The following is a 57671-nucleotide window of genomic DNA, read 5'->3' on the forward strand; positions in this document are numbered from 1 at the left end:
GTACATACATGAGGCATTCATGCCGTAATATTAAGCTCTGCACTTGCAGTGCAGAGTGGTTAACTGTCCCACTTTGGGAGAAAAACCCCGCACTTGCAGTGCGTCGTTTCAACATAAATTTTAAATATCTTATCAAGAAAAGATAGGATATTTTTTAACAAAATCTTACACTTCACAGATATATTTTTTTGTGTTGTGACACTTTCTAAATGAGCCATACACAAATAGTTTCTAACTTTTAAGTTAGTACATACATGAGGCATTCATGCCGTAATATTAAGCTCTGCACTTGCAGTGCAGAGTGGTTAACTAGTGGGAGATGACACGTTATTGTCAAAGCAATACAGTAAGAAAATTGAGCTTGTACATTATCAATATTCTGGAGCTGTGATCTGTCAACAGTTTTCCGGACAGTTTGTTTAGGCACATTTTTGCATTTTCTCGTATTGTACAGGTGATAGATAGTCATTAGTTGAATGCATCCTTATACGATTATAAAATACTTCTATATATTCAAATATGGCATATTTTGCTTCCTCCCTAGTTTTAAATTTATATTGATAAATTAGTTCTGTTTTTATAGTGTGAAAAAAGCTTTCAGCAACAGCATTATCCCAACAATTTCCTTTACCGCTCATACTCTGTATAATACCATGTTGTTTTGTAAGTTTTGAATGGCTATCAGAACAATATTGACTACCTCTATCAGTATGCCAAATAAGTCCTTTAGGTGGTTTACGTTGCCATATTGCCATTAGCAGAGCATTATTAACTAAATCAGCTTTCATGTTACTATTCATTGACCACCCTATAATTTTCCTAGAAAATAGATCAATAACGGTTGCTAAGTACAGCCAACCTTCTTCAGTTGGAACATATGTGATGTCCCCAACCCAATAACAATTAGCAGCATAGACCTTGAACTTTCTATCCAATAAATTAGGAGCAACTTGCTTATTATGACTAGAATCAGTAGTTGCTTTAAATTTATGTTTGCTTTTACATACTAAACCAGCTTCATTCATTAGCCTTGCAATCCGCTTCCGACTAACAATTATACCGTGTCTAGATAGTTCCTTTTTAATGGGTCTAGATCCATAATTCCTTCTACCTTCTTGAAAAATTGTTTTAATCTTACAGGTTAAAGCATTATCTTCTTTGTCCCTATTGCATTCAGGGGTAGTTAACCATTCATAATAGCCACTACGTGATACTTTCATAAATTTGCACATAATCGCAGTTGAAAAATCACCTTTATGCTTCTTTATCCATGCGTACTTTATTGGGACTCTTTCGCAAAGTACGCGGCAGCCTTTTTTAATAGATCACGCTCCTGCGTTACCCTAGCTAAATCTTTCTTTAATCTTTTTAATTCATCATAGAGATGTTCATCTGTTCGCATTATTGATTCTTTAGGTTTGGAATATTTATCTACCCAAGTATATAGAGTATTTCTAGTAATACCTAACTCTTTAGCTGTTTGTGACACAGGTCGCTTGGACTCAATTGCTAATTTAACTGCTGACTCTTTAAATTCAGCCGGATAAACCTTTGGTTTGCTATTAGTCATTTTTGTACTTCCTTTCTGTTAATATTGTCTCCTATTAACTGTCCGGAAAACTATAACCACATCACTGTACATGATGTTATACCTGGTATAGGGATGGTCAACTTACTGCATTACAATGCTAAAACTGATCAATCTACCCCTGTAGATTATAGAATATATGATAAAGAAACTGATGGAAAAACAAAGAATGAGCATTTTTGTGATATGCTTACTTTAGCTAAGGAAAGAGGGATCAATCCTGATGCAGTAGTAATGGATGCGTGGTATAGCGGTTTGGAGAATTTGAAACATATACGTAATTTAGGTTGGACATGGGTTAGTAACCTAAGAAAAAATAGAAAAGTTAATCATAATGTTAGCTTAGAAAGTTTAGAGATTCCTGATGAGGGACTAAAAATTCACCTACGTGGATACGGTTGGGTTACGGTATTTAAGTTTGTGGCAAAAAATGGTCGCATTGATTACATAACAACTAACTTAGAAAATCCAACACGTGAACAAATAGAGAAAATTGTTAAGGCACGGTGGTCTATAGAAGTTTATCATCGAGAATTAAAACAAACTTGTGGTATTGAACGCTGTCAGGCACGCACGGGTCGAGCTCAGAGAAATCATATTTGCCTTGCTGTATTTGCTTGGCTCGATATGAACAAAAGGAGGATAAATGAAAAAATTACTTTATATCAACAAACTTGGGAAGTTATAAAAACATCAATTCAGAACAACATTAGATGCCTTTTAGCTGATTCGCAATTTTGCTAACTGCGAAACTCCTGATTGAGTTTCCAATCCTCATTAACAAAACCTGCAAGCTTAGGATTAGCACGCATTGCCTTAAAAGATTCAGGATTTTGTTTTAAAAGAGTCTGTCCTATAGTTTGTGTAAGTTGCAAAGAAAGCAGTAAGAGATTACTGTAAAAAAAGTAACTTAAGCAAGCAAGGAGGAATTATGGCTAAAAAATTAGATACAGATAAAGATACATTAGACATCAGTAATCAGCTAGTAGAAGAATTATTATCAAAAGCAGATCCATCGGAGTTATTTGGTCGAGATGGTTTATTGGAAAATAAAAAATGAACTTACACAAATTAAATGATTGACTCTTTTAAAATGACTTTATGTGATGAATTCTCAAATGCTTTTTCAGCAGCAGAGCCTTCTCCTCGAAAATAATCGGTTAGTTGTTGGGTAGCTAAGGTAATTGAACCATTATATTTCCTAGCTATTCTACCTACTTCTTCAATAAATTCTCCTGAACGTTTACCAGCTAGTAATTTCCATGCTTCATCAATCATAATCAAAAATGGGCGTTCTCTACCTCCTTTCACCATTGTTTGGTTAATATGAACAATCATTATCTGAACTATTACTACCAGTAATTCTGGACTACTACGTAAATGATCAGTTTCAATTACTACTATGTCGGAATTTAGTGACAGTTTAGCCTTACCACTGAAAAACTTACCATATTGACCATCTTTAGTGAATGGAAACAACATATTACCTAGTTCATGAGCATATGATTCTTCTCGTAGCAACAGCCAGTCAGCAATATCACTGATTTCTGAGCTACTACCCTTTGCTTGCCACACTGCAATTAAGGCTTTTTATAACATTGGCTGTTGCAAATCATTAGTTCCATATTGAGGTGCTGCCATAGTTGCTAAAACTGATGGAAAACTTGCTAGAAAATCTGCCCGTGCTTCAATGGATTTTTCACTTTCATCTTCTGGCACTTGTGAAAATGGATTGATAGAAATAGGGGTTTTTGTATCAAATTCTATGTAATTACCTGCTAGAATTAAGCATGTTCTTTTAAATGATCTACCATAATCAAGAACAAATACTTTACCCCCAACTCCTAAAATTGATAACATTAACTCTTGCATAAATACTGATTTACCTGAACCTGGCACTCCTGCTATACATAGATTAAAATTTTCATTTGGGGCACTGTTATTTAATCCTGTTGATGACACTAGAGCTGAGCCAAAAGGCGACCAATACATAATCTGACCTCGTCTGCCAGTCAGTAACATACCAGGAGAGGTTAAATCACCTTTCCATTCACCAACTATCGGTAATAACACTTTACTCTCTGATGAAATAGTTTTTTTACCTCGACCAAGAGAGCTTAAGGCTACACCCAATCCTCCTATTCTTGAACCAAATATCTTGTTAAACCTATTAGTTACAGAGAATGGCATTTCCTCCACTAATTGCATCGGCATTGATGCTAGCACTACTGCTAAATGATCATATTTACAAGGAACAAAATACCAACCACTACGTCGAAGCTGAGAGCAAAACTGAGATGCCGATTGTTTAGCTTTTTCCTTTTTATCCCACATAATGACATTTAAATGAATATTTACTACTCGATCACCACTTTGTAAGTACGATACTGCACTGCCTAAATCTTCAGCTTCATATTGAATATCAGGAAAAAACTTATGCATACCAGCTGCAATATTTCTTTCTAATGCTTCTCTTTTAGTAATCGCAGCTGTTCTAGCTATCGTTTGCTTAGGTAAGATTTGTAAACCAAAATGAATTAAAAAATTTGATTTTATATATTCACCCCGTCTCATTTCATTACCTAAAAATAAGTCCATAGATGATAATCTCCACTCTCTTGGTCTTTTACTGGCTTCTAAGCTAATGAATATTTGATTATCATTGAGGCTTATATAATCTTGCTCTTCAAATAAAGAAAAATTGCTTGGTAAAATTTGCTCAGCTAATATCTCATAAGGATTCAATTCTGCTTGCTCTTCTGCAGATACACCAAATATTATCCGAATAGACTCTAGTAACATTTTTGCATCAACATTTTCAGTTATTAAACCAATTGACTTAAAAGTATCTTGTAAACATTCTTTTCTTTTTACCATTTCATTAATATCAATATTTAGACTTAGGGTAGGGATAGTAACTGAGATTAGTAACACTATGTCTTTTACGGTTCCTTCCTCTTTGGCTTTTTTCTGTAAAAACCCTGTTCTCTTTTTAGCTAGCTCAATAAAAATTTCCCCTTTTCTATGTAATTGCCAATTAGTTAAAAAATGCTCAATATGATCAGAACCTATCATTAATACTTGTAAACTACTACCTGCTGGAAGATTGTCATCATTCTTCAAAAACTCAGCAATTTCTCCTTGGGCTTGTACACTCGTACCAACGAGTGGCCAGCCCATTAATACAAACCCTACTGAACCACGATTGAAAAATAATTGACTATCCTCATCATATGATTCATAGACAAAATGTTTTGCTAATCTTTCCCTATCAAAATCCTTATGGATATTTGCTTGCATTATTATTCTCTATTGCCTTAATTATGGTTTTTTGTTATACTAATTATCTTTCAAAATAGAATTAATATGGTATAATGAGGTTATAAAATAAAAATAAAAAAAGTAATGTCAGGTTATCAATATGTTTATCCACCTGAAACAATTTGTCGGATGGAATTTTTGTTAAAATTGGCACCAGAACTAATAGCGTTTCGCAAGATACAATGTATTTATTGTCCCACTTTGGGAGAAAAACCCCGCACTTGCAGTGCGTCGTTTCAACATAAATTTTAAATATCTTATCAAGAAAAGATAAGAATGAATCATACAGATATTTTTTAACAAAATCTTACACTTCACAGATATATTCTTTTTGTGTTGTGACACTTTCTAAATGAGCCATACACAAATAGTTTCTAACTTTTAAGTTAGTACATACATTAGGCATTCATGCCGTAATATTAAGCTCTGCACTTGCAGTGCAGAGTGGTTAACTATATATTAACATCAATTTGTATTTAGCTCCTGTCGCCAAAAACAACTTAAATACAAATTGATGTTAAATATTGTTAAAAAAAGATCTAGGTGGTATTAGTGGTCAGGTATTTTTGTGTTATACTGTTGTTAGTTGCTAACTTCAATAGTTATGCCATAGAAACTATAGTTATAGAGCGAGGACATGTTGATCCAATACCGATAGCCATTAATAAATTTGATGCAGATGATAGTGCGAATAGTGTAATTGGTGCTGATATAATTAGTGTAATATCTAATGATCTAAAGATTTCCGGCATGTTCCACCCAATTTCTACTGCTTCTTTTATAGAACAAATTGTGGGGATAAAACATAAGCCTCTTTTTGCTGCTTGGCGACACATTAATGCTAATCTTCTGATTAATGGTGAAGTTGTAAAGCTCTCTTTTGGTAAGCTAAAGGTTAGTTTTATATTATGGGATGCAAGCTTAGAAAAAGATCTTATAGGTGAGGTTTTTGAAATACCAACACATTTATGGCGTAGAGTAGCACATAAAATAGCTGATAAAATTTATGAGAAAATTACTGGAGATTTAGGTTATTTTGATACAAAAATAGTATATGTGTCAGAGAGTGGACCTTATCTAAAACGAGTAAAGAAAATAGCTATGATGGATCATGATGGTGCTAATCATAAATATCTGTCAGATGGGAAAAATTTGGTTCTTACTCCAAGATTTTCACCACAAGCAGATAAAATCATGTATCTATCCTATATTCACAAGCAGAAGCCACATGTTTATGTTCGTGATCTTAAAACAGGTAAGGAAAGATTGGTTGGTAATTTTCCTGGTATGTCCTTTGCTCCAAGATTCTCACCCCAAGGAAACAAAGCTATAATGTCGATAGCAAGAAAGGGAGCTACGCATATTTTTGAAATTGATCTGAATAATATGGCGACTAAGCAGTTGACCCATGGTGTTGGTATTAATACCTCTCCTAGCTATTCACCTGATGGCAGTAAAATAGTTTTTAATTCTGATCGAAGTGGAACAAGACAATTATATATTATGAATTCTGATGGTTCAAATATTGAACGTATAAGTTTTGGTGGAGGAGTTTATGCTGCACCAAGTTGGTCGCCTAGAGGAGATTACATAGCGTTTACAAAAATATCTCAAGGTGAAGGTTTTACAATTGGGGTCATGAAAGCCTTTGCCTATGGTGAGAATACTGAAAGAATTATAACTAGTGGATATCTAGTTGAAAGTCCATGCTGGTCACCCAATGGTAGGATAATTATGTTTGCTAAAGGCTGGCCTCCTAGAAACAAAACAGCAGGTAAAAATCGTATATATTCCATTGATTTGACTGGTTATAATGAAAGAGAGATTCTCACCCCTCAAGATGCTTCTGATCCTGAGTGGTCAAGAATGTTAAATTGACTAGGTTCTTATATCTTAAAAACATATTATAACCTTGATATTAATAATTCTTATATCGATACTTGCTTTATTGTCCCACTTTGGGAGAAAAACCCCGCACTTGCAGTGCGTCGTTTCAACATAAATTTTAAATATCTTATCAAGAAAAGATAAGAATGAATCATACAGATATTTTTTAACAAAATCTTACACTTCACAGATATATTCTTTTTGTGTTGTGACACTTTCTAAATGAGCCATACACAAATAGTTTCTAACTTTTAAGTTAGTACATAAATTAGGCATTCATGCCGTAATATTAAGCTCTGCACTTGCAGTGCAGAGTGGTTAACTATAAGGAAAAATGCACTCTTGAAGCGGCTGATGCGAGTGCATTTTAACTTTTTTCATCATTCAATATGTGATTTTAATTATTAAAATCACATATTGAATGGAGTATTATATTTTAACAATCAGGTGGGCAGCCGCTTCAAACCTGATTGTTTCTATATATAATACTGAATTCGATGTAACAAGTTACATCGAATTCAGGTTATAATACCATTTCCCAAAACTAAATTGCTACTCGGAGTACGAGTGTCGGCTACCTTCGAGTACAACTAGTATGTGAGGAGCGGAGATCATGAAGTACGACGATATGATGATTAGTTTTCGGAAATGGTATTATAAGAACCTAGGGCTAACCTATTGCCGGTATAGCTCAGCTGGCAGAGCGACGCATTCGTAACGCGTAGGTCGGGGGTTCAATTCCCTCTATCGGCACCATAAATTCGACTTTCAAGCTGTTGGATTATCTAAGCTAAAAACCTTTATTGTCCCACTTTGGGAGAAAAACCCCGCACTTGCAGTGCGTCGTTTCAACATAAATTTTAAATATCTTATCAAGAAAAGATAGGATATTTTTTAACAAAATCTTACACTTCACAGATATATTTTTTTGTGTTGTGACACTTTCTAAATGAGCCATACACAAATAGTTTCTAACTTTTAAGTTAGTACATACATGAGGCATTCATGCCGTAATATTAAGCTCTGCACTTGCAGTGCAGAGTGGTTAACTATTGTCCCACTTTGGGAGAAAAACCCCGCACTTGCAGTGCGTCGTTTCAACATAAATTTTAAATATCTTATCAAGAAAAGATAAGATAAGATATTTTTTTAACAAAATCTTACACTTCACAGATATATTCTTTTTGTGTTGTGACACTTTTTAAATGAACCATACACAAATAGTTTCTAACTTTTAAGTTAGTACATACATGAGGCATTCATGCCGTAATATTAAGCTCTGCACTTGCAGTGCAGAGTGGTTAACTATCATCATAGGAGAAGATTTCTGCATATCTTCCTAAACCTATTATAGACTTTAAAGTTATAGTGGCATCTTCACTAGATAATGTATCCTCAAGCTGTGTCTTAAAAAGCGAAAGAGGTGCTTTATGATCTAAACGTTGATGTAAAATTTCACAAATGTAGGATGCAAGGGGAATATTGTCAAGTAAATGCTGAGCAAGCATTTTTTTTCTATCTTCTAAACTACTTGTGAAAAAAAGCTTGCCATGTTTATTTAATTTTATACTCTCAGAAGTAACATTAGCAAAATTTAATATTTGCAAAGCTCCAACAATATGTAAAATTTCCCCCATATTGTTAATATGAAAAATCTTAGATAATTCTGATAAATTTGCAGAACCTTTGTATGGCGATGCAGAAAGTGCCTCAATGCTACCGATCAGTTCATTTACCGACAAATGAATTTTTTGATCGATGTTGCCAACAATAGCTTTCTGTTTATTGTCCCACTTTGGGAGAAAAACCCCGCACTTGCAGTGCGTCGTTTCAACATAAATTTTAAATATCTTATCAAGAAAAGATAAGAATGAATCATACAGATATTTTTTAACAAAATCTTACACTTCACAGATATATTCTTTTTGTGTTGTGACACTTTCTAAATGAGCCATACACAAATAGTTTCTAACTTTTAAGTTAGTACATACATTAGGCATTCATGCCGTAATATTAAGCTCTGCACTTGCAGTGCAGAGTGGTTAACTACTAACAGGCAAAGGTGGTTTTTCATAGGCTGATACCATGAGAGCATAAATTTTATCTACCATAGTACGAAATTCCATACTTTGAACATCACGTAAACGAGGGAGGGTAATTGCTAATTCTGATACAATACGCCCAGGATTAGATGAAAGTATTAACACTTTGTCAGCCATAGTTACTGCTTCTTCAATCGAATGAGTTACCAATACCACCGACTGCATTTGAGTTTTTCCACTACTCCACAGATCAAGAAAGTCATTCTTTAAGGTATTAGCAGTTAGAACATCAAGAGCGGAAAAAGCTTCATCCATAAGTAAAATTTCTGGTCTGAGAACTAATGCTCTAGCAAAACCTACTCGTTGCTTCATGCCACCTGATAATTCTTTTGGATATGCTGACTCAAAACCATCAAGTCCTATCATATCTATGGCCTCTAATGCACGTTTGCGACGTTCATACTCAGAAATATTGAAACTTTTTAAACCTAGCTCAACATTCTCAAAAACAGTCAACCATGGAAAAAGTGCAAATGTTTGGAAAATCATACTAATATCACAACGATCACGAAAAGCAGGTTTTTTATTTAGTATTACTTTACCTTTAACTGGTTTTGTAAAACCTGCGATAATTCTTAGTAATGTTGATTTCCCAGATCCAGATTTTCCCAGTATCGCAACTATCTCATTAGGTTTTAGTTTTAGAGTAACATTATCTAGTATCTTTTGCGTACTATGATCATCTTTTGTAAAACTTTGTGTAATTGATATTAATTCAAGTAAATTATTATTCATAGGTCTTACTCTTTTTGTAAAATGGTCAACTTGAATGATAAAAAAAGTTAAAATGCACTCGCGTCAGCCGTTTCAAGAATGCATTTTTCTGAATATTCTAGCCAGTTTTGGATTAAAATTAAAAATTTTAATCCAAAACTGAAGTTAACTAATGATAATAAAGTAAATATTCTTTGCTAAATCCATTACAATTGTGCTACATTCCGTAGTGCATTTCTCAATTACTATAAAATCATAGTTTTGAGATAACCTAACGTAAGAAAATTATTGATGGAATTAATTTCTTTGATTATTAATTATTTTCTAATAATCTAAAATATAGTATAATTTACAAGAAAATTAAGTAAAAATGTTTAACATTGCATCAAAAGATAAACAACTAGATAGAACTACAGTATCTAGTGTTTTTTATAAATTAGGACAAAAAGAAAAAAAAGAAAAGACTAGAATTAGTGAGTTATTAGTTGATTTTCATGAAAACGGTCTTCTATTAACGATACTTTTTTTTGCAATACCAGTTGCAATTCCGCTGCCGTATCCTCCAGGTTTTACTACTATAGTAGGTATTCCTTTGATGATTTTATCTATGCAGATGTTGCTTGGCTTTAGACAAGTTTCTTTACCATCCAAAATTAATAACTATCAAATTAGCAATGATATACTTATTAATATAAGTGACAAGATTGTACCAAAGATTAAATTTGTAGAAAAATATATACGACCAAGATTTAGTTTCGCAGCCTCTATATATTGTGAACAATTTATTGGTTTAATATCGCTGATTTGCTCTATTGCTATATCAATACCTTTACCTCTAACTAACGCTGTACCTGCACTGGGCATTACAATAATGGCATTAGGTCTTTTAAACCGAGATGGATTAACTATAGTTCTTGGATTTATTACCTCTATATTTGGACTTATTATAGCTTTTATAGCAATCTCTGCTAGCTGGATTAGTATTAAATATTTATTTAATCTATTCTTCTGATATAATAAATATTAAATTTGTACAAAAGTGAAAGCCGCTACTATAGAATCTTTTTCAAATGAAACAAAAATTATATCAAGGCTCAAGTAAAGCTCTTTATCAGTCACAAGAAGATTTTGCTTTTATTATGGCGTTTACTGACAAAATTACTTTAGAAAACGGAGAGATTTTTGATATTTCGGGTAAAGGGGTGCTGAATAATAATATTTCGTCCTTCATAATGAGCAGACTTGATATGGTAGGAATAGATAACCACCTAATTGAAAAAATTAACATGCGTGAGCAATTAATACAATCTGTAGATATTTTCCCCGTTCAAATATTAGTTTCTACAGTAGCTTGCGGTAGGTTTGTAAAAGAATTCTCTATGGAAGAAGGATACGTATTTGATCATCCAATTATCGATTTTAGAGTTAGAAGTAGTGAGTTAAAACATCCTATAATTAATGAACACCAAATACTAAATTTTGGTTGGTTAAGTAAACAAGAAATTGATGAAGTAAAACATAAAGCCATAAGAACATACGATTTTTTAAGTGGATTATTTACAGGTATTGGTATAAGGCTTGTTGAATGCAAACTAGAATTTGGCAGAGTGTTTAATGGTGAGGAATTTATGGTAATGTTGGCTGATGAAATTAGCCCGGATAATTGTCGTTTATGGAATATGAATAATAATGAGAAACTTGGAGCAGAAATGATTGCCAGTGATCCAGAAAAAGCTCTGAAATCTTATCAGGCAATAGCTGATTTATTAAAAGATAGAACTTTTTAAGTACACTCAAATGCTTTGAAGAATTGGATTTGAAAATGAATGGTGAGCATGCAAATCCATGATATTTTCAAAAAACAATTTGTAGGAGCAGAAGAGTGTATATAGTATACCTAAAACCTTCTCTAGGAAGAAAAAATAAATTGTAAACATGCTTAGTGCTACAAATTTTTGGTGTATAATAAAATGAAAATAATTAGTTACCTGAAGTCTTTTTTTTTATTTGAAATAATCTCAGGGCTTAGTTTAACTTTGAGGTATTTCTTTAAGCCTAAAGTAACTATAAATTATCCCTATGAGAAGGGGCGGATAAGCCCGAGATTTAAGGGCGAACATGCATTAAGGCGTTACGCCAACGGTGAGGAACGTTGTATTGCTTGTAAGTTGTGCGAAGCAATTTGTCCAGCTCAGGCTATTATTATTGAGGCAGAAGAAAGAGTAGATGGTAGTAGGCGTACCACTAGATATGATATTGATATGACTAAATGCATTTATTGTGGTCTATGCCAAGAAGCATGTCCAGTTGATGCGATAGTGGAAGGCCCTAATTTTGAATTTGCTACTATTAGTCATGAAGAATTGCTTTATAACAAAGAAAAATTATTGAAGAATGGTGATATGTGGGAACAAGAATTAGCAATTAAGCTACATAATGATTATAAATATAGATAATTATGGAGATGTTTTTTTATTTATTTGCCGGGCTAATGGTTGTAAGTAGTTGTTTGGTGGTCATTAGTAAAAACCCTGTTTATTCTGTATTGTGGCTGATCTTTACTTTCTGTAACGGTTCGGGGCTAATGGTTTTGCTAGGAGCAGAATTTTTGGCAATGATGTTGGTGGTGATATATGTTGGGGCAGTAGCGGTATTATTTTTGTTTGTTATCATGATGCTGAATATTCGTTTTACCGATATTATTGCACAATTCAAAAGAAACTTGCTTATTAGTATTGCTGTAGCACTTATTATGTTTGCTGATCTTGTCCTGATAATTTGCTTAGGGGCTAAAGATATAGTTTTAGATAACAGCCAATTTGAGGTAACATCAGGTGTCACTAATACTCATGCTATTGGACAGGTACTATATACTGACTATATTTTACCTTTTCAAATCTCGGGTATTATTTTATTTATGGCAATGATATCTTGTATTACCCTAACTATTAGGCATCGTAGTGGAGTTAAGAGGCAGGATATTGCCAAGCAACATGCTAAAAACAAAGATAATAGCATATTAGTGGTCAAACCACGTTTAAATGCAGGAGTAGGAGAAATACAATATGATTAGTACTATTACTTTGAAGCATTATTTAATTTTGTCAGCACTGATTTTTAGTATAGGAATGGTCGGTTTGTTTATGCATCGTAAGAATGTCATAACAATCCTGATGTCAATCGAATTGATGCTGCTCGCTGTAAACATAAATTTTGTAGCATTCTCTACTTATGCACATGAGATATCTGGTCAAATTTTTAGTATAATAATCTTAACAATAGCAGCTGCCGAGACCTCAATAGGTCTTGCTATATTACTAGTTTATTTTAGAAATAAAGGTTCGATAGAACTGAGTGATATGAATCAAATGAAGGGTTAATTTGGGAACTGATATGGTAGGTGTAGCAGCAATATTCACGGTAATATTACCATTGATTTCTGGCATGATCAATGGTTTGTTTTGTCAGTGTTTTAGCAAGAAGCAAGCAGCTTTTATTGCCACTATTGCAATAAGTTTATCGGCAATATTAGCTAGCTTGATATTTTATAACGTAGCAGTACATAAAGTCATTATTCATCTAATTTTAGCAAAATGGCTAGTGGTTGGTGAGATGAACATAAATTGGGCAATTTATGTTGATCAGCTGACTGCTATTATGTTCATAGTGGTTACTTGGATTTCAGCTGTAGTGCATATTTATTCTCTTGGCTATATGGCAGACGATAATGGATTACCTAAATTTCTATCATTATTCACCTTCTTTATGCTAGCTTTGGTATCAGCAGATAATTTTGTCCAATTATTTTTTGGTTGGGAAGGTGTTGGTCTATGTTCGTATTTGTTAATTGGCTTTTGGTATCAAAAAGAATCAGCGAATAAAGCAGCAATTAAAGCCTTTATAGTAAATAGGGTAGGAGATTTTGCTTTTATAATGGGGATTATTACCATTATTGTTTATTTTGGGGCAGTTGATTTTGCTAGTGTATTTGATAAAGCACAATTATTGTCTAATATGCAACTAAGTATATTGGGTTTTAGCACGTCAATAATTGACATAGTCTGTTTGCTATTATTTCTTGGGTGTATGGGTAAGTCGGCACAAATTGGCTTGCATATATGGCTACCCGATGCCATGGAAGGACCAACGCCTGTCTCGGCACTTATTCATGCTGCAACCATGGTAACAGCAGGGGTCTTTTTAGTAGCTAGGTGTTCTTATTTATTTGAGTATAGTGTAGGAGTATTGAGCTTTATTGCTATTATTGGTGGGATTACCTGTATATTTGCCGCAACTATTGCCATAGTTCAAGATGATATAAAAAAAATTATTGCCTATTCTACTTGTAGCCAACTTGGTTATATGTTTCTTGCTTGTGGTGTGTCAGCTTATAATGCTGGTATTTTTCATTTAGTCACTCATGCATTTTTTAAAGCTTTATTATTTTTATCAGCTGGTAATGTAATTCACGCTTGTCATGAGCAAAATATTTTTAAGATTGGTGGTTTGAAAGATAAGATGCCAATTACTTATTGTAATTTTTTAATTGGATCACTGGCACTCATAGGTATTTATCCTTTAGCAGGATTTTATTCAAAAGATGCTATTTTAGAGCTAGCATATAGTAGCGGTGGTATCGGTACTATCGTGTTTATTCTTGGAATTCTTGCTGCAGTCCTGACTGCCATTTATTCTATGAAAATTATCTTATTAGTATTTCATGGAAAAACTAGACTAACTATTGACATCAATCATGTCCATGAGTCACCCAATATCATGAATGGACCACTTAGTATTTTAGTGGCAGGTAGTTTTTTTGCAGGAATGATAGGTTATTATATATTGTTTTTTGACAAACCAAATGGTTATTTCCTTGATAGTATATTTAACATTCATATTTACCAAATACTAGCAATTCATCCTCCTCTTTATATAAAATTATTACCTATGGTTTCGGGACTAATAGGTATTGTTTTGGGGCTTTATTTTTATAGAAGAATCAAAGAAAAAATAAAAATAGGATTTATAGAAAAGCTGTTGGTACATAAATATTATTTTGATGAGGTTTATAACTTTGCGATAGTAAGATTAATAATTAACTTAAGTAAGTTATGCAATTTGATGGATCAAAGAGTGATAGATAGATTTGGTCCAAATAGCTTTGCCAAAACGGTAAATTACTTTGGTTTTTTGGTGAGTAGATCGCAGACAGGTTACGTATTTAATTACACTTTATATATAGTTTTATGTATAGTTGTTTATATTACTTTCTTTATAATAGGAATATTGCGAACTGATTCTTTTTGGTAAGTTTGAAGGAGGGATAGCCATGATTTTTCCATACAAAATTATTGATCTCACACACTCTTGATGAGCAGACTCCTTCGTGGAGTGGAGGTTGTGGGTTTAATATTGATGTTAAATTGGATTATTCTGACTGCCGACAGAATGAAGAATTTCGTGTGCAGCAGTTCAAAATGCATGCAGGGATTGGTACACATATGGATGCACCAGCACACTGTATTCCAGGAGTACTACCATTGACCAAATACTATTATTGCAGCTGGTTGCTCCTTGTGTTGTTATTGATGTATCAAGCTCTTGTTATGAGCGTTATAGTCTAAGCCTAACGGACATTGAACATTTTGAAGAACAATACGGGATGATTAATGAGGGAAGTTTTGTGATGATCAAAACAGGATGGGAAAAGTTTTGGGGTAATCCAAAAAAGTATAGCTATAATCACGTTTTTCCTTCTATATCAATTGAAGCAGCGGAGATACTGACAAAACGAGGTGTGTGCGGACTTGGTATTGACACTTTGTCACCAGACAGGCCAGTAGATGGATTTCCTGTTCATAAATTGTTTTTAGGCAATGGCAAATATATTGTTGAAAATGTTGCTAATTTGGTAAATCTACCTATAACAGGAAGCTGTATCTTAGCTTTGCTTAAGGTAAGAGGGGCAACAGAAGCTCCGATAAGGCTTATTGGTTTAATAAAAGAAGAAACAAACTTAAATTTTTAGAAGGTATAATGAAAAAACTTATTTTATATTTAAGCATTGGGTTATTGTTTAACACATCCTCACTGGCAGATACCAAATGCTTTTTGGCTAAAGAAAATGATAAAATTATCAAACAAAGAAGGTGATTGTGCATCACGCTATGCACCTTGCTCAACGTTCAAAATCGCCATTAGTTTAATGGGATATGAAGAAGGATTGCTAGTTGATGAGACTCATCCTGAGTTACCATTTAAAGAAGGTTATGTAGATTGGCTTGACAGGTGGAAACAGCCCCACAATCCAACAACATGGATGCAAAATAGTTGTGTTTGGTATTCTCAAGTTTTGACGCAAAAGCTTGGGATGAGTAAATTCAAAGACTATGTTATAAAATTTAACTATGGGAATCAAAATGTTTCAGGCGATAAAGGTAAAAACAATGGATTAACGAATTCATGGCTATCAAGTTCATTGGAAATCTCACCTGAAGAGCAAAGTGTGTTCTTACAGAATCTTATTGATAACAAATTACCAATAAGTCTTAAATCTCATGAAATGACAAAAAATATACTCTTTGTGGAGGAACTACCAAACGGCTGGAAACTTTATGGGAAAACAGGCAACGGTTCTCAACTTAATAAAAATAGAACTAAGAAGTTAGACCTCCAGCAAGGGTGGTTTGTTGGTTGGATTCAAAGAGATAATAGGACTATTGTATTTGTGAACCATATTACAGATGACAGTAAGCAAGACACTTATGCAAGCCTACGTGCTAAAGCAGAAGCAAAAGAAAAATTACTACATTTGATTGAAGACTGAGCAAAAATGATTTGAAAAATTAGGCTTCGTGAAGATTTTGTTTTTATGAGTAACTCTCTATACTCGAATGATCCTACAAATTAGAGTCGAAAATGAGGGGAAAGCGAACTAGGTGTACATTTAGTATATGTGTATGCGAGTTCCTGATATTTTCAAAAAACAATTCTTCAAAGCATTCGAATATACTCTTCCAATTAATTTTCAGGTTGGGTAGTATTAGGCACAGGATCATATCCACCTTGACAGAAAGGATTACACCTAATTATTCTCTTAATAAATAACCATAATCCTTTAATATTACCATGCATTATTATTGCTGATCTAGCATATTCTGAACATGATGGATTAAAACGACAATTATCACCAAGTAGGGGGGAAATAAAGAATTGATAAAATCTAATAAGTATGAGTAAAAAATTAAAGCGATGTTTCATTTTGATCATGGTTAGCTCAAAATAGAGTATAATCAAATAATTTAAAGAATTGTTTTTTAAAAATATCATGGGTTTGCATGCTCACCATTCATTTTCAAATCCAATTCTTCAAATCATTTGAGTATATTACTTACTTTGCAGTTTTTGGTTTTGATTCTTTACGTCCATTGCAGGCAGATTTTAGTTTTTCACCAGCAGAGAACTTAGGTTGAACGTAAGCTTCAATTTTAAGAGGCTGACCAGTTCTAGGATTTTTGCCAGCTCTAGCTGCTACTTTACTAGAGTAAAACTTACCAAAGCCAATCAGTATTACGTCTTTACCTTCAGCAAGAATAGAAGTAACTGCATTGGTAAATGTATTTATAATCTTTTCAGCTTCAACTTTAGTACAGTTTTGTTGGTTTGCTATATAATCAATGAATTCACCTTTGTGCATAAATTTTTCCTTTAAGTGAGTTAGTTTAATTTAATTCAGCTAATGATACCTTGTCTATCAGGTAAAGATATAGATATAGATGTTGTAAATCAATAATTATTAGCTATTAAAGTTATCTATATTATAAAATATTTTCACTTTACGTTTCTTTTTGATATTATTAACACATATCTCTATTTGTTGTTACTGGCTGTCAAGCATCATCATATAAGCATTCAAGCAGGGCAGTTTAAAAGTCACAGCTAATGATAGAAAAGTTTGTTTTTTAAAATGCATAAATGTCATTGCGAAGAGCCGCAAAGCGGCGACGCGGCAATCCAATAAATGTGGATTGCCACGACCACTACGTGGTCTCGTAATGATGTCTTGTACTTTTCTGCAATTTTTAAATTGCCATAGGGGTTATGCGTAAGGTGTGAGTAACTAATACTTCAATAGACTTCTTGTAGCACTTTAAACTCGATAATCTCAAGGCAAGTTTACACCAAAAAGGTATAAGCTAAAGTAAGAAAGGTAAAAAATGCAAATGAATCAGTTATGGTGGTTAAGAATACACCTGAGCCAGTGGCGGGATCAATATTTAAATAATGTAGAGTAATTGGTATTACTGAGCCAAAAAGACCAGCTATGAGAAACGTTAGGATAACGGCTATGGAGAAAATCAAGCTAAGATTTGGATCAGAAAGCATTGCTAAGCTTAATAGTGCCCCAACTAAGGCCAATATAGAGCCGTTAAATCCGCATACAGCTATTTCTTTAAGAATCACTCTCAGCACATTATTATGGTGAATATCTTTGTTGGCAAGTGCTCTAACTGTCACTGTCATGGCTTGTGTGCCGGCATTCCCTCCCATAGAAGCAACAATAGGCATAATAGCTGCTAGTGTTATAAGTTTTGAGATTGTAATACTAAACTGGTTAATAATTATCGATGTCATACAAGCAGTAATTAAATTGACAAATAACCAAGGGAATCTGTGTCTCACAGTATAAAATAGATTGTAAAATGTATCTTGAGTATGAACGCCACCGAGTGACATTATATCTTTTTCGGTTTGTTGTTCAATGATGTAAAGCATACTATCTATTGAAACGGTACCTATTAACTTGCCGCTTTTATTCACCACTGGTACAATTGTTAGAGCATATTGTTTAAAAATAAAACTTAACTCACTTAAATTAGTGAATACATCGGTAATTTTAAATTCAGGATTCATAAGATCTTTTACTAACTTATCCCCTTTATGCTTCAGTAAAGTGCTTAGAAGTATACTACCTATAGGTCGGTATTTACTGTCGAGTACAATAGCAGCATGAAAATCTTGTGTTATATGTTTGTGTCTAATAAAATCTATAGCCGTGGCTACTGTCCAATCTTCTTGAAATGACACAAAATTTCTTTCGATTACCCTACCAACAGTATCTTCTGGGTAAGTACAGCCTTCTATAATTTGCTGTCTTTTTTCTGCTTTGAGATTATTTAAGATCATTTCTTTTGTTAGATCATCAAGATCCTCGATAACTTCAACAGCATCTTCTATAGCAAGTTGATTAATTAACTGTACACTTTTCTGTACACCTAAAATTTGCATTATAAGTGGTTTACTGTTCACGCTAAGCTGTACTAAAGTTTCAGGCTTTAGTGTATCCTGTAACAAAGGAAGAATTGTTTTATAAGTTTTCTGATTTATATTATCTAAAACATCTGCAAGATCTGCATAGTGAAGATTACTCATAATCTCTATTGCTTTGCCAAATTCATCATTATTCAGAAGATTATTAATGTGCTCAAATGTTTCGTCAAATTGGTTTTGATGAACCGACAACATATTTTTTGATTGATTTTGCATAACTCCTCGTTTGAGTATACTGCTATGATTTCAAGAGTTAGTATGAAGGTCAACTTCAAGAAGAGCTAGGCAGTAGCAAAGTCGAGCAGCAGAGCATACATGAGTAACGGAGCAGCTTCGATTTTTAGATACGACGACCTTAATTCTTGAAGTTCACCGAGTATACTCAAATGATTTGAGTATATATACTGAATTTTCTAAAAGTACCCTCAATAGCCAAGAAGGATGAGTCACTTGTATTCTAACATGTTAGGTTTTATAAGACAACTAAGTTGAGAGTATATAGAAAACTGGTGCGGTCGAGAAGACTTGAACTTCCACTCTGTTAAGAACAGCCCCCTCAAAGCTGCGCGTCTACCAATTTCGCCACGACCGCAATTAATAATAAGTTTTTAATAAAATTATTCCAGTAGCCTAAATAATTTTGGTTAATCCAAATAGTGTATATAACAAATTATTCTACTAATATCAATATATACTCGAATGATCCTACGAATTGGATTTGAAAATACACGAGCATCCGTAATGGAAGTCAATAAGAAAATAATAACTTACCATAAATTTTCATTGCAAGAAGAATTATTTTTGACAATAGAGTGCATAAAAGCTAGTAATTTACGCATAACAGCAACAAGAGCAACTTTTGCTGGTTTATGTTTAGCAATTAAGTGGTCATAAAAATTACGTAAACGCTTATTACATCGTAAGACAGCTACTGCAGCCATATAAAGAACTCTTCGAAGATTACCTCTACCGGCAAAAATACTTCTTCTACCTTTATAACTACCGCTTTCTCTAGCAAAAGGAGCAAGATCTACTAAAGATGTTAACTGCCTAAAAGTAATATTACCAAGTTCTGGTGCTTCACATATTACAGTGCTAGCAAGAGTAATGCCATTATTATAGTGTTTATAAGTATTGAAGATTTGGTTGAACGATAGCAAGAAAATTATAATATCGAAAATTAAAAAAATCTTGGTTGTAACAATATCACGGTTCTATAAACAAATTAGAATTAGAAGGGAGAAAAGGGATATTTGGTAAAAATATAGCCTGAGATCAAAGAGATGTTGATTATCAAAATTGTATAGCATACGAAATATTGTTTATATTATGAAAAATAATTAATTTTTTTATTGTCCCACTTTGGGAGAAAAACCCCGCACTTGCAGTGCGTCGTTTCAACATAAATTTTAAATATCTTATCAAGAAAAGATAGGATATTTTTTAACAAAATCTTACACTTCACAGATATATTTTTTTGTGTTGTGACACTTTCTAAATGAGCCATACACAAATAGTTTCTAACTTTTAAGTTAGTACATACATGAGGCATTCATGCCGTAATATTAAGCTCTGCACTTGCAGTGCAGAGTGGTTAACTAAAATAAGTTGACTATTATTTTAGAATTGATTTTAATTAAAATATGGCAACATAAATCAACCTAATAGCATGGCAAAATATAAAATGGTTGATGATTTTGATGATGGGGATAAAGGTAACGGGAAAGAAGAAGACAAGGTAAGTCTCGATCTGTTTAAGAGTGCAGTTTAGGAATATTTAAGAAGGATGCTACACGAGTCTATACTGATGTTTCTTCAGAGGTAGGGCAATGGGTTAATGCTATTAAGGCAATCACCACAAAATATCCTAACAAGGATGAAGAAATTTCTGTGTCTGCTTCAAGTTGGGCTGATAGACAATTAGAATAGCATTGTCAACAATTTCACTCATATCAGGGAGCATCTTCTTCCCAGCATAATGCTTCGTACGAAACTTGTCCTGATACGTCTGACTCGGAAGCAGATACCGTACTAGCTGGAAACTCCATATGTGTTATGAAATTATGTAGTATCAAACCCTAAAATTATAGTCCCATATGTCAAATTGACATGTGGGGTTTTTAAAACAGTTATATATAATTCTAGATAATATATAAGTAAGATTTAAACAACTATGAGCAAATTTGTACAAGCAGATGGTAGAGTTATATATACTCAAACGAGTCTGTCCTATAGTTTGTGTAAGTTGCAAAGAAAGCAGTAAGAGATTACTGTAAAAAAAGTAACTTAAGCAAGCAAGGAGGAATTATGGCTAAAAAATTAGATACAGATAAAGATACATTAGACATCAGTAATCAGCTAGTAGAAGAATTATTATCAAAAGCAGATCCATCGGAGTTATTTGGTCGAGATGGTTTATTTCAACAGCTAAAGAAGCAAATAGTTGAGAAAATATTAGCAAGTGAGTTGGATCATGAATTAGGATATTCAAAACATAGCAAGATGCCAAAAGTAGATAATAATCGTCGTAATGGTAGCTATGAGAAGACAGTAATTGATGGGGATGGTCGTAAGCTGACAGTAGAAGTACCAAGAGATCGGGAAGGAGAGTATAATCCTCAATTAATACCAAAAGGGCTGAGGAGATTTAATGGATTTGATGAGAAAGTGATATCCCTTTATGGTCGCGGTATGACAGTCAGCGAGATCCGAGGGCATTTAGAAGAAATATATCAAACTGATGTATCTGGTGACTTGATATCCACCATAACAGATGGGGTGATAGAAGAAGTAACTAGGTGGCAAAATCGTTGTTTAGATAGGGTGTATCCAATATTATACTTGGACTGTATCTATGTAAAATCTAGAGACAATCACATAGTAATAAATAAAGCAGTATATTTAGCACTTGCTGTAAATATAGAAGGGAAAAAGGAGTTACTTGGCATTTGGATAGGCAAAAATGAAGGTGCTAAATTTTGGATGCAAGTAGTTACTGAGTTAAAGAATCGAGGAATTGAACAAATTTATGTTGCTTGTGTGGATGGTTTAAAGGGCTTTCCAGAAGCTATAAGCAGTGTATTCCCGAGTACTATAGTACAATTATGTATTGTACATATGGTTCGCAATTCAGTAAAGTATGTGTCATATAAAGATTTAAAAGAGGTCACATCAGATCTAAAACAAATTTATACAGCTAATAATGACGAAATGGCACGTTTAAAACTTCAGCAATTTGGTGTAAAATGGGATAAAAAATATCCGGTAATTTCTGATATTTGGCAACGTAATTGGTCTGGGATAATACTGTTTTTTGCCTTTCCTGAAGAGATCAGAAAGGTAATTTATACTACTAACACTATAGAATCTGTAAATCGTCAAATTAGAAAAATTATCAAAAATAAGGGGGTGTTTCCAGATGATAAGTCAATTCAAAAAATAATATTTTTATCCCTACAAAATGCAGCCAAAAAATGGACCATGCCTATTAAAGATTGGTCTTTAGCTTTAAATCAATTTGAAATACTTTGTGGAGATTTTAAATATGATTTATTGGAAAATAAAAAATGAACTTACACAAATTAAATGATTGACTCACTCAAACCAATCTAACTAAACAACAAAAAGAAGCTATTGGATTACTCTCAATTGGCACGTTCTTAGAGTATTTTGACCTAATGCTTTATGTACATATGGCTGTTTTACTCAATAGTCTGTTTTTTCCCCAAAATGATCCAGATTCTGCCTCTTTTTTTACTGCAATTGCATATAGTATCACTTTTGTTTTTAGACCATTTGGAGCATTGCTGTTTGGGTGGATAGGAGACACTATTGGTCGAAAAATAACTATCATTGTTACAACCTTTATGATGGCAGCCTCGTGTTTTGTTATGGCTACCTTGCCAACTTATGAACAAATTGGAATTACGGCTTCGTGGATTATTAGTATATGTCGTGCAGTACAAGGTATATCTTCCTTAGGTGAGAGGGTGGGAGCAGAGTTATATTTAATGGAAATAACAAAACCACCAATACAATATCCAGTTGTAACGTTGATTACGGTTTGTGCCTCCTTGGGGTCAATGGTTGCATTAGGTTTTGGTTTTTTGATTACTAACTATGGATTTAATTGGCGCTATCTTTTTTGGTTTGGGATGATAATTGCCACTATAGGTACAGTTGCTAGAACTAACTTAAGAGAAGCACAAGAATTTGCTAATGCAAAATTACGATTAAAAACATTTTTTGATAACCATTTTATTGTCCCACTTTGGGAGAAAAACCCCGCACTTGCAGTGCGTCGTTTCAACATAAATTTTAAATATCTTATCAAGAAAAGATAAGAATGAATCATACAGATATTTTTTAACAAAATCTTACACTTCACAGATATATTCTTTTTGTGTTGTGACACTTTCTAAATGAGCCATACACAAATAGTTTCTAACTTTTAAGTTAGTACATACATGAGGCATTCATGCCGTAATATTAAGCTCTGCACTTGCAGTGCAGAGTGGTTAACTCTTAGTAACCTTACGTAATTGGCTATTGACAGATTCTACACTATTAGTTGTGTATATTACTTTCCTTATCGCCTCAGGGTATCCTAGAAAAACCATTAAATTTTCCCAATGAACATACCAAGATTTAGCAATTTGTGGATACTGTTTACTCCATTTAGCTTCAAAAGATTCTAAAGCAAGATGTGCTTCTTCCTCTGTGCTAGCAGTATATATAGGCTTTAAATCAGCCGCTAATTCTTTTCGGTCTTTATATGATACATATTTTAAACTATTTCTAATCTGATGTACAATACATAATTGATGTTCGGTTTTCGGAAAAACTGCTTCTATTGCCTCAGACATACCGGTTAAATTATCACTGCAAGCAATAAGCATGTCTTGCATACCTCTGTTCTTCATCTCAGTAAAATTACCAAGCCAAAATTTCGCTCCTTCATTTTCACTGATCCACAATCCTAAAATATCCTTCCTTCCAGATAAATCTATAATGGACTGAAAAAATTAGACAAAGAAGCAGGTATTTTTGTTTCTCAATAAGTATAGAATAATAAATAAAATTAAAGAGAAACAAATGGGTAAAAAACAAATTAAAAATTTTAGTGCAGAAGCAAAAACTAAAATAGTATTAGAGATGTTAAAAGAAGAATCAACAATAGGTCAGTTATCGGTCAAATATGAAGTAACGGCTAAAACTATGCAAAACTGGAAACGACAATTTTTAGATAATGCGTCATTGGCATTTGAGCCAGCAAAAGCTGTTAGTGAGTACAAAGGGCAGATTAGTGAACTTAAGAATCAAAACGATGAACTTGCAAAAGCATTAGGTAAGGCTACAGTCGAGAGGGACTGGGCGGTGGGAAAGCTAAACAGCTTGGACTTATCAAATAAGAAAAGTCTTGTCGACCCCAAGCTGAGTACGTTAGCAAAGACAAGGCAATGTGAACTATTAAAGATAAGCAGATCTGGAGTATATTATAAAGCTAAAGTAATGAGCTTATATAATCTTGATATTTTAAATAGAATAGATGAAATATATACGGATAACCCTGAGTATGGTTATCGTTATATATACAAACAATTATTGGAAGACGGCTTTAATGTGGGCAGAGATAGGGTGCTTAAATATATGGGAATAATGGGTATAGAAGCTATTCATCCTCATAAAAAGCAATCTACTTCTGTGAAGGATGGTCAACATAAAATTTATAGCTATTTGCTTGAGCCGTACTGGCACAAATCAGGAACGAATAGAACTATTCATGTACCTTATGTTAATCAAGTGTGGAGTGGTGACATTACTTATATTAGAACTAACGGAGGATTTATGTATCTTGTGGCGATTATAGATTGGCATAGTAAGGCAATACTAAGTTATAAAGTATCTAATTCTATGGATGCATCACTTGTAACCGATGTATTAAAAGATGCACTGAATAAATACCCTGCACCACAAATATTCAATAGTGATCAGGGTAGTCAATATACTGGACATGAGCATACGGGAATTCTAAAAGAGAATAATATACAAATCTCAATGAACGGTAAGGGTAGAAGCATTGATAATATTGTGATTGAAAGATTTTTTAGAACTTTAAAATATAATTGTATATTTATAAATGATTTTAAAAATATCGCAGAACTTAAAGATGGTATTGATAAATACATGGATAAATATAACAATCAAAGATTCCATTCAAGTATTGGTTATAAAAAACCGATGAACGTGTATCTTGATTACTTACAAAATGCAGCTTAAAAATTATGTAAAATGGGAAACAAAATTAGTGAAAAATTTGTCTTGAAAAATCAGTCCAGTTTCATCAATACCTAATGCTACATATACAGACTTATTGATAATTCGTTTATCTTGACGTACTTTTACTACTAAACAGTCAAAAAATACTATAGCATATACTCGATCCAATGGTCGGCTTTGCCATATCTTGACATCCTCAATTACATCATCAGTAATTTGACTTATCAAACTTTCGCTAACGTCAGCTCCATACAATTCTTGCATTTGAATCTTAATATCAGATAAGCTCATTCCTTTAGCGTATAATGATATTATGATCTGTCAACAGTTTTCCGGACAGTTTGTTTAGGCACATTTTTGCATTTTCTCGTATTCAGGAGTTTCGCACTTAGCAAAAAATATGTTAATCTAGCAAGAAAGAGTTTTAGTTAAGCATGGCAAGATCAAAATGTAGCAAAGACTTATATAAATCATTTTTACAAGCAAGTAGCGTAAGATATAGTGGTAAAGCATTATCTGAAGTAAGTCCAATAAACCTATCTCATGATAGTGCAAGTCGATGGTTAAATAGTAAGGATTTCCGCCCTAGCGGGATCTACAGAGAAGTGTCAAAATATATTGATAGGGAAGCTTCTTGTTTATTAGTGGGAGATGACACGTTATTGTCAAAGCAATACAGTAAGAAAATTGAGCTTGTACATTATCAATATTCTGGAGCTGTACATGATGTTATACCTGGTATAGGGATGGTCAACTTACTGCATTACAATGCTAAAACTGATCAATCTACCCCTGTAGATTATAGAATATATGATAAAGAAACTGATGGAAAAACAAAGAATGAGCATTTTTGTGATATGCTTACTTTAGCTAAGGAAAGAGGGATCAATCCTGATGCAGTAGTAATGGATGCGTGGTATAGCGGTTTGGAGAATTTGAAACATATACGTAATTTAGGTTGGACATGGGTTAGTAACCTAAGAAAAAATAGAAAAGTTAATCATAATGTTAGCTTAGAAAGTTTAGAGATTCCTGATGAGGGACTAAAAATTCACCTACGTGGATACGGTTGGGTTACGGTATTTAAGTTTGTGGCAAAAAATGGTCGCATTGATTACATAACAACTAACTTAGAAAATCCAACACGTGAACAAATAGAGAAAATTGTTAAGGCACGGTGGTCTATAGAAGTTTATCATCGAGAATTAAAACAAACTTGTGGTATTGAACGCTGTCAGGCACGCACGGGTCGAGCTCAGAGAAATCATATTTGCCTTGCTGTATTTGCTTGGCTCGATATGAACAAAAGGAGGATAAATGAAAAAATTACTTTATATCAACAAACTTGGGAAGTTATAAAAACATCAATTCAGAACAACATTAGATGCCTTTTAGCTGATTCGCAATTTTGCTAACTGCGAAACTCCTGGTATTGTACAGGTGATAGATAGTCATTAGTTGAATGCATCCTTATACGATTATAAAATACTTCTATATATTCAAATATGGCATATTTTGCTTCCTCCCTAGTTTTAAATTTATATTGATAAATTAGTTCTGTTTTTATAGTGTGAAAAAAGCTTTCAGCAACAGCATTATCCCAACAATTTCCTTTACCGCTCATACTCTGTATAATACCATGTTGTTTTGTAAGTTTTGAATGGCTATCAGAACAATATTGACTACCTCTATCAGTATGCCAAATAAGTCCTTTAGGTGGTTTACGTTGCCATATTGCCATTAGCAGAGCATTATTAACTAAATCAGCTTTCATGTTACTATTCATTGACCACCCTATAATTTTCCTAGAAAATAGATCAATAACGGTTGCTAAGTACAGCCAACCTTCTTCAGTTGGAACATATGTGATGTCCCCAACCCAATAACAATTAGCAGCATAGACCTTGAACTTTCTATCCAATAAATTAGGAGCAACTTGCTTATTATGACTAGAATCAGTAGTTGCTTTAAATTTATGTTTGCTTTTACATACTAAACCAGCTTCATTCATTAGCCTTGCAATCCGCTTCCGACTAACAATTATACCGTGTCTAGATAGTTCCTTTTTAATGGGTCTAGATCCATAATTCCTTCTACCTTCTTGAAAAATTGTTTTAATCTTACAGGTTAAAGCATTATCTTCTTTGTCCCTATTGCATTCAGGGGTAGTTAACCATTCATAATAGCCACTACGTGATACTTTCATAAATTTGCACATAATCGCAGTTGAAAAATCACCTTTATGCTTCTTTATCCATGCGTACTTTATTGGGACTCTTTCGCAAAGTACGCGGCAGCCTTTTTTAATAGATCACGCTCCTGCGTTACCCTAGCTAAATCTTTCTTTAATCTTTTTAATTCATCATAGAGATGTTCATCTGTTCGCATTATTGATTCTTTAGGTTTGGAATATTTATCTACCCAAGTATATAGAGTATTTCTAGTAATACCTAACTCTTTAGCTGTTTGTGACACAGGTCGCTTGGACTCAATTGCTAATTTAACTGCTGACTCTTTAAATTCAGCCGGATAAACCTTTGGTTTGCTATTAGTCATTTTTGTACTTCCTTTCTGTTAATATTGTCTCCTATTAACTGTCCGGAAAACTATAACCACATCATTATTTTATCATCAAATCCTTCAATACGTCTTTGACGCTTCGGAATTAATGCAGGTTCAAATGTACTACTTCTATCCCTTGGAACCTCAATCTCTACAACTCCATTATTTGTTACTAGATTCTTTACATTCCTACCATTACGAACATTATCACTATCAGTATGACAATATTTATCATATCCTAAATGATTATTCATCTCTGACTGCAATGCCTTCTCTACAAGCCGTTTGGTTAATTGTTTTAATAAACCATCCTCTTTAACAGGAGTTTCGCAGTTAGCAAAATTGCGAATCAGCTAAAAGGCATCTAATGTTGTTCTGAATTGATGTTTTTATAACTTCCCAAGTTTGTTGATATAAAGTAATTTTTTCATTTATCCTCCTTTTGTTCATATCGAGCCAAGCAAATACAGCAAGGCAAATATGATTTCTCTGAGCTCGACCCGTGCGTGCCTGACAGCGTTCAATACCACAAGTTTGTTTTAATTCTCGATGATAAACTTCTATAGACCACCGTGCCTTAACAATTTTCTCTATTTGTTCACGTGTTGGATTTTCTAAGTTAGTTGTTATGTAATCAATGCGACCATTTTTTGCCACAAACTTAAATACCGTAACCCAACCGTATCCACGTAGGTGAATTTTTAGTCCCTCATCAGGAATCTCTAAACTTTCTAAGCTAACATTATGATTAACTTTTCTATTTTTTCTTAGGTTACTAACCCATGTCCAACCTAAATTACGTATATGTTTCAAATTCTCCAAACCGCTATACCACGCATCCATTACTACTGCATCAGGATTGATCCCTCTTTCCTTAGCTAAAGTAAGCATATCACAAAAATGCTCATTCTTTGTTTTTCCATCAGTTTCTTTATCATATATTCTATAATCTACAGGGGTAGATTGATCAGTTTTAGCATTGTAATGCAGTAAGTTGACCATCCCTATACCAGGTATAACATCATGTACAGCTCCAGAATATTGATAATGTACAAGCTCAATTTTCTTACTGTATTGCTTTGACAATAACGTGTCATCTCCCACTAATAAACAAGAAGCTTCCCTATCAATATATTTTGACACTTCTCTGTAGATCCCGCTAGGGCGGAAATCCTTACTATTTAACCATCGACTTGCACTATCATGAGATAGGTTTATTGGACTTACTTCAGATAATGCTTTACCACTATATCTTACGCTACTTGCTTGTAAAAATGATTTATATAAGTCTTTGCTACATTTTGATCTTGCCATGCTTAACTAAAACTCTTTCTTGCTAGATTAACATATTTTTTGCTAAGTGCGAAACTCCTGTTTAAGTAATGTTGATATATCTGTATCATTATTTATTGTCCCACTTTGGGAGAAAAACCCCGCACTTGCAGTGCGTCGTTTCAACATAAATTTTAAATATCTTATCAAGAAAAGATAAGATAAGATAAGATATTTTTTAACAAAATCTTACACTTCACAGATATATTCTTTTTGTGTTGTGACACTTTCTAAATGAGCCATACACAAATAGTTTCTAACTTTTAAGTTAGTACATACATGAGGCATTCATGCCGTAATATTAAGCTCTGCACTTGCAGTGCAGAGTGGTTAACTAATAAATCTATCGCTTGATTCATTGCTTCATTTTGTTTTTGGTGCATTATAATTTCTCCTTTTGTTATATTATATTTTTATATAACCTTTGAAAAATTTACACACTTATTTGTACAGAGCCTAATTTTGCTCAATTCTCAGAAGCTATAGATAGATTTTTTGCTAATATTGATCAATACAAAGGTAATTTGCTTACTCTTATAACTGACCAATTTCAGACTATAACTTTTAATCATTTTGCCAACTCTTCAGGTTAATTGAGTATACTTATAGTAGTATTGTATACGCCTTAGCACAGGTTTTGTCGCATCTATAAATCATACTACATCAAGATTGTTAAAACTAAGGTTTTGGACATTATGATGCCATTAACATAGCAAAATTCTCAAAAGTAGAAAGATTATCATTAGCTCCAATTATTTGTCTTTTTTGCATCATACGAATATTTTCTATACCGGTAATAGTCATTTCTGCAGAATGAAAACTCTTAAAACCAAGCATTGGCTTTGTACGTTTTTTGATAAACCTATGATCTTGTTCTACAAGATTATTCAGGTATTTGGTCTGAATAACCTTAATTTTATAATCTTTAGGAACTTCTGTATTCAAATCATTAAGAGCAGCCGTATTACTACCGCTTTTATCAATTACTACTTTCTCAGGAAAATTATTCTCTCTAAAGGCTTTACGAAAAAATGCAAGTGCTGCAGGCTTGTCTCTATGCTTACGTAGCAGAAAGTCTACAGTATTACCAAGACTATCTAGTGCTCTATATAAATAAACCCATTTACCGTTTAATTTAATATAAGTCTCATCCATTCTCCAACTACTACCAACTGGCTTCTTTCTTTTTCTAACCACCTGATCTATCAATGGTACAAATTTTATAACCCATCTTTGTAATGTAGAGTGATCAATTTTTGCTCCCCTTATACTCATCATTTCTTCCAAATCTCGATAACTTAAAGAAAATCGGCATTTCATATAGACAAATAACATTATTATTTCTGGTGAAGAACAAAATCCTTTGAAATATGATAATAATCTTGCAGTAATACGAAACATCTTAACATCTTTTTTAGATCATTATATCAATCTTTTTTCTATTGTCCAACATATGCGACAGAACCAGTCCATCCGCTAAAACTCTACAAGCCCTATAGATAATAGGGTTTTATGGCATAAAATAATAGCAAAATCCATAAGAAAATGAGGGTTTTAGTATCAAAAGCTTATGGAAATAAGAAAAAGTAGTAGTGGGAAAATTTAGTACGTTTTAAGAAATAGGCTGTTTTTTGACAAAAAAATTTAAATTAGCCCTCAAAATCGTAGTAATTTGTTCTAAAATCGTACAGTTTTTGGGAATTAGTGCCTAAAATAATATTTTCTTGAGTTTTGGCGGATGGACTATCTACCTAATAGGTAAACCAGGGACTGGCAAGTATACTATAGCAAAGGAAATAGCAAAAGCTGGCTACAGCATATGTGACAACCAGCATATCAATAAGGTTCTGTCGCATATGTTGGACAATAGAAAAAAGATTGATATAATGATCTAAAAAAGATGTTAAGATGTTTCGTATTACTGCAAGATTATTATCATATTTCAAAGGATTTTGTTCTTCACCAGAAATAATAATGTTATTTGTCTATATGAAATGCCGATTTTCTTTAAGTTATCGAGATTTGGAAGAAATGATGAGTATAAGGGGAGCAAAAATTGATCACTCTACATTACAAAGATGGGTTATAAAATTTGTACCATTGATAGATCAGGTGGTTAGAAAAAGAAAGAAGCCAGTTGGTAGTAGTTGGAGAATGGATGAGACTTATATTAAATTAAACGGTAAATGGGTTTATTTATATAGAGCACTAGATAGTCTTGGTAATACTGTAGACTTTCTGCTACGTAAGCATAGAGACAAGCCTGCAGCACTTGCATTTTTTCGTAAAGCCTTTAGAGAGAATAATTTTCCTGAGAAAGTAGTAATTGATAAAAGCGGTAGTAATACGGCTGCTCTTAATGATTTGAATACAGAAGTTCCTAAAGAGAGTCTGTCCTATAGTTTGTGTAAGTTGCAAAGAAAGCAGTAAGAGATTACTGTAAAAAAAATAACTTAAGCAAGCAAGGAGGAATTATGGCTAAAAAATTAGATACAGATAAAGATACATTAGACATCAGTAATCAGCTAGTAGAAGAATTATTATCAAAAGCAGATCCATCGGAGTTATTTGGTCGAGATGGTTTATTTCAACAGCTAAAGAAGCAAATAGTTGAGAAAATATTAGCAAGTGAGTTGGATCATGAATTAGGATATTCAAAACATAGCAAGATGCCAAAAGTAGATAATAATCGTCGTAATGGTAGCTATGAGAAGACAGTAATTGATGGGGATGGTCGTAAGCTGACAGTAGAAGTACCAAGAGATCGGGAAGGAGAGTATAATCCTCAATTAATACCAAAAGGGCTGAGGAGATTTAATGGATTTGATGAGAAAGTGATATCCCTTTATGGTCGCGGTATGACAGTCAGCGAGATCCGAGGGCATTTAGAAGAAATATATCAAACTGATGTATCTGGTGACTTGATATCCACCATAACAGATGGGGTGATAGAAGAAGTAACTAGGTGGCAAAATCGTTGTTTAGATAGGGTGTATCCAATATTATACTTGGACTGTATCTATGTAAAATCTAGAGACAATCACATAGTAATAAATAAAGCAGTATATTTAGCACTTGCTGTAAATATAGAAGGGAAAAAGGAGTTACTTGGCATTTGGATAGGCAAAAATGAAGGTGCTAAATTTTGGATGCAAGTAGTTACTGAGTTAAAGAATCGAGGAATTGAACAAATTTATGTTGCTTGTGTGGATGGTTTAAAGGGCTTTCCAGAAGCTATAAGCAGTGTATTCCCGAGTACTATAGTACAATTATGTATTGTACATATGGTTCGCAATTCAGTAAAGTATGTGTCATATAAAGATTTAAAAGAGGTCACATCAGATCTAAAACAAATTTATACAGCTAATAATGACGAAATGGCACGTTTAAAACTTCAGCAATTTGGTGTAAAATGGGATAAAAAATATCCGGTAATTTCTGATATTTGGCAACGTAATTGGTCTGGGATAATACCGTTTTTTGCCTTTCCTGAAGAGATCAGAAAGGTAATTTATACTACTAACACTATAGAATCTGTAAATCGTCAAATTAGAAAAATTATCAAAAATAAGGGGGTGTTTCCAGATGATAAGTCAATTCAAAAAATAATATTTTTATCCCTACAAAATGCAGCCAAAAAATGGACCATGCCTATTAAAGATTGGTCTTTAGCTTTAAATCAATTTGAAATACTTTGTGGAGATTTTAAATATGATTTATTGGAAAATAAAAAATGAACTTACACAAATTAAATGATTGACTCCCTAAAGATTATAAAATTAAGGTTATTCAGACCAAATACCTGAATAATCTTGTAGAACAAGATCATAGGTTTATCAAAAAACGTACAAAGCCAATGCTTGGTTTTAAGAGTTTTCATTCTGCAGAAATGACTATTACCGGTATAGAAAATATTCGTATGATGCAAAAAAGACAAATAATTGGAGCTAATGATAATCTTTCTACTTTTGAGAATTTTGCTATGTTAATGGCATCATAATGTCCAAAATCTTAGTTTTAACAATCTTGATGTAGTATGATTTATAGATGCGACAAAACCGATGGACTAGATAACGGTAGTCATTTTGTTTAATCTCACTAAAAGCTAACTATACTAATTTTATTGTCCCACTTTGGGAGAAAAACCCCGCACTTGCAGTGCGTCGTTTCAACATAAATTTTAAATATCTTATCAAGAAAAGATAAGAATGAATCATACAGATATTTTTTAACAAAATCTTACACTTCACAGATATATTCTTTTTGTGTTGTGACACTTTCTAAATGAGCCACAAATAGTTTCTAACTTTTAAGTTAGTACATACATGAGGCATTCATGCCGTAATATTAAGCTCTGCACTTGCAGTGCAGAGTGGTTAACTTATGTTAAACTCTAAAAACTTAGACATTGATTTATAGTCACCTTTTTGGTTAAAACCCCCAGCTTCAGCTGGGAAAGACTTCAGTCCTTGTTCTAATATTTCAATTCACTATAACTTGAATATATGATATTTTAATATACATTTTAATATACATAAGAGCAAGCTCTTCATGTATATTAAAATATCATATATGACAGATTATAACAAGACTAGCCACACTGTATTTTACCATCGCTTTCATGTTGTTTGGATCACTAAATATCGCTACAAAGTATTGCAGGGTAACTTATAAGAATTAGGATCAGAGAGATAGCACAGGCATTAGTAATATCTCTTTAGAGTAATAGCGACTTCCAGTCTAGATATCAACCCACCAGCTTCAGCTGGTTGTTATTGAGTAATTTTTCAAAGCATTTGAGTATATGTTACATTAATTACGACGTCACCATTCTTTAGAACTTGATTTGTTGATGAAAATTGCTCAACAAATTCTATGGTGCGAGCAGACGTAACGTTTTTGAGATCTATTATTAGGTCATCAGAAAGTTTTTCTCCTATAATTTCTAGTATCTCAATATCAGCTTTAACTGAGAAATTCTTTTCTGCTTTAGCTTTCCTAACCAAATCTAGTATTTCAATAAGTCTATCAGGCTCAGTTTGATCTACCGGAAAAGATAAATTTTTGATTTGAGACCAGTTGCCCCTTGTATGTATAGATTTTGTACTATACAAAATTTGCCAAATTTCTTCTGTTATATGTGGAAGGAAAGGAGCTAATAATTTAAGCAAGATTTTTATAGAATGATATAAGGTTATTATGGCACTATACTGGTCTTTATTATCTGAACCATCCATATTATAAGCTCGGGTTTTAGTTATCTCGAGGTAATTATCACAAAATACTGACCAAAAAAACTTTTCTATCAAATCCACAGCATTGGCATACTCATAATTTTGCATATCTGATTCAATTTTGCTTACTAACTCAACTAGTTTTACTATTAACCATTGGTCAAACTTATGACAAATTTTGCTTTCTATATCAGAAATCTGGGCATTTTTATCTAGTGGGTCTAATTTATCGAAGTGAATAGCAGCAAATTTAGCAGCGTTCCATAATTTATTAACAAGCCTCTTACCATTTTTCAGCACGTCTTCAGAGTAAACAGTGTCTGCTCCAAGTCTAGATTTAGAAGTCCAATAACGCGTTACATCAGCACCGTATTGCTCTAGCAATTTTTGTGGTACAATAATATTCCCTTTAGATTTTGACATTTTGCTACGATCAAATGCAAGACACCATCCACTAATCATGATGTTTTTCCAAGGTAGGGTATTTTCATGCAATTGGGCTTTAAGTATTGTGTAAAAAGCCCATGTCCTAATAATTTCATGAGCTTGCGGTCGTAAATCAGCTGGAAATAATTTATGGTGACGCTCAGCATCTATATTAAACTTTTCAGATATACCGTGACTACTTAATTGCGGCGAGATGGCACTAGTCGCCCAAGTATCCATAACGTCATAATCTGGCTCTACCTCTTCCCGCGAATAGCCAATTGGTAAATCTTGGGTTGGGTCTACTGGTAGTTGGGTTATATCTGGAAATATAGCTTTGCCTACTTCGCCAATTCTTTTAGAATACCAAACAGGGAATGGCACACCAAAATAGCGTTGACGACTTATACACCAATCCCATGATAGGCTATTTATCCAATTCTCAAGCCTAATTTTCATATTTTGGGGATGCCAATTAATCTCATTTGCTCGTTGCATTAAAATGTCTTTATGTTTTATCGTACGAACAAACCATTGAGGTGTTGTAAGTATTTCTAGTGGAGCCCCTGAACGTTCAGCACATTTTACTGTTTGAGTAATTTCTACTTGTTTAATTAATAAATTTTTCTCTTTTAAGATTTCAATAATTTTACTTCTAGCATCTTTTATTTTTAAGCCATTTATCTGATTATAAGAAGATGAATTTGATAATTCGGCTGGGAAATCTATCGTACCTTTTTTATCTATAATAATCTTCATAGGTAAATTATGCGTTCTCCACCAAGTTATGTCGGTTACGTCACCAAAAGTACAGCACATAACAAGCCCAGTTCCTTTATCTATTTGCACTAAATCATCTGCTAAAATAGGTACTTTAACATCAAATAGCGGTGTTATGGCAAATTGCCCTTGCAAATGTTTGTATCTATCATCATTTGGGTTATAAAATACCGCAACGCACGCTGCTAACAATTCTGGTCTAGTGGTAGCAATAATAATCTTCTCACCCTTATTAGTCTGAAAAACTATGTCATTCATCATTGAGGTTTTTTCTTGATCTTCGATATCAGCCTGAGCCAAAGCCGTTTGATCAACTGTATCCCACAATATTGGTTGATTATTGCGGTAAATTTCTCCTTTATCAACTAAGTCTAAAAATGACATTTGTGATATTTTTCGTGATAACGGATTAATTGTTTGATACTCTAAAGTCCAATCAACCGATAAAGCCATTTGATTAAATAATGAACGAAACTTTTCTTCTTCAGAAATAACGACTTCTTTACATATTTCAATAAATTGCTCTCTTGCTATACTAGCTGCTTTTAGCTGTTTTTGTTTTTCAACTAAACGTTCGGTAGGCAAACCATTATCATCAAAACCGATTGGATAAAAAATATTTTTACCCAGCATCCGTTTAAAACGGACAATAAAATCCGCCTGGGTATAACTATAAACATGTCCTATATGCAGTTGTCCTGAGACTGTTGGTGGCGGAGTATCTACTACAAAACTATTTTCTCTTGTTTCATTTTTATCCCAAAGATAAATTTTTTGTTCTTGCCAAAATTTTTGCCATTTTCTTTCGCTTTCACTAAAGCTATAATCTTTTGGAAATGCTATCATAATAATATCCTAATTATATAGGGAGTGTTGCTAACTAACCTGAATTCGATATATAGCTAACTTAGTATTACGCCGTCATTGCAAGGAGACCAAAGGTCTACGAAGCAATCCATTTTTGATTATTTCTTGTGGATTGCTTCGTTGCCACTAAAGTGATTCCTCGCTAATAGACGTTTGTGAGTTTGGTATAATATACTCGGTGAACTTCAAGAATTGGCGTTGTCGTGTCTAAAGATCTCCGCTGCTCACGTACTAATGTACGCTCCGCTGCTCGATTTTGACACTCCTAGCTCTTCTTGAAGTTATACTATCGTCTACCAACTATTCATTTACGAGCAGTATACTAATCGGGTTAGCTATAACGAGTTATGCCAAATTCGGTTATATTTGTGAATATATCAGATTTTTATGTTCCACTAATAGCAATTATCATTATTTTTGTGGTATTGCTCATTTTTTTAACCAAGATATATTATAATTAATAGTGATGCCAAATAAATTTTTCCTAAGTCTTAGTTTAATGAGGCTGTACAATCCTACTGGCTATCTGTTGGTATTTTTCTCAGCCTGCTTTGGGGTTCTTCTTACCAATATTACAATATATAGTTTGCTAAAATTATTATTATTATTTTTTATCGGAAGTATCATTACTAGGGGAGCTGGTTGCATTCTTAACGATATTTTGGACAAAGATTTTGATAAACATGTTTTACGAACAAAAAACAGACCTTTGGCGAATGGATCATTGAATGTAAGTGACGCGATGATTTTATTAACTATATTATCAATTATTTCCCTGACCATTTTATTGTCATTAAATAAAACAGCAATTTGCTTAGGGTTCTTTTCCTTTATCTTGATCGTTTTATATCCGCTAATGAAAAGAATTACTTTCTTTCCACAAATATTTCTAGGGTTAACATTTAATGGAGTTTTAATTGGTAATAGTGCGGTAATTGATAAAATATCACTAGAAGCTATTATAATGTATATTGCCTGCTGTTTTTGGATTATTGGTTATGACATTATTTATGGCTTTATGGATATAAAGGACGATAAGAAGATTAAGATCAAGTCAATGCCACTTTTTTTAGAAAAGAGAAATTATAAATTACATTTATATATTTACTATACCATCTTCATATTATTATTCATACTTTCTAACATTATAGCAACCCATCGACCTAACTATATAGCTATTCTCTGTGCTTATATAATGCTAACTTGGCAGGTAGTAACATTAGAAATCTCAGACCCACAAAATTGTCTTACTAGGTTTAAAAATAATAATTACGTTGGTTTAATCTTGGCTTTAGGTGCATTAGATTTGCATAATTAAATAATTGTGCTGATGTTCCCAACTTAACTCTACCCCTTAATTATCAAGGCTTCTTCAAGCAATTTTTTCTGTTGCTCATTATGTATAATCGGTGAGCCAACTGCTGGTGAGGCAGACTCATTCCTACCAACATATACAAATTGATTATTAATAGATGCATTTTTTAGGATATCATTTAAGTGATCTTTAACAAAATTCCATGCCCCCATATTTTTAGGTTCTTCTTGACACCAAATAAACTCTTTAGCTTTATTATATTTACCTAATATTTTAACGATAAAATCCGTTTCAAACGGATATAGCTGTTCAAGTCTAATAATCACAATATCTAAAATATTCTTTTCTTCTCTTTTTTCTAATAAATCATAGTAGACTTTACCACTACATAATATAATTCGTTTCACTTCCTTGGCATTTATAGCATCATTAATTTCGTCTAGTACAGGTATAAAGCTCGTATTCTCATCAAGCTGGGAGAGAGGTGATACAACCATTTTATGTCTTAATAAAGATTTTGGTGACATTACTATTAGTGGTTTACGAATATTACTGTATATTGGACGACGTAATAAATGAAAAAATGAAGATGGCGTCGTAGGATATGTAACTTGCATATTATTTTCAGCAGCAAGCTGCAAGAACCTCTCGAGTCTTGCAGAGCTATGCTCTGGACCTTGTCCTTCAAGTCCATGTGGTAGTAGTACTACTATACCGCTCATCCTGAGCCATTTGCTTTCGCTACTGGAAATGAATTGGTCGAAAATTATTTGAGCTCCGTTAGAAAAATCGCCAAATTGAGCTTCCCAAATTACTAAATCTTTTGGATTAACTAATGAATAACCATACTCAAAACCTAAAACTGCATATTCAGATAAATTACTGTCAGCAATTTCAAAATTTGCTTGGCTTTGCGATAAATTATTTAATGGTGTATAAGTTCTATCATCCACCTGACTATGTAACACTGAATGACGGTGAGAGAAAGTGCCACGCCCACAATCTTGACCAGTAAAACGTATTCTAGTGCCTGAATTTAATAAACTAGCAAAGGCTAACTGTTCTGCAGTTGCCCAATCAATAGGTCTATCTTGCTTTAAGGTATTTTCTCTTAATTCAAATAATTTTGCAAGTTTGGGATTTAAAGGAAAATCTTTTGGTATCTGACAAAGCTTTATACCAAGTTCTTTTAAGGTATTTTTGTTAACACCAGTAGAGAGCATTTGAGCATTTGATCTAGTATAACTAGACCATAAACCTTCTAAAAACTGAGCTTGCGGTTGATAATTTTTGGCTTGTTCATATTCTTGATCTAATTTCAGTTTAAATTGTTCTTTCAATGCAGGAAAATAATTTTGGTCAATTATTCCGCCTGCTATTAGGTTATTTGCAAAAATAGTTGCCGGGGATTGCTTATTTTTTATTACATTATACATAACAGCTTGAGTGTACATAGGTTCATCACCTTCATTATGACCATATTTACGATAACAAATGATCTCAACGACTATGTCTCTAGCAAATTTATACCGATAATTCACTGCAATATTGGTAGCCTTGATCACTGATTCAATATCATCACCATTTACATGTAGAATTGGACTATTAATTATCTTAGCAAATTCAGTAGAATATCTACCTGGTCTAGTGTCATAACTATTCGCTGTAAATCCAAGCTGATTATTAATGACAAAGTGAATAATCCCGCCAACATTATAAGGCTTTAGATCCGACATAAATAAACTCTCAGCTACTACACCCTGACCACAAAAAGCACTATCACCATGAACCAAAATACCCATTACTTTCTTACGATTAGTATCTTGGATGCTATCCTGTTTTGCTCGTACTTTACCAGCTACTACCGGATTCACCGCTTCTAAATGCGATGGATTATCTGCCATAGAAAGATGTACCTTAACCCCCTCTCTTATCTGATCTGATGAATAGCCAATATGATACTTCACATCACCTGAAATACCTAAATCAGTTGGCAAGATACTACCTGTTATAAATCCAGATAAAATAGCTTTATAAGGTTTAGTCATTACCTTAGCTAGTGTGCTAAGTCTTCCTCGGTGAGCCATACCTATTACTACATCTTCTATTCCATGGATAATAGACATATCTATAGCTTTATCTATAGCCACTACACTTGCCTCTCCACCTTCCACTGAAAAGCGTTTTGCTCCAGGAAATTTGGTATGTAGATATTGTTCAAATCCTTCAATTTCTACTAAGTCTTGTAATATATTCTTCTTGTCTTGTTCTAATTCTAATAGACTCTGGTTATTTTCTATCTGCTCAAAAAACCAAGTTTTCTCATCTTCATTGGTCACATGAGCAAGTTCTACGGCAATATCTTTAGTATAAGTTTGATCAAGTAAATCAACTAATTCCTTAAGTGAACATGCTTTTATTCCAAAAAATTCATCATCAATTTCTATAATATTATTCAACTGATCTTTGGTAAAACCAAAATCTTCTATATTAAGTCTCAAGTCATTTTTAGTCTTAAGAACCTCAAGATTTAAGGGATCTAACTTAACTAAATAATGTCCATAGTTACGATAGCTGGCAATCATTGCTTTTGCTCTGAGCTTGTTGGTTGCAGCAGAAAGTTCCGTAACATACGGTAGAGGCTTTTCTTGAGGTGAAGTAATAACATGAGCAATAGTTTTTGTGTTCTGAGGACTATTATTATTTCCAATATTTTGGAAATAATTTTGCCAGCTTTCATCAACTGCTTTATGATCTGATAAATATAGCTGATATAGCTCTTCTATAAAAACAGCATTACTACCAAATAAAAAACTAGTTTGTTTAAAATTCTTATCCATAACTCCTATTCTTGATTAGTAAAAAACCTAGACAATATTCTCCGTGGGGGATGACATCGTTTTTGGTCTTGTAACCTCATTCGATATAAGAATTAGTAATTCTTATATCGAATTGGCTTCTTATAATGAAAAATGCATTCTTGAAGCGACTGGTACGAATGCATTTTTCTGATATTCTAGCCAGTTTTGCATTGAAATTAAAGACTCTAATCCAAAACTGAGGTTATACCCATCCTCCTGAATTGACTATAGCTTTTTTACCGCAGTTTTAGCGAGGATAAACCAATTAGAGCAAATATTATGGCTATAATCCAAAAACGTATCACAACTTTTGATTCCGGCCAGCCATGTTTCTCAAAATGATGGTGCAGCGGGGCCATTTTGAAAATTCTTTTACCATTAGTAGCTTTAAAATAATATACTTGAATAATTACTGATAAAGTTTCAATAACAAATAATCCGCCAATAATTGCTAGTACAATTTCATGTTTGGTTATAACGCTAATAACACCAAGAACGCCACCTAGACTTAGGCTTCCAGTATCTCCCATAAAAATTTCTGCTGGCTGTGCATTAAACCATAAGAATCCTAGGCTAGCACCAACAATTGAAGCACAGAAGATAGTTAATTCAGAAATATTTGGTATATACATAATTTGTAGATAATTTGCATAGAAACTATTACCGACCAAGTAAATAATTAAGGTAAAAGAACCTGCAGTAATAGCAATAGGCACTATGGCAAGACCATCAAGACCATCTGTTAGATTCACCGCATTTGATGCACCAACTATCACAAACATGCTAAATGGTATATAAAACAAACCTAAATCAATCAATAAATTTTTAAAAAATGGAATAGTGAGCAGATTGTTTCCCTGACTATTGGAGTCTCTTAATAGTAAACAGGCAATTAGACAAATAGTGAACTGAAATAATAATTTATTCTTTCCGCTAACGCCTTTATGGTGGTTTTTTGTTACTTTAGCATAATCATCCATAAAACCAAGTACACCAAAAGCAACAAAGACAAATAACACTATCCATATATATTTATTAGTAAGGTCAGAGAATAATAGAGTGGAAAGACAAACGGTGAAGAGAATCATTATTCCCCCCATAGTTGGTGTTCCTACTTTTGTTTTGTGCGTTTCTGGTCCGTCGTCACGAATTGGTTGACCATATTTTTGTAAATTTTGTAAAAATCTAATTAATCTAGGTCCTATTAAAAAAGAAAGGGTCAAACTAAATAATATGGCAAGTCCAATACGAAAAGTAACATAGTGGAATAAATTTGCTATATGTAATTTATGTATATAGGGGGCAAGAAGGTTGTATATCATTGTAGCAATTCAAAAAATTGTATAATTTTACTAAGTTGGATACTGTTAGATCCTTTTAGTAAGAGTAATTCATCGCCTTTAAGTAATTTATTTAAGTTTTCTATCAACAAATCAACATTATCAAAATGCATTTTTTCTATGTCATTTGGCAAAGAATCGTATATATGTTTGGTAAGATTACCTACTAAAAAAACCCTCTTAGTACCGGAGTCAATAATTGCTAGTATTAAGTCTTTATGGAATTTTATGGAATTTTCTCCCAATTCTAGCATATCACCTAGTATAGCAACTTTTTTCTGTACACTAAGCTGTTTTAGATATAATAAAGCAGCTTTTACTGATACTGGATTAGCATTATAATAATCACAAATGATTTGATAGTTCTGACCATTATATTTAGCGTTGACTAGTTTACCACGTCCTTCAGTTAATGATATTTTGTTTAATTGTGTTGCTGCAGCATTAATATCTAAGTTCAGTATTGCTGCCACCTGAAGAGCGGCAGTATAATTTCTAGCATAATGTTCCGGTACAAAAGGAATTTTAGTATCTATTTTAGTGTTACAGATAGAATAATGTAGACGTACTTCTTGTCCAATATGCTCATATGATGTTAATCTAGAATCTGTGCCTTCAGATTTACCAAAACTATATATATTATTAATCGATAATTGTTTAAGATTCTGTAAAATTCTGTCATAATATTGATGGTCTGAATTTACAACAGCTATGCCATTTTTTGGCATTCCTTCAAAAATTTCACATTTGGTATCAACCAAACTAAGCATAGATTCAAAAAATTCAAGATGGGCTTCCGCTATTGTGGTGATTACTGATATGTTAGGTCGTACCATTTTTGTCAGCTCTCTTATTTCTCCTGAATGATTCATACCCATTTCAAAAAGAGCATATTCTATATCATCAGGCATCGAAGCAAGATTTATAGGCACGCCAAGGTGGTTGTTAAAATTTCCTCTGCTAGCAAAAGTAGGTCCAAAATAACTTAATATAGTTTTGATTGCTTCCTTAGTACCCGTTTTACCAATACTACCGGTAACACCAATAAACCTTGCTTTAGATTTTTTACGTTTATACTCAGCCATGTGGTGTAGAGCAGTTAAGGTATCAGAGACCATAATTACTTTATTATCAGCTAATCCTTTTATTTCCTTACTAATAATTACTGCATTTGCCCCTCGCTGCAGAGCATGTAAGGCATAATTATGTCCATCATTATTACCTTGCAGAGCAATGAACAAATCACCGTTTGTAACGGAATTGGAATTAAACTGAATCTGCCTCCCCTGAATATCAGGATGTACTTCAATATTCAACGCACTAGTTAAGTCTTTTGCTGACCAAATCATTATTTTCTCAAATATAATCAGTTTTTCCTAACTTTGCATGACAGCTGCAACTTCGTCCGCAAAATTTTTATCTTCTTGCTTTATGCCTGCACCTAATTCATATCTTATAAATTGTGTAATTTTAATCGAAGTTCCTAATTCTTTTGCAGCGTTATCCATAACTTCAGAAACTGTTAATTTATCATCAAATAAAAAGTTTTGTTCAAGCAGAACAACTTCTGCTAGGAACTTACGTATTCTACCTTCAACCATTTTTTCAATGATATTGTCTGGTTTACCGGAAGCTTTTGATTGTTCAAAAAATATATTTCTTTCGCGTTCAATTAATGTTTGATCCAAACTTGATGCATCAAGACTATAAGGATTACTTGCCGCTATATGGGTAGCAATTTTCTGTCCTAATTCTAGAAGCTTAGCTTTATCTTTAGTAGTTGATTGTAAACCAACAATGACAGAAATCTTACCTAGACCATCAGCAACAGTATTATGTACATAAGATGCAACTACACCTTCTGATACCCGTAAAACATCCATACGACGTAGATTTAAATTTTCACCAATTGTAGCAATATTGTCTAATATTTCTTCTTCAACTGATCTACCTGTTGATGTTTTTGCTAATTTTAGTGATGGTAAATTATCTTGTGTCAAAGCTAGTTCAGCAATATTCCTAACCAATTGCTGAAACTTATCGTTTCTTGCAACAAAATCTGTTTCCGAATTTACTTCTATAATAGCCCCAACATTATCTTTAATGCTTATTGCTGTTAGTCCTTCAGCAGCAATTCTATCTGCTTTTTTTGCTGCAGCTGATAATCCTTTTTTTCTTAACCAATCAATAGCTGCTTCAAAATCTCCCTTTGCTTCAAGCAAGGCCTTCTTGCAGTCCATCATTCCTGCAGCAGTTTTCTCTCTTAATTGTTTTACAAGTCCAGCATTTATCATTTTACTCTCCTTATTTAAGGTTTATAGTTATTTTTATTGTCCCACTTTGGGAGAAAAACCCCGCACTTGCAGTGCGTCGTTTCAACATAAATTTTAAATATCTTATCAAGAAAAGATAAGATAAGATATTTTTTTAACAAAATCTTACACTTCACAGATATATTCTTTTTGTGTTGTGACACTTTTTAAATGAACCATACACAAATAGTTTCTAACTTTTAAGTTAGTACATACATGAGGCATTCATGCCGTAATATTAAGCTCTGCACTTGCAGTGCAGAGTGGTTAACTGGATTGAGGAGTAGTATACTCAGGTAGAACTTCAAGAATTGGTGTTCCTGCGACCCCTAGCATCCCTACACCTTCAATGTCACCCCAGCCTAGACTGGGATATAAAATGTCTAAAGCACCATTCCTGTCTGTTTCTTTAGATTCCGCACTGAAGTAGGAATGACATCGAAGGGGAATCAGAGATAGCATCAACCCTAACAGGAATAAAATCGAGGCTACTTAATTAAGTTAATACCCCCATAAGTACTAGTTATTTTGTTGTTACAGCAACTTCTGCAAGCTCTAAAGCTGTCTCAAACTCTGACTCTAGTGCTTCTTGATTATTTAGATTTAAAGTTTTAGAAAATTTCTTGGTTGATTTTAACTTAGTAACACCTTTTATATTTGTACCTTTTTCTTCATGAGTAGCTATGCTTCCTAAATCAACACCAGATGCAGCTAAAGCCTCTTCTATACCGGCAAGTACGGCATCAGCAAACAAGGTGCAATAGAGTCTTATAGATCTTATTGCATCATCATTACCGGGAACAGGGTGGTCTATATTATCTGGATTGGAATTAGTGTCAACAATAGCAATTATTGGAATACCTAACTTTACTGCTTCTTGGATTGCTAAATGCTCCTTATTAGTATCAATTACCACAAGCAAATTGGGTCTTGTCCCAATATGTCTAATACCCCCTAAGGATTTAAGTAATTTATCCTTTTTACGGGTCATTTCCAGTATTTCTTTCTTAGTATAACCGGAATATTCCTCTTCATTCCCCAAAACTTTCTCAAGATTATCCAGCTTTTTTATTGAGCCAGAAATTGTCCCCCAATTAGTTAACATACCACCAAGCCATCTGTGGTTAACGTAATATTGCCCACATTTCTCTGCATACTCAGCTACTATATCACTGGCTTGAACTTTAGTACTGACAAATAATATTTTACCGTTTTTCTTGACAGTTTCATAAATTACACCCAAAGCTACCTGCATTAGAGCAGCAGTTTGTTGTAAGTCAATTACGTGAATATCATCTCTTACACCATAAATGTAAGATGCCATTTTTGGATTCCAACGTGAGGTTTTATGACCAAAATGCACCCCAGCATCAAGTAAATCTCTGACATTAACAGCTTTTAGTTTAGACATTATTAAATCTCCTTAAAATGTTAGTTATGTACCTACATATTATAGGTACTCCTCCGCAAGAGTTGATACCAAAGAAATTGGACTAACAACTAGGCTCTTACGTGTGAATTTTGCTTTAATATTAATAAGCAAAGCTTATTATATATTTGATCAACATATTTGCAAGGGTTATGTTGAACGTAATATTCTTAATTAAACTTTTCTCCAACTAGTTGATCCATCTAGTTTGTCTTCTAGAATTATACCATCTTTTGATAAATTTTGACGAATTTGGTCGGCTAATAACCAATTTTTTTGTAATTTGGCTTGCCTACGTTGCTCAATATGTTGGAGAATTGGTTCATCATTTATTTCACAGTAAAACCACTTACTCGCTGGTTGGGTCATTAGACCTATAAAATTGCTGCATGAAAGTAAGTAAGAGGCATATAAGTACTTATCATCTTCTTTGTTACTTGCAAAGATCAGTTTAGCATAATCGTTTATTACTTTAATGGCTAGAGGTGTATTCATATCATCGAATAAGAGAGATAAAAATTCTTCTGGAATGTTCTGCACGTTAAGTTTGTTAATGTCCAAATTCTCTATCGCTCTATACCAATAATTCATTGTTTTTGTAGCATCTTCTAGAGCTTTATTGTTGTAATCTAATGGTTTACGGTAGTGACTACTCAGTAACAGTAATCTAACTACGCTACCAGGGATTTTTTGGTCTATTAAGTCTTTTACCGTAATAAAATTATTGAGCGATTTACTCATTTTCTCACCATTACAGGTTAGAAATCCATTATGCACCCAATATTTAGCAAAGTGAGAGTTCGGGAAAGCACATGTACTTTGTGCTATCTCATTAGTATGATGAGGAAAAATTAAGTCTGCCCCTCCACCATGAATGTCAAAATTTTCTCCGAGATATTTATAGCTCATCGCTGAACATTCTATATGCCAGCCTGGTCTACCTCTTCCCCAAGGACTATCAAAATTTGCCAATATTTCTTCATCTTTACTGGCTGGTTTCCATAATACAAAATCATATGGTTGCTTTTTTGATGGATTATTTTCAATACGCACTCCCTCTAGCATTTCATCAAGATTACGATTTGATAATTTTGTATAATTTGGGGCAGTAGAAATATCAAAATAAACATGGTTATCTGCAATGTAAGCATGATTTAGATCAAGTAATTTTTGAATAATCACAATCATGTCATCAATATGCATGGTGGCTTTTGGCTCGATATTTGGCGTTTTGCAACCTAGATATTGCATATTAGCATGAAATTCTTCGGTGATTCTAACTGTTAAGTCAGAAATCGTTATTTTGAGTTCTTTGGCTCTATTTATTATCTTATCATCAACATCGGTAATATTACGCACATATTTTATATGATTTTGACCAAATATTTTGCTTAGTGAGCGGTATAAAATATCGTATACTACTACGGACCTAGCGTTACCAATATGGGGATGATCGTAGACAGTTGGACCGCAAACATACATTTTTATTAAATTACTATCTAGCGGTACGAAAACTTCTTTCTTGTGAGTAAGTGTGTTATGTAATAATAATTTCATGTTTTTTAATCATAATCAATAATGTCATTTTACAACTAATTTTTATGGATATCTACCTAGAATGTCAATTCAAAGAAATTATTTTGAAAAACTAAAGAAACTACCGATTACTTTAATTATTCTTATTAGTGTGATTTGTAACATTGGTTTTGTTGTACTATATTCCGCTTCAGATAGTAATATTCACCCTTGGGCGTATAAGCAGATGATGCATTTTCTCCTGTTTTTACCAGTTGTGATTATTATTGCAACCATTGATATAAAATATATATTTAAGTTTTCATATATATTTTACATTGCTATTATTATCTTATTAGTTAGTGTTGAGCTTTTTGGATCTATTTCTATGGGAGCAAAGCGTTGGATAGATTTAGGAGTTATCCGTGTGCAGCCTTCTGAACCAACAAAACTAGCATTAGTGTTAATGTTAGCTAGGTATTTTCATCAACTAAAAACTGAGGATTTTGCCAAATTTTACAAGATATTATTGCCTATAATAGGTGTGATAGTACCAGTTATACTGATAATAAAAGAACCGGATCTAGGTACTGGAGTAATTAATGTCATTATTGCTAGTATTATTTTTTTTGCTGCTGGTTTTAGAGTGAGAAATTTTGTGATAATTGGTATTATAGTCCTTACTTGCATACCAATTATGTGGCAAGTGATGCATGATTATCAAAGAAAACGAATCATGGTTTTTTTTGATCCTGAAAAAGATCCTCTTGGAGCTGGATATAACATTATTCAATCAAAAATCGCTATTGGTTCTGGTGGGTTGTGGGGCAAGGGGCTAGCTAAAGGTAGCCAAAGCCATCTAGATTTTTTACCAGAGCATCAGACTGATTTTATCTTTGCTACTTTTGCTGAAGAATTTGGTTTTGTTGGTAGTTTGTTTCTGTTAATTCTTTATTCTGCAATTATAATAATTTCATTAATGATTGCTGTGAATTGTAGAGCTATATTTAGTAAACTGATGGTAATAGGCATAACATCAATCCTATTTAGTCATGTATTTATAAATATAGCTATGGTAATGGGATTATTGCCAGTGGTAGGTGTGCCTTTACCTTTTATATCTTACGGCGGTACAATGATGGTATCAATGCTTATTGGTTTTGGATTAATAATGAATGCTCAGGTACACCAGCATAGGGTTTTGTCGCATCTATAAATCATACTACATCAAGATTGTTAAAACTAAGGTTTTGGACATTATGATGCCATTAACATAGCAAAATTCTCAAAAGTAGAAAGATTATCATTAGCTCCAATTATTTGTCTTTTTTGCATCATACGAATATTTTCTATACCGGTAATAGTCATTTCTGCAGAATGAAAACTCTTAAAACCAAGCATTGGCTTTGTACGTTTTTTGATAAACCTATGATCTTGTTCTACAAGATTATTCAGGTATTTGGTCTGAATAACCTTAATTTTATAATCTTTAGGAACTTCTGTATTCAAATCATTAAGAGCAGCCGTATTACTACCGCTTTTATCAATTACTACTTTCTCAGGAAAATTATTCTCTCTAAAGGCTTTACGAAAAAATGCAAGTGCTGCAGGCTTGTCTCTATGCTTACGTAGCAGAAAGTCTACAGTATTACCAAGACTATCTAGTGCTCTATATAAATAAACCCATTTACCGTTTAATTTAATATAAGTCTCATCCATTCTCCAACTACTACCAACTGGCTTCTTTCTTTTTCTAACCACCTGATCTATCAATGGTACAAATTTTATAACCCATCTTTGTAATGTAGAGTGATCAATTTTTGCTCCCCTTATACTCATCATTTCTTCCAAATCTCGATAACTTAAAGAAAATCGGCATTTCATATAGACAAATAACATTATTATTTCTAGTGAAGAACAAAATCCTTTGAAATATGATAATAATCTTGCAGTAATACGAAACATCTTAACATCTTTTTTAGATCATTATATCAATCTTTTTTCTATTGTCCAACATATGCGACAGAACCTCTATAGTGCCTTGACTTAAAATTTCATCAGCAATTAGGACATTCTTTTTATAGTCACCTTTTTGGTTAAAACCCCCAGCTTCAGCTGGGAAAGACTTCAGTCCTTGTTCTAATATTTCAATTCACTATAACTTGAATATATGATATTTTAATATACATGAAGAGCTTGCTCTTATGTATATTAAAATATCATATATGACAGATTATAACAAGACTAGCCACACTGTATTTTACCATCGCTTTCATGTTGTTTGGATCACTAAATATCGCTACAAAAGTATTGCAAGGTAACTTATAAGAATTAGGATCAGAGAGATAGCACAGGCATTAGTAATATCTCTTTAGAGTAATAGCGACTTCCAGTCTAGATATCAACCCACCAGCTTCAGCTGGTTGTTATTGAGTTAAAAATAAGATACGAAATTGTTCTGTTTTCATGCTACCCATCGTTGCTTTTAGATAGTCTATTAGAACGTTCCAAGAACTAATTACATTTTGATTTATTGTCCCACTTTGGCAGGAGTTTCGCAGTTAGCAAAATTGCGAATCAGCTAAAAGGCATCTAATGTTGTTCTGAATTGATGTTTTTATAACTTCCCAAGTTTGTTGATATAAAGTAATTTTTTCATTTATCCTCCTTTTGTTCATATCGAGCCAAGCAAATACAGCAAGGCAAATATGATTTCTCTGAGCTCGACCCGTGCGTGCCTGACAGCGTTCAATACCACAAGTTTGTTTTAATTCTCGATGATAAACTTCTATAGACCACCGTGCCTTAACAATTTTCTCTATTTGTTCACGTGTTGGATTTTCTAAGTTAGTTGTTATGTAATCAATGCGACCATTTTTTGCCACAAACTTAAATACCGTAACCCAACCGTATCCACGTAGGTGAATTTTTAGTCCCTCATCAGGAATCTCTAAACTTTCTAAGCTAACATTATGATTAACTTTTCTATTTTTTCTTAGGTTACTAACCCATGTCCAACCTAAATTACGTATATGTTTCAAATTCTCCAAACCGCTATACCACGCATCCATTACTACTGCATCAGGATTGATCCCTCTTTCCTTAGCTAAAGTAAGCATATCACAAAAATGCTCATTCTTTGTTTTTCCATCAGTTTCTTTATCATATATTCTATAATCTACAGGGGTAGATTGATCAGTTTTAGCATTGTAATGCAGTAAGTTGACCATCCCTATACCAGGTATAACATCATGTACAGCTCCAGAATATTGATAATGTACAAGCTCAATTTTCTTACTGTATTGCTTTGACAATAACGTGTCATCTCCCACTAATAAACAAGAAGCTTCCCTATCAATATATTTTGACACTTCTCTGTAGATCCCGCTAGGGCGGAAATCCTTACTATTTAACCATCGACTTGCACTATCATGAGATAGGTTTATTGGACTTACTTCAGATAATGCTTTACCACTATATCTTACGCTACTTGCTTGTAAAAATGATTTATATAAGTCTTTGCTACATTTTGATCTTGCCATGCTTAACTAAAACTCTTTCTTGCTAGATTAACATATTTTTTGCTAAGTGCGAAACTCCTGTTTGGGAGAAAAACCCCGCACTTGCAGTGCGTCGTTTCAACATAAATTTTAAATATCTTATCAAGAAAAGATAAGAATGAATCATACAGATATTTTTTAACAAAATCTTACACTTCACAGATATATTCTTTTTGTGTTGTGACACTTTCTAAATGAGCCATACACAAATAGTTTCTAACTTTTAAGTTAGTACATACATGAGGCATTCATGCCGTAATATTAAGCTCTGCACTTGCAGTGCAGAGTGGTTAACTACTTTTTGTTTTAGCATTCTGTTAGTTAGTTCACGCATAATGACAAAATTTACATATAAATTATCATTAGTTCCTTTAATATTAAGCAATTTTTCTTTATCTGTATTTATTAAATTAGCGAGACTACCAAATTGTGTTAATAATTCCTTTGCTAATGGTTTTACATCTTTTCTAGGTATTACAGAAAATAATATCATTTCAAGTAATTCATAATCTGCAAGATTTTCTGCAGAAACAATAATACGTTGTCTTAAGCGTTGTCTATGACCAATATAATGGGGTATATCATCTTTCATATTTAGTTTTACAATAAGTCTGTTTTATAAGGCGGATATGTCAAATGTTTTGGTGATAAAGTAAAAATGTCAAAACCATCTTTGGTTACGCCTAAACTATGTTCAAATTGTGCTGATAATGATTTATCACTTGTTGTAACTGTCCAACCGTCTAATTTACTTAGATGAGTGGAGTGATGTCCAGCATTTACCATTGGTTCAATAGTAAAAAACATACCTTCCTCCAAGACCAAGCCAGTGCCAGCTTTGCCATAATGTAGAATAGTTGGTTCTGTATGAAATATACGCCCTATCCCGTGACCAGTATAATTTCTAACAACTGAATAATTATGTTTTTCAACATAAGTTTGTATAGCATTTCCGATATCTCCTAAATGTACTCCTGGTTTTACTAGTTCAATTCCTATCATCATAGCATCATAAGTAACTTGCACTAAGCGTTTTGCTTTAATTCCTACATCACCAACATAATACATTCTACTAGTATCACCATACCATCCATCGACAATTACAGTAACGTCAATATTTATTATATCGCCATTTTTAAGGAGTTTATCATTTGGAATACCATGGCATACTACATGATTAACAGAAGTACAAATTGACTTTGGGAAGCCGTTATAGTTCAAAGGTGCAGGGATTGCATTATTGGACACAATAAAATCGTGGCAAAGATCATTTAAATAGATCGTACTCACTCCTGGTTTTACATAATTAGTAATGAAATCTAAGGTTTCTGCAGCAAGTTTGCCTGCAATATGCATTTTCTTAAAGTTTTCTTGGGAATGAATTGTTATGGTCATAAAATAATTAACTTTTTTTATTGTCCCACTTTGGGAGAAAAACCCCGCACTTGCAGTGCGTCGTTTCAACATAAATTTTAAATATCTTATCAAGAAAAGATAAGAATGAATCATACAGATATTTTTTTAACAAAATCTTACACTTCACAGATATATTCTTTTTGTGTTGTGACACTTTCTAAATGAGCCATACACAAATAGTTTCTAACTTTTAAGTTAGTACATACATTAGGCATTCATGCCGTAATATTAAGCTCTGCACTTGCAGTGCAGAGTGGTTAACTAAAATCATCTATAGCTAACCCGATTAGTATTTAGCCATAGTAAATTGTTGTCATTGCGAAGAAGCCACTTTGGTGGCGACGAAGCAATCCAAGAAGACGATTGGATATAGATTGCTTCGTCGTAGCAATGCTACTGCTCACAATGACGAAGTAATGCTAATCGGGTTAGCTATATAAATATATACTAAATTTCTACTTCTTAAATTATTATTTGAATTTCATTGAATCTTTTTCAATGTTTCTTACCTTATAAAAACTATAAGATAAGGTTATTGTATCCACATCATTCATTTCTTTATCTTCCTCAAAATCAGAGTCTATAAAAAATGTCACTGGCATCAACATTTTTTCTCCTGCTTTTAATAACTGTTCTTCAAAACAAAAACAATGTATTTTAACAAAGTATTTACCAGCTTTATTAGGTGTAACATTATAAATGGAAGTTCCTATTATATCATCGTTACTTAGATTTTCAGACTCATAAAAAATTAGTGTATTTTGTCCTGGGATAACTGTAGCCCTTCTTTGTTTAGGAATAAATCGCCAAGGTAATTTACTGTCAACATTAGAATCAAATTCTATAGTTATCACTCTAGTTCCTTTTTTAGGAGAATATATATTAAGTTCTTGTTTTGTGGTAGTACCACCATATCCAGTGACTTTACAAAATAAATTGTAAATTGGTATTGATGCAAAGCTTAAAAAAACCATGCTAAGTACTAAACTAACTAGGGCTAAGGCAAAATTTCTATTAGATTTTTGTAACACTATGTTGCTCTCTTTTTGTAAAAAAGTCAAATTTCAATTTTTTACAAGAAGTCTATTTAAAATATTTTAAACTTATGATATTATGTACCCATTCTAGTATATCCCCTAAGTAAAGGAATCTATTTTAAAGGTATTATATGACTAACAAAATCAGTGTGCCAGTAATTTCTGCAGAATCAGGGTTTTATCAATATTTGCAAAAGATCAATAAAGTTCCGTCACTTTCACAAGAAGAAGAGTTTTTACTTGCCAAAGCCTATCTTGAGCAGAATGATCTAGAAGCTGCTCATAAGCTAGTAACTAGTCACTTGAAATTGGTAGCAAAAATTGCCGTTAGATATAGAAATTATGGACTACCTCTAAATGAGCTTGTGTCAGAAGGGAATTTAGGTCTTATGCAAGCAGTAAAGAAATATAATCCTGATTTAGGTTTTCGCTTGTCTACTTATGCTTTGTGGTGGATTAAAGCTTCAATCCATGAATATGTCCTAAGATCTTGGTCTTTGGTTAAAATGGGTACTACGGCAGCACAAAAAAAGTTATTTTTTAGCCTTGGTAAAATTAAGCATAAAATTGCTAACCTATATTCAAGAGCTGTTACAGATCAAGATTTTGTTCAAATTGCTCAAGAACTTGGAGTGACTAAGAATGAAGTTAGTGAAATGAATTCTAGGTTATCTGGTCCAGATTTATCATTGAATAATTTGGTAAATAGTGGAAATGATAACAGTGATAGCGAGCTAATTGAATTTTTACCGGAAACCCGTCCAAGTCAAGAGCTAAGATTAATTAGCCAAGAGGATTCTGTTAACAAACATAATTTGCTAACACAAGCGATGAAGATATTAAATGATCGTGAATTACATATTCTCACTGAGCGTAAATTAAAAGATTCTCCAAAAACTCTTGATACTCTTAGTATTGAATATAAAATCTCTAAGGAAAGAATTAGGCAGATTGAGAACACAGCATTTGAGAAAGTGAAAAACTTTATATTGCAACAGATGCCAAAAGTTGTTTAAGTGGATTACTATAATTTTTCTAGTATACTCAGGTGGTTTTACAATATATTAAATTAAATATTAATTCATGAAAGCAATTGCTATACATTTATTGATTATTTTGATTTCTACGCAAGTATTTGCTGGAAATCAAATTACTAGAAAAGATTTGAAATTTAATTCATCTAATGATTGCACAGAAAGATTAGATATTTTGGAGAAAGAGAATCAGCAGTTACTTGGCAGAGTTGAAATAATTGAATATACTATTGCCAAATTAGAGAGAATTTTAGGCTCTACAAAACAAGAGGTAATAAGTTCTGAGGATACCAGTACAGCAAAAAATTTAGCAGATGATTCTATAGTTGGCGATGTCTTTGAAATACCAGCTACTAAAGAAGTACAAAAGGAAGTTGCGTCGCATGATATTGCAAGACCCATTTCGGGGATAGCAAAAGATAAGCAACTTTATGACTTAGCACTTGCCTCTTTAAAAGATAATAAATTAACCGATGCAGAAGAAAAATTTGTAAATTTTTTAAAAAATTACTCTAATAGTCCTTTGGTAAGTAATGCGTATTTTTGGTACGGAGAATCTTTTTTTAGACGTAATATGTTTGATAAAGCGGCTATAAATTATCTAAAAGGTTACAAACAATCACCAAAAGGTTCTAAAGCTTCTGACTCATTGTTAAAATTAGCATTATCTCTTGGGGAATTGAAGAAAATACAAGAAGCATGCTCTATTCTTGATAAACTTGAAACAGAATTTCCGAGTAGATCAGCTACATCAATAAAAAGAGCTAAGGATGCAAGAACCAAATTTGCTTGTAAGCGTTAGGTTCTTATGAACAAAAAGGTAAATAATAATGACTGACATTTTAGAAGAAGTCTTAAATGATAAAAATGAAGAAAAGAAACTTTATTACTTTAAAAAACTTCTTCCTATAACTATAATCCTCGCACTAATAGTCGTATTATTTATGCTAATAAACAATTGGCTTGATGGTAAGAAAATAAAGAATAATCAAAAGACAGGTGATATTTTAGTTAAGTCTATGTCGCTTATCAATGACAACAAAGACCTAACCATAAAGTCGTTGGATAATTTAATTGAAACAAGTAATAATAAAGTAGGAGAGCTTGCTGCTATCGAACAAGTCAGTATAAAAATACAACAAGGAGATTTTATAGAGGCTAGAACTTTATTAAAGAAAATTATTGATAACAAGAATTATGCCGAATTAACAAGTGCATATGCACGTCTAGTTTGGTTAAGTTTAATGATAGACGAAACAAATTTATCTAATGCAAACATTAATGAAATCGAGGAATATTTAAATTATTTTGATGATGAGAATAAACCATTCTTTGGTACTGCAAATATTATCAAAGCAATTTGGTATATTAACAACAACTCAAAAGATTTAGCAGAAAATACTTTGAAAAAGGTAATATCACTAGAAAGTACAACTCAAGTAGTTAAAGAGCAGGCTAAAGCTTTACTTTCAAACTTACAATAATCGGAAGTTCGATGTAACAAGTTATATCAAACTTCCGGAATATATAGAAACAATCAGGCTTGAAGCGGTTCTGCACATAACAAGCCAATTCGATATAAGAATTAACAATTCTTATATCGAATTGAGCTTACAATAACAAAGGCTTAAATTATGATAAAACAACGATTAATTATTTTCTTACTACCTTTTTTTCTAACTTCTTGTGGTCTTGGAGCTAAAAAGATTAAAAATATTGTAGAATTAACTCCTAGATTATCTGTAGAAAGTAATGAAACAATTCAAATAGATTCTGCTGTAAAAATAAATATATTTAGCCCTGAACAGCTGCAAAATAAGGAATATACTATTGCAAAATATAAAATAATATCAGAGCCAGTTTTTAATAAAGCTGTTGCCTATACCATTGATACTAAAGGTAATATTTCCGCTTTTTCTATGAAAGATAAATCTATTATGTGGTCATATAATATCAGCACTAACAAGAGTGATTATTATGTTGGTGGAGGGATCTTATGCCACAATGATAAACTATATGTTACCTATGGTTCAAGATTCTTGGTAGTATTAGATAGTAGGTCAGGTCATGAAATAATCAGAAAAGAGTTGCCTGATATTACTAGAGTAAAACCGGTATTAATTAATAATTATACTATTGTAGTTCAAACAGTAACTAATCAAATATTAGCGATTAATATTGATAACTTAAATTTTGTTTGGCAACATGAAGGTGTAGTAGAAACTTTGTCATCAAGTTACCATGTTAGCCCAATAGTACAAAATAATCATGTAATAGTAAACTATAATTCAGGACAAATTCTTGCTCTAGAAGCAGCTAGCGGTCAAGTTCTATGGACTAACGATTTATCTAGTCATCAAGAAATAGGCTTGCCAAATTTTGAGGCAGCATCTATATTATGCAAACCTATTGTCAATAACTCTCACATATATATAGCTAATAGTGCTGGTAAGATAGTAAAGCTAGATATCATGACGGGTAATATTCTTTGGCAAACCAAAGCTTATGATGTGCAATCTATGTTGTTAGCGGGTAATAGTTTATTTATAACAAATAATGCTGGACAAATAGCTGCTATAAGTACTGATTTTGGTAAAGTCAAGTTTGTAGCAGATCTAAATGATGGGAAAGATATTAAAAAAGTTAAAGCCTCATCATTCCTAACTCCTATAATTGGTAAGGTAGCTGAGGCAGAAGAGTGGAATTTAAATATTATTTCCACTAAAGGTGAATTATATAGTTTCCAATCAGATGTTAATGGTAATTTAAGCACTACTCCACAGATTGCTAAAATTACTAAAAATATTGAATATCATGGAAAAACCTGCTGTGGTAGTATGTATTTTGCTACTGATAAAAAAATTATGTTTGTCGATTAGTCAAGAAACTATGTAAAATATATATTTACATTTATCTTGACAAAATAGTGGTTATAATGCTATTTAGTATAGCTTAGGCTAGGACAATGATAACATTAATTCTAATTAATAAAGATATATAACGTGAAAACTTATTCTGCAAAACCATCACAAATTCAGAAAAAGTGGTGGGTCATAGATGCTAAAGACCTTGTATTAGGTAGACTTGCTAGTGAAGTAGCTAAAATCTTACGCGGCAAACATAAGCCTTCCTTCACTCCTCATTTAGATTGTGGAGATTATGTAATAATAATTAATTCCAAGCATATTTGCTTGACAGGTAAAAAATCAGACCTTAAAGATGGTAAGTTTTATTATCGCCATACTGGTTTCCCAGGTGGGATAAAGGATACAACAGCTGGAAAAATTCTGTCTAGTAAGTATCCCGAACGTGTCGTTAAGCTTGCTGTAAAAAGAATGATTACGCGAAATGTTTTGGGATCAAAGCAGATGGGTAATCTATATGTCTATGCAGAGAATGAACACCCGCATAAAGCTCAGCAACCTGAGTT

The 57671-nt window shown here is 33.0% G+C and carries 59 protein-coding genes, 2 tRNA genes and 8 pseudogenes (1 of these 69 cut by a window edge); 26 read left to right on the forward strand and 43 right to left on the reverse strand.

Annotation, left to right across the window (positions count from 1 at the left end; all coding sequences use genetic code 11):
• Positions 1–59: 59 nt before the first annotated feature.
• Genes AAHN00_RS04980 through AAHN00_RS04995 form a run of 4 tightly spaced genes read right to left on the reverse strand, consistent with a single transcriptional unit; the run spans position 60 to position 1570 of the window.
• A complete protein-coding gene (locus AAHN00_RS04980) occupies positions 60–218 on the reverse strand; it encodes a hypothetical protein (RefSeq protein ID WP_342272012.1) in 159 nt (52 codons plus the stop codon).
• A gap of 20 nt (positions 219–238) precedes the next feature.
• Positions 239–427 carry a hypothetical protein gene (locus tag AAHN00_RS04985; protein WP_342272303.1) on the reverse strand — a complete coding sequence of 63 codons (189 nt, stop codon included), beginning with the start codon at positions 425–427 and terminating at the stop codon, positions 239–241.
• Positions 420–1322: an IS3 family transposase gene (locus tag AAHN00_RS04990; protein ID WP_342272567.1), complete on the reverse strand. Its 903-nt coding sequence runs from the start codon at positions 1320–1322 to the stop codon at positions 420–422. Before AAHN00_RS04990 ends, AAHN00_RS04985 begins: the two co-directional genes overlap by 8 nt.
• Complete coding sequence (locus AAHN00_RS04995; protein WP_342270937.1) at positions 1280–1570, reverse strand: transposase; 291 nt, start codon at positions 1568–1570, stop codon at positions 1280–1282. Before AAHN00_RS04995 ends, AAHN00_RS04990 begins: the two co-directional genes overlap by 43 nt.
• A gap of 24 nt (positions 1571–1594) precedes the next feature.
• Here AAHN00_RS04995 and AAHN00_RS05000 point away from each other — a divergent pair, with 24 nt between their 5' ends.
• A complete protein-coding gene (locus AAHN00_RS05000) occupies positions 1595–2332 on the forward strand; it encodes a transposase (RefSeq protein ID WP_342272304.1) in 738 nt (245 codons plus the stop codon).
• Here the strand turns inward: AAHN00_RS05000 and AAHN00_RS05005 are convergent.
• Positions 2329–2463 carry a hypothetical protein gene (locus AAHN00_RS05005; protein ID WP_342272305.1) on the reverse strand — a complete coding sequence of 45 codons (135 nt, stop codon included), beginning with the start codon at positions 2461–2463 and terminating at the stop codon, positions 2329–2331. The two genes, AAHN00_RS05000 and AAHN00_RS05005, sit on opposite strands and share 4 nt — an antisense overlap.
• Positions 2464–2519: 56 nt before the next feature.
• Here AAHN00_RS05005 and AAHN00_RS05010 point away from each other — a divergent pair, with 56 nt between their 5' ends.
• On the forward strand, positions 2520–2648 hold the full coding sequence (locus tag AAHN00_RS05010) for a hypothetical protein (protein WP_342272306.1): 129 nt from the start codon (positions 2520–2522) through the stop codon (positions 2646–2648).
• Positions 2649–2668: 20 nt separating this feature from the next.
• Here AAHN00_RS05010 and AAHN00_RS05015 read toward each other — a convergent pair.
• Positions 2669–4888 (reverse strand): annotated as a pseudogene (locus AAHN00_RS05015) (TraC family protein); the annotation flags it as partial.
• A gap of 180 nt (positions 4889–5068) precedes the next feature.
• On the reverse strand, positions 5069–5254 hold the full coding sequence (locus AAHN00_RS05020) for a hypothetical protein (protein WP_342272307.1): 186 nt from the start codon (positions 5252–5254) through the stop codon (positions 5069–5071).
• Between the two features lie 207 nt (positions 5255–5461).
• Between AAHN00_RS05020 and tolB the strand changes: the two genes are divergently transcribed.
• Positions 5462–6787 carry a Tol-Pal system beta propeller repeat protein TolB gene (gene tolB, locus AAHN00_RS05025; RefSeq protein ID WP_410521433.1) on the forward strand — a complete coding sequence of 442 codons (1326 nt, stop codon included), beginning with the start codon at positions 5462–5464 and terminating at the stop codon, positions 6785–6787.
• Between the two features lie 50 nt (positions 6788–6837).
• Here tolB and AAHN00_RS05030 read toward each other — a convergent pair whose 3' ends face one another.
• Positions 6838–7011, reverse strand: coding sequence for a hypothetical protein (locus AAHN00_RS05030; protein ID WP_342272308.1), 174 nt, complete (start codon positions 7009–7011; stop codon positions 6838–6840).
• Positions 7012–7476: 465 nt separating this feature from the next.
• Between AAHN00_RS05030 and AAHN00_RS05035 the strand changes: the two genes are divergently transcribed.
• A tRNA-Thr gene (locus tag AAHN00_RS05035) sits at positions 7477–7552 on the forward strand.
• Between the two features lie 34 nt (positions 7553–7586).
• Here the strand turns inward: AAHN00_RS05035 and AAHN00_RS05040 are convergent.
• The 5 genes from AAHN00_RS05040 to AAHN00_RS05060 form a co-directional block, all read right to left on the reverse strand.
• The gene (locus AAHN00_RS05040; RefSeq protein ID WP_342272309.1) at positions 7587–7754 is read right to left on the reverse strand and encodes a hypothetical protein; all 168 of its coding nucleotides are present in this window, start codon (positions 7752–7754) and stop codon (positions 7587–7589) included.
• 87 nt (positions 7755–7841) lie between these two features.
• A complete protein-coding gene (locus AAHN00_RS05045; RefSeq protein WP_342272310.1) occupies positions 7842–7994 on the reverse strand; it encodes a hypothetical protein in 153 nt (50 codons plus the stop codon).
• A 103-nt stretch (positions 7995–8097) separates the two neighbouring features.
• Entirely contained in the window at positions 8098–8538 is a 441-nt protein-coding gene (locus AAHN00_RS05050) for an AAA-associated domain-containing protein (RefSeq protein ID WP_342272311.1), read from the reverse strand.
• Positions 8529–8735, reverse strand: coding sequence for a hypothetical protein (locus AAHN00_RS05055; RefSeq protein ID WP_342272312.1), 207 nt, complete (start codon positions 8733–8735; stop codon positions 8529–8531). The genes AAHN00_RS05050 and AAHN00_RS05055 overlap by 10 nt, the downstream gene beginning before the upstream one ends.
• A gap of 103 nt (positions 8736–8838) precedes the next feature.
• On the reverse strand, positions 8839–9633 hold the full coding sequence (locus AAHN00_RS05060; protein WP_342272313.1) for an ABC transporter ATP-binding protein: 795 nt from the start codon (positions 9631–9633) through the stop codon (positions 8839–8841).
• Positions 9634–9982: 349 nt separating this feature from the next.
• Between AAHN00_RS05060 and AAHN00_RS05065 the strand changes: the two genes are divergently transcribed.
• The 8 genes and pseudogenes from AAHN00_RS05065 (at position 9983) to blaOXA (ending at position 16438) form a co-directional block, all read left to right on the forward strand.
• Positions 9983–10624, forward strand: a complete 642-nt coding sequence (locus AAHN00_RS05065; RefSeq protein WP_342272314.1) for an exopolysaccharide biosynthesis protein — start codon at positions 9983–9985, stop codon at positions 10622–10624.
• Between the two features lie 58 nt (positions 10625–10682).
• Positions 10683–11399 (forward strand): phosphoribosylaminoimidazolesuccinocarboxamide synthase, encoded by a 717-nt coding sequence (locus AAHN00_RS05070; RefSeq protein WP_341747414.1) that lies wholly within the window; start codon positions 10683–10685, stop codon positions 11397–11399.
• A gap of 189 nt (positions 11400–11588) precedes the next feature.
• The gene (gene nuoI / locus AAHN00_RS05075) at positions 11589–12068 is read left to right on the forward strand and encodes an NADH-quinone oxidoreductase subunit NuoI (protein WP_342272574.1); all 480 of its coding nucleotides are present in this window, start codon (positions 11589–11591) and stop codon (positions 12066–12068) included.
• A 2-nt stretch (positions 12069–12070) separates the two neighbouring features.
• The gene (locus AAHN00_RS05080; RefSeq protein WP_342272315.1) at positions 12071–12685 is read left to right on the forward strand and encodes an NADH-quinone oxidoreductase subunit J; all 615 of its coding nucleotides are present in this window, start codon (positions 12071–12073) and stop codon (positions 12683–12685) included.
• The gene (gene nuoK / locus AAHN00_RS05085; RefSeq protein ID WP_342272316.1) at positions 12678–12992 is read left to right on the forward strand and encodes an NADH-quinone oxidoreductase subunit NuoK; all 315 of its coding nucleotides are present in this window, start codon (positions 12678–12680) and stop codon (positions 12990–12992) included. Before AAHN00_RS05080 ends, nuoK begins: the two co-directional genes overlap by 8 nt.
• A 13-nt stretch (positions 12993–13005) precedes the next feature.
• A complete protein-coding gene (gene nuoL, locus AAHN00_RS05090; RefSeq protein WP_342272575.1) occupies positions 13006–14922 on the forward strand; it encodes an NADH-quinone oxidoreductase subunit L in 1917 nt (638 codons plus the stop codon).
• A 152-nt stretch (positions 14923–15074) separates the two neighbouring features.
• Positions 15075–15640, forward strand: a pseudogene (locus AAHN00_RS05095) (cyclase family protein).
• A gap of 8 nt (positions 15641–15648) precedes the next feature.
• Positions 15649–16438 (forward strand): annotated as a pseudogene (gene blaOXA, locus AAHN00_RS05100) (class D beta-lactamase).
• Positions 16439–16632: 194 nt separating this feature from the next.
• Here the strand turns inward: blaOXA and yidD are convergent.
• The 6 genes from yidD to AAHN00_RS05130 form a co-directional block, all read right to left on the reverse strand.
• Positions 16633–16872 (reverse strand): membrane protein insertion efficiency factor YidD, encoded by a 240-nt coding sequence (yidD, locus tag AAHN00_RS05105; RefSeq protein ID WP_342272576.1) that lies wholly within the window; start codon positions 16870–16872, stop codon positions 16633–16635.
• A gap of 130 nt (positions 16873–17002) precedes the next feature.
• Positions 17003–17308 carry an HU family DNA-binding protein gene (locus AAHN00_RS05110; protein WP_342272318.1) on the reverse strand — a complete coding sequence of 102 codons (306 nt, stop codon included), beginning with the start codon at positions 17306–17308 and terminating at the stop codon, positions 17003–17005.
• A gap of 479 nt (positions 17309–17787) precedes the next feature.
• Positions 17788–19158, reverse strand: coding sequence for a magnesium transporter (gene mgtE / locus AAHN00_RS05115; RefSeq protein ID WP_341755048.1), 1371 nt, complete (start codon positions 19156–19158; stop codon positions 17788–17790).
• Positions 19159–19449: 291 nt separating this feature from the next.
• A tRNA-Leu gene (locus AAHN00_RS05120) sits at positions 19450–19534 on the reverse strand.
• A 175-nt stretch (positions 19535–19709) separates the two neighbouring features.
• Positions 19710–20102 (reverse strand): transposase, encoded by a 393-nt coding sequence (locus AAHN00_RS05125; RefSeq protein ID WP_342272319.1) that lies wholly within the window; start codon positions 20100–20102, stop codon positions 19710–19712.
• A 167-nt stretch (positions 20103–20269) separates the two neighbouring features.
• Positions 20270–20449 (reverse strand): hypothetical protein, encoded by a 180-nt coding sequence (locus tag AAHN00_RS05130; protein WP_342272320.1) that lies wholly within the window; start codon positions 20447–20449, stop codon positions 20270–20272.
• Positions 20450–21249: 800 nt separating this feature from the next.
• Here AAHN00_RS05130 and AAHN00_RS05135 point away from each other — a divergent pair.
• Together AAHN00_RS05135 and AAHN00_RS05140 are read left to right on the forward strand one after the other, a co-directional pair.
• Positions 21250–22512, forward strand: coding sequence for an IS256 family transposase (locus tag AAHN00_RS05135; protein WP_342272321.1), 1263 nt, complete (start codon positions 21250–21252; stop codon positions 22510–22512).
• Positions 22513–22634: 122 nt separating this feature from the next.
• Positions 22635–23285, forward strand: a complete 651-nt coding sequence (locus AAHN00_RS05140) for an MFS transporter (RefSeq protein ID WP_342272577.1) — start codon at positions 22635–22637, stop codon at positions 23283–23285.
• A gap of 177 nt (positions 23286–23462) precedes the next feature.
• Here the strand turns inward: AAHN00_RS05140 and AAHN00_RS05145 are convergent.
• A pseudogene (locus AAHN00_RS05145) lies at positions 23463–23951 on the reverse strand (IS256 family transposase); the annotation flags it as partial.
• 85 nt (positions 23952–24036) lie between these two features.
• Between AAHN00_RS05145 and AAHN00_RS05150 the strand changes: the two are divergent.
• On the forward strand, positions 24037–25221 hold the full coding sequence (locus AAHN00_RS05150; protein WP_342270912.1) for an IS3 family transposase: 1185 nt from the start codon (positions 24037–24039) through the stop codon (positions 25219–25221).
• A 54-nt stretch (positions 25222–25275) separates the two neighbouring features.
• On the opposite strand, the pseudogene AAHN00_RS05155 reads toward AAHN00_RS05150, so the two are convergent.
• Positions 25276–25536, reverse strand: a pseudogene (locus AAHN00_RS05155) (transposase); the annotation flags it as partial.
• 119 nt (positions 25537–25655) lie between these two features.
• Between AAHN00_RS05155 and AAHN00_RS05160 the strand changes: the two are divergent.
• A complete protein-coding gene (locus tag AAHN00_RS05160; RefSeq protein WP_342271025.1) occupies positions 25656–26636 on the forward strand; it encodes a transposase in 981 nt (326 codons plus the stop codon).
• On the opposite strand, the gene AAHN00_RS05165 is transcribed toward AAHN00_RS05160, so the two are convergent.
• The 6 genes from AAHN00_RS05165 to AAHN00_RS05190 all read right to left on the reverse strand — a co-directional run bounded on the left by AAHN00_RS05165 (position 26633) and on the right by AAHN00_RS05190 (position 30516).
• Positions 26633–27529, reverse strand: a complete 897-nt coding sequence (locus AAHN00_RS05165) for an IS3 family transposase (RefSeq protein ID WP_342272578.1) — start codon at positions 27527–27529, stop codon at positions 26633–26635. The genes AAHN00_RS05160 and AAHN00_RS05165 overlap by 4 nt on opposite strands.
• Positions 27487–27777, reverse strand: a complete 291-nt coding sequence (locus AAHN00_RS05170; RefSeq protein ID WP_342270937.1) for a transposase — start codon at positions 27775–27777, stop codon at positions 27487–27489. Before AAHN00_RS05170 ends, AAHN00_RS05165 begins: the two co-directional genes overlap by 43 nt.
• 50 nt (positions 27778–27827) lie before the next feature.
• Positions 27828–28136, reverse strand: coding sequence for a transposase (locus AAHN00_RS05175; RefSeq protein ID WP_342272579.1), 309 nt, complete (start codon positions 28134–28136; stop codon positions 27828–27830).
• Positions 28117–29097 (reverse strand): transposase, encoded by a 981-nt coding sequence (locus tag AAHN00_RS05180; RefSeq protein WP_342271025.1) that lies wholly within the window; start codon positions 29095–29097, stop codon positions 28117–28119. Before AAHN00_RS05180 ends, AAHN00_RS05175 begins: the two co-directional genes overlap by 20 nt.
• Positions 29098–29139: 42 nt before the next feature.
• Entirely contained in the window at positions 29140–29265 is a 126-nt protein-coding gene (locus tag AAHN00_RS05185; protein WP_342272322.1) for a hypothetical protein, read from the reverse strand.
• A 543-nt stretch (positions 29266–29808) separates the two neighbouring features.
• Entirely contained in the window at positions 29809–30516 is a 708-nt protein-coding gene (locus tag AAHN00_RS05190; protein ID WP_342270905.1) for an IS6 family transposase, read from the reverse strand.
• A 507-nt stretch (positions 30517–31023) separates the two neighbouring features.
• Here AAHN00_RS05190 and AAHN00_RS05195 point away from each other — a divergent pair.
• The 3 genes and pseudogenes from AAHN00_RS05195 to AAHN00_RS05205 form a co-directional block, all read left to right on the forward strand.
• Positions 31024–31503, forward strand: a pseudogene (locus AAHN00_RS05195) (IS6 family transposase); the annotation flags it as partial.
• A gap of 86 nt (positions 31504–31589) precedes the next feature.
• Entirely contained in the window at positions 31590–32852 is a 1263-nt protein-coding gene (locus tag AAHN00_RS05200) for an IS256 family transposase (RefSeq protein ID WP_342270914.1), read from the forward strand.
• Between the two features lie 23 nt (positions 32853–32875).
• Positions 32876–33115, forward strand: a pseudogene (locus tag AAHN00_RS05205) (DDE-type integrase/transposase/recombinase); the annotation flags it as partial.
• Positions 33116–33224: 109 nt separating this feature from the next.
• On the opposite strand, the gene AAHN00_RS05210 reads toward AAHN00_RS05205, so the two are convergent.
• Positions 33225–33392, reverse strand: coding sequence for a hypothetical protein (locus tag AAHN00_RS05210; RefSeq protein WP_342272323.1), 168 nt, complete (start codon positions 33390–33392; stop codon positions 33225–33227).
• A 510-nt stretch (positions 33393–33902) separates the two neighbouring features.
• Positions 33903–36401 (reverse strand): valine--tRNA ligase, encoded by a 2499-nt coding sequence (locus AAHN00_RS05215; RefSeq protein WP_342272324.1) that lies wholly within the window; start codon positions 36399–36401, stop codon positions 33903–33905.
• A gap of 481 nt (positions 36402–36882) precedes the next feature.
• On the opposite strand from AAHN00_RS05215, the gene ubiA reads away from it, so the two are divergent.
• Positions 36883–37740: a 4-hydroxybenzoate octaprenyltransferase gene (gene ubiA / locus AAHN00_RS05220; protein ID WP_342272580.1), complete on the forward strand. Its 858-nt coding sequence runs from the start codon at positions 36883–36885 to the stop codon at positions 37738–37740.
• Between the two features lie 29 nt (positions 37741–37769).
• Here the strand turns inward: ubiA and AAHN00_RS05225 are convergent, their stop codons facing one another.
• The 7 genes from AAHN00_RS05225 to cysS form a co-directional block, all read right to left on the reverse strand.
• Positions 37770–40577, reverse strand: a complete 2808-nt coding sequence (locus AAHN00_RS05225) for a 2-oxoglutarate dehydrogenase E1 component (protein WP_342272325.1) — start codon at positions 40575–40577, stop codon at positions 37770–37772.
• A 257-nt stretch (positions 40578–40834) separates the two neighbouring features.
• Positions 40835–41920 (reverse strand): phospho-N-acetylmuramoyl-pentapeptide-transferase, encoded by a 1086-nt coding sequence (gene mraY / locus AAHN00_RS05230; protein ID WP_342272326.1) that lies wholly within the window; start codon positions 41918–41920, stop codon positions 40835–40837.
• Positions 41917–43287 carry a UDP-N-acetylmuramoyl-tripeptide--D-alanyl-D-alanine ligase gene (locus AAHN00_RS05235; protein WP_342272327.1) on the reverse strand — a complete coding sequence of 457 codons (1371 nt, stop codon included), beginning with the start codon at positions 43285–43287 and terminating at the stop codon, positions 41917–41919. Before AAHN00_RS05235 ends, mraY begins: the two co-directional genes overlap by 4 nt.
• A gap of 27 nt (positions 43288–43314) precedes the next feature.
• Positions 43315–44232 (reverse strand): translation elongation factor Ts, encoded by a 918-nt coding sequence (gene tsf, locus AAHN00_RS05240; protein WP_342272328.1) that lies wholly within the window; start codon positions 44230–44232, stop codon positions 43315–43317.
• Positions 44233–44246: 14 nt separating this feature from the next.
• Positions 44247–44414 (reverse strand): hypothetical protein, encoded by a 168-nt coding sequence (locus AAHN00_RS05245; protein ID WP_342272329.1) that lies wholly within the window; start codon positions 44412–44414, stop codon positions 44247–44249.
• A gap of 359 nt (positions 44415–44773) precedes the next feature.
• Positions 44774–45661 (reverse strand): 30S ribosomal protein S2, encoded by an 888-nt coding sequence (gene rpsB / locus AAHN00_RS05250; protein ID WP_342272330.1) that lies wholly within the window; start codon positions 45659–45661, stop codon positions 44774–44776.
• A gap of 192 nt (positions 45662–45853) precedes the next feature.
• Positions 45854–47236, reverse strand: coding sequence for a cysteine--tRNA ligase (gene cysS, locus AAHN00_RS05255; RefSeq protein WP_342272331.1), 1383 nt, complete (start codon positions 47234–47236; stop codon positions 45854–45856).
• A gap of 67 nt (positions 47237–47303) precedes the next feature.
• On the opposite strand from cysS, the gene rodA reads away from it, so the two are divergent.
• Positions 47304–48410, forward strand: a complete 1107-nt coding sequence (rodA, locus tag AAHN00_RS05260; RefSeq protein ID WP_342272581.1) for a rod shape-determining protein RodA — start codon at positions 47304–47306, stop codon at positions 48408–48410.
• A gap of 41 nt (positions 48411–48451) precedes the next feature.
• On the opposite strand, the gene AAHN00_RS05265 is transcribed toward rodA, so the two are convergent.
• From AAHN00_RS05265 to AAHN00_RS05295, 7 genes and pseudogenes are all read right to left on the reverse strand, one after another.
• A complete protein-coding gene (locus AAHN00_RS05265; protein WP_342272332.1) occupies positions 48452–49159 on the reverse strand; it encodes an IS6 family transposase in 708 nt (235 codons plus the stop codon).
• 596 nt (positions 49160–49755) lie between these two features.
• The gene (locus AAHN00_RS05270) at positions 49756–50736 is read right to left on the reverse strand and encodes a transposase (RefSeq protein ID WP_342271025.1); all 981 of its coding nucleotides are present in this window, start codon (positions 50734–50736) and stop codon (positions 49756–49758) included.
• Between the two features lie 22 nt (positions 50737–50758).
• Positions 50759–50941 carry a hypothetical protein gene (locus AAHN00_RS05275; RefSeq protein WP_342272333.1) on the reverse strand — a complete coding sequence of 61 codons (183 nt, stop codon included), beginning with the start codon at positions 50939–50941 and terminating at the stop codon, positions 50759–50761.
• A gap of 129 nt (positions 50942–51070) precedes the next feature.
• A pseudogene (locus AAHN00_RS05280) lies at positions 51071–51346 on the reverse strand (UPF0758 domain-containing protein); the annotation flags it as partial.
• An 8-nt stretch (positions 51347–51354) separates the two neighbouring features.
• A complete protein-coding gene (gene map, locus AAHN00_RS05285; RefSeq protein ID WP_341755396.1) occupies positions 51355–52149 on the reverse strand; it encodes a type I methionyl aminopeptidase in 795 nt (264 codons plus the stop codon).
• A 7-nt stretch (positions 52150–52156) separates the two neighbouring features.
• Positions 52157–52324 carry a hypothetical protein gene (locus AAHN00_RS05290; protein ID WP_342272334.1) on the reverse strand — a complete coding sequence of 56 codons (168 nt, stop codon included), beginning with the start codon at positions 52322–52324 and terminating at the stop codon, positions 52157–52159.
• Positions 52325–52640: 316 nt separating this feature from the next.
• On the reverse strand, positions 52641–53201 hold the full coding sequence (locus AAHN00_RS05295) for a cytochrome c oxidase assembly protein (RefSeq protein WP_342272335.1): 561 nt from the start codon (positions 53199–53201) through the stop codon (positions 52641–52643).
• A 137-nt stretch (positions 53202–53338) separates the two neighbouring features.
• Between AAHN00_RS05295 and rpoH the strand changes: the two genes are divergently transcribed.
• The 5 genes from rpoH to rplM form a co-directional block, all read left to right on the forward strand.
• A complete protein-coding gene (gene rpoH, locus AAHN00_RS05300) occupies positions 53339–54223 on the forward strand; it encodes an RNA polymerase sigma factor RpoH (protein ID WP_341755397.1) in 885 nt (294 codons plus the stop codon).
• Positions 54224–54290: 67 nt separating this feature from the next.
• Positions 54291–55043, forward strand: a complete 753-nt coding sequence (gene ybgF / locus AAHN00_RS05305) for a tol-pal system protein YbgF (protein WP_342272336.1) — start codon at positions 54291–54293, stop codon at positions 55041–55043.
• A gap of 28 nt (positions 55044–55071) precedes the next feature.
• A complete protein-coding gene (locus AAHN00_RS05310; RefSeq protein WP_341748111.1) occupies positions 55072–55725 on the forward strand; it encodes a DUF2659 family protein in 654 nt (217 codons plus the stop codon).
• Between the two features lie 153 nt (positions 55726–55878).
• Positions 55879–57120, forward strand: coding sequence for a PQQ-binding-like beta-propeller repeat protein (locus AAHN00_RS05315; protein WP_342272582.1), 1242 nt, complete (start codon positions 55879–55881; stop codon positions 57118–57120).
• 123 nt (positions 57121–57243) lie between these two features.
• On the forward strand, positions 57244–57671 hold the 5' portion of the coding sequence (gene rplM / locus AAHN00_RS05320) for a 50S ribosomal protein L13 (protein ID WP_341748112.1). 40 nt of this gene lie beyond the right edge of the window; the window shows 428 of its 468 coding nt (coding positions 1–428); its start codon is at positions 57244–57246; its stop codon lies beyond the right edge, outside the window.

Source organism: Candidatus Tisiphia endosymbiont of Parasteatoda lunata (genome assembly GCF_964030955.1).
In the GTDB taxonomy this organism is placed as follows: domain Bacteria; phylum Pseudomonadota; class Alphaproteobacteria; order Rickettsiales; family Rickettsiaceae; genus Tisiphia.

Excerpts from the sequence above, each read along its gene's own strand:
- AAHN00_RS05040 (WP_342272309.1), bottom strand. The coding sequence starts at position 7,754 with ATGGCTCATTTAGAAAGTGTCACAACACAAAAAAATATATCTGTGAAG.
- ybgF (WP_342272336.1), top strand. The coding sequence starts at position 54,291 with ATGAAAGCAATTGCTATACATTTATTGATTATTTTGATTTCTACGCAA.
- AAHN00_RS05080 (WP_342272315.1), top strand. The coding sequence starts at position 12,071 with ATGGAGATGTTTTTTTATTTATTTGCCGGGCTAATGGTTGTAAGTAGT.
- tsf (WP_342272328.1), bottom strand. The coding sequence starts at position 44,232 with ATGATAAATGCTGGACTTGTAAAACAATTAAGAGAGAAAACTGCTGCA.
- AAHN00_RS05070 (WP_341747414.1), top strand. The coding sequence starts at position 10,683 with ATGAAACAAAAATTATATCAAGGCTCAAGTAAAGCTCTTTATCAGTCA.
- AAHN00_RS05235 (WP_342272327.1), bottom strand. The coding sequence starts at position 43,287 with ATGATTTGGTCAGCAAAAGACTTAACTAGTGCGTTGAATATTGAAGTA.
- map (WP_341755396.1), bottom strand. The coding sequence starts at position 52,149 with ATGACCATAACAATTCATTCCCAAGAAAACTTTAAGAAAATGCATATT.
- AAHN00_RS05010 (WP_342272306.1), top strand. The coding sequence starts at position 2,520 with ATGGCTAAAAAATTAGATACAGATAAAGATACATTAGACATCAGTAAT.
- nuoK (WP_342272316.1), top strand. The coding sequence starts at position 12,678 with ATGATTAGTACTATTACTTTGAAGCATTATTTAATTTTGTCAGCACTG.
- cysS (WP_342272331.1), bottom strand. The coding sequence starts at position 47,236 with ATGAAATTATTATTACATAACACACTTACTCACAAGAAAGAAGTTTTC.
- AAHN00_RS05140 (WP_342272577.1), top strand. The coding sequence starts at position 22,635 with ATGGCTGTTTTACTCAATAGTCTGTTTTTTCCCCAAAATGATCCAGAT.
- AAHN00_RS04980 (WP_342272012.1), bottom strand. The coding sequence starts at position 218 with ATGGCTCATTTAGAAAGTGTCACAACACAAAAAAATATATCTGTGAAG.
- AAHN00_RS05060 (WP_342272313.1), bottom strand. The coding sequence starts at position 9,633 with ATGAATAATAATTTACTTGAATTAATATCAATTACACAAAGTTTTACA.
- AAHN00_RS05170 (WP_342270937.1), bottom strand. The coding sequence starts at position 27,777 with ATGACTAATAGCAAACCAAAGGTTTATCCGGCTGAATTTAAAGAGTCA.
- mraY (WP_342272326.1), bottom strand. The coding sequence starts at position 41,920 with ATGATATACAACCTTCTTGCCCCCTATATACATAAATTACATATAGCA.
- yidD (WP_342272576.1), bottom strand. The coding sequence starts at position 16,872 with ATGAAACATCGCTTTAATTTTTTACTCATACTTATTAGATTTTATCAA.
- AAHN00_RS05190 (WP_342270905.1), bottom strand. The coding sequence starts at position 30,516 with ATGTTTCGTATTACTGCAAGATTATTATCATATTTCAAAGGATTTTGT.
- AAHN00_RS04995 (WP_342270937.1), bottom strand. The coding sequence starts at position 1,570 with ATGACTAATAGCAAACCAAAGGTTTATCCGGCTGAATTTAAAGAGTCA.
- AAHN00_RS05200 (WP_342270914.1), top strand. The coding sequence starts at position 31,590 with ATGGCTAAAAAATTAGATACAGATAAAGATACATTAGACATCAGTAAT.
- rpsB (WP_342272330.1), bottom strand. The coding sequence starts at position 45,661 with ATGTCTAAACTAAAAGCTGTTAATGTCAGAGATTTACTTGATGCTGGG.
- AAHN00_RS05150 (WP_342270912.1), top strand. The coding sequence starts at position 24,037 with ATGGGTAAAAAACAAATTAAAAATTTTAGTGCAGAAGCAAAAACTAAA.
- AAHN00_RS05110 (WP_342272318.1), bottom strand. The coding sequence starts at position 17,308 with ATGCACAAAGGTGAATTCATTGATTATATAGCAAACCAACAAAACTGT.
- AAHN00_RS05160 (WP_342271025.1), top strand. The coding sequence starts at position 25,656 with ATGGCAAGATCAAAATGTAGCAAAGACTTATATAAATCATTTTTACAA.
- nuoL (WP_342272575.1), top strand. The coding sequence starts at position 13,006 with ATGGTAGGTGTAGCAGCAATATTCACGGTAATATTACCATTGATTTCT.
- AAHN00_RS05310 (WP_341748111.1), top strand. The coding sequence starts at position 55,072 with ATGACTGACATTTTAGAAGAAGTCTTAAATGATAAAAATGAAGAAAAG.
- AAHN00_RS05225 (WP_342272325.1), bottom strand. The coding sequence starts at position 40,577 with ATGGATAAGAATTTTAAACAAACTAGTTTTTTATTTGGTAGTAATGCT.
- AAHN00_RS05135 (WP_342272321.1), top strand. The coding sequence starts at position 21,250 with ATGGCTAAAAAATTAGATACAGATAAAGATACATTAGACATCAGTAAT.
- AAHN00_RS05180 (WP_342271025.1), bottom strand. The coding sequence starts at position 29,097 with ATGGCAAGATCAAAATGTAGCAAAGACTTATATAAATCATTTTTACAA.
- AAHN00_RS05215 (WP_342272324.1), bottom strand. The coding sequence starts at position 36,401 with ATGATAGCATTTCCAAAAGATTATAGCTTTAGTGAAAGCGAAAGAAAA.
- AAHN00_RS05270 (WP_342271025.1), bottom strand. The coding sequence starts at position 50,736 with ATGGCAAGATCAAAATGTAGCAAAGACTTATATAAATCATTTTTACAA.
- AAHN00_RS05265 (WP_342272332.1), bottom strand. The coding sequence starts at position 49,159 with ATGTTTCGTATTACTGCAAGATTATTATCATATTTCAAAGGATTTTGT.
- AAHN00_RS05065 (WP_342272314.1), top strand. The coding sequence starts at position 9,983 with ATGTTTAACATTGCATCAAAAGATAAACAACTAGATAGAACTACAGTA.
- rpoH (WP_341755397.1), top strand. The coding sequence starts at position 53,339 with ATGACTAACAAAATCAGTGTGCCAGTAATTTCTGCAGAATCAGGGTTT.
- AAHN00_RS05130 (WP_342272320.1), bottom strand. The coding sequence starts at position 20,449 with ATGGCTCATTTAGAAAGTGTCACAACACAAAAAAATATATCTGTGAAG.
- mgtE (WP_341755048.1), bottom strand. The coding sequence starts at position 19,158 with ATGCAAAATCAATCAAAAAATATGTTGTCGGTTCATCAAAACCAATTT.